A 55889-nucleotide genomic window follows, 5' to 3' on the forward strand; every position below is an offset into this window, starting at 1 on the left:
ACCGATTATTCCGGCTATCCGGATTGCAGGGACGATACGCTTAAGGCGCTTCAGGTCACGCTCAATCTCGGCATGGAGATGCGCTCGGTGGTTCATACCCCGCTCATGTGGCTTGACAAGGCGCAGACATTCGCCATGGCGCAGGAATTGGGCGGGTCCGCCTTTCTCGATCTCGTGGTCGAGCACAGCCATAGTTGTTACCGGGGCGATCGCACCCATCGGCATGAATGGGGATATGGGTGCGGAACCTGCCCGGCATGCGAATTGCGGGCCAATGGCTGGCAAAAGTTCACGGCAGCAGAACGATGAGCTACGCGGTCAAGGAAATGTTCTACACCCTGCAGGGCGAAGGCGCACAGGCGGGCCGGGCCTCGCTCTTTTGCCGCTTTGCCGGCTGCAATCTGTGGACCGGGCGCGAGCAGGATCGCCATAAGGCGATCTGCCAGTTCTGCGATACCGATTTCATTGGCATGGACGGGCCGGGCGGTGGCCGCTGCGCCACGCCGAAGGACCTTGCCCAGCAGGCGCGTCGAATGTGGGACCAGACCGCGGCGTCACAAAGCGGCAAGCCCTATATCGTCTGCACCGGGGGCGAACCGCTGCTCCAGCTCGACGCCCCGCTGATTGCAGCGCTGCATGAAGCCGGTTTCGAAATCGCCGTCGAAACGAACGGCACGATTGCTGCGCCGGACGGAATTGATTGGATCTGCGTCAGCCCCAAGGCCGGCAGTGAACTGGTGCAGACACGTGGCAACGAATTGAAGCTCGTCTGGCCTCAACCGCCCTTTTCCCTGGAGCAGTTCGAACCACTCGCCTTCGATAAATTCTACCTGCAGCCGATGGACGGGCCTGATGTCATCGCAAATACGCAGCTTTGCGTGAAGACATCGATGGCGCGCCCACAATGGCGGCTTTCGCTGCAAACGCACAAGATGATCGGCATTGCCTGAGGAGAGCCTGTGACAAACGCCTATCGCATCACGCGCCGCATCGGAATCGACGCCGGTCACCGCATCCGCCTGCACGGCAGCAAATGCCGCAATCTGCATGGGCATCGCTACACGATCGAAGCCGTTTGCGAAGCGCACGAACTGGCGGGGAGCGGCGAGCAGGCGGGCATGGTGCTGGATTTCGGCTTTCTGAAGGACGAGATGATGGCCGAGATCGATAGCCCTTGCGATCATGGCTTCATCGCCGAGGCCGCCGACCAAGACCTCCTGACCATGTTTGCGCCGAAGAGCGAAGACGCAGGCGCATTCATCGATACGCTTCGCCAAGCCGTTGAGAAACAGGGCTTTGCCCAGACGGTGGAGACCGCCCTCGGCACGAAACTCTATGTGATCGGTCCGCCGCCCACGGCAGAGAATCTGGCGCGCCACTGGTTCGAGCGGCTTGCGTCACGCGTCGAAAAGCGAAGCGAAGGCCGTGCGCGGCTCGTCAAACTCGTCGTCTGGGAAACGCCGAACTGTTCCGCGGAGTGGCCGGCGAACTGAGATTAGCCGTCAGCGGAAAGTGATCGCCTCTCGCGCTTCCAGTTGATCGACCAGTTCCGACACGCTCTTTTCGATCGTCGCACGCGGCTCAGCCAATTCGTCTTCCACGGCGTCCAGGATCGGGCCCATCGCCGTTTTGCCGTCCACTTTCAGGAGAAAGGCTTCGGGGATACCACGCGCGTTGAACGCTTCTTCGCCATCAATGAGAACCAGCAGGCCTGTGTCGCCGACGACCCGGTACTGAAAGGCGTTCGTAAAGGCCGGGATAGCACTATGGTCGATCATTACGGCCTCCTGAATGTTCAAGCAGCGCCTTCACATAGGCCTCGCCCGATCCAAAGGAAGAGTCGGCAATGGCGGGAGGATTGTTGTTCGAAAGGCCCGATGACCGGGCGATATCCTCCAATGCCGTCGCAAGCTCCGGCCACTGCGAGACAGGATTGCCCGGCAGAAGAACAGCGACGCTTTGTCCTGCCTCGGTTCGCCCGGCGACGGCTCGCAGGATCGCCTGGAGAAGGTCGCCATCCAGACCGATGACACGCCGCTCCGCTTCTCTACGCCCCAGTTCGAGAATAGCGGAGGGCGTCTCTTCCACGTGCAGAATGCAATCGGCCGATTGCAACGCGCCGAGCGCGCCAAGCGTCAGCCCCGTGACTTCGCCACCGGAGGCCTGCCCCATCCCGACCAGAGAAATCGTCGCGCGCGGCCTTTCAGTCCGGATGGACTCGATCTCGGAAACCAGATCATCCTCCATCCGCTCTTCCGGGGCGGGACCAAAGACCCGCGCTGCGAAAGCCTGCCAGAAGGACCGTCGCTCGGGGCCGATAGCCAGCCGCTCATTGACGGTGGGGCGGATGCGCTCCGCCAGCTTGGCCCATGCTCCGAGCGCAGGGCCTAGAACCGCTTCCACGCGCTGGCGCACGGCCTGCCCGACAATCGGCGCCGCCCCATCGGTGGAGATGGCGATCACGACCGGGGATCGATTGACAATGGTCGAGAACTGAAACTGGCACCAGCTGGGCTTGTCGATGACATTGACCGGCACACCCGCAGCCTGCCCGGCGCACTTGAGCGCCCATGCTTCCCCGTCAGTCGCCGCATCTCCGATCAGGAGCGCGGCGTTGGCAAGATCGTCGAGTGCCCAGGCGCGGCGGACGATCTCAAGCGTTCCGAAGCCCGACTGCTCCGGCCGCTCCGCCAGCGCCTCCATCTCCTCGCCGACCTCTGCGGCATAGACGGTGACAGCAGCGCCTGCGGCGCGTACCAGTTCAGCCTTCCAGGCAGAAGGAGCATCCCCGCCGGTCACAATGACCCGCCGTCCGTGCAACTTCATGAAAATCGGCAGAACCGCCAGGGGTTCGATCCGCGGCGGCGCGGACGACCTGCCACGCCGCCTCGCCTGCCTGTCCTTATCCGAACGGTTTTGCGGATCGTTCATTGACTTTCCCGGATCGATTCAGTGCCCTTCTAAAGGGTCCCATGGCCGAGGGCCAACCCGGCAGAGCACGACTGCAATCGCAGAAGTCCGGCCAAACATAGGGCGACGAAACAAAATGACCGAAGCAAAACGTCTGGGCGTCGACGAAATCGACGCGCTTATCCCTTCCCTCTTCGCGCCCTGGATCGCCGATATGGGTCTTCATCCCGTCGCGATCCGCTCCGATGGCGCGGACTTTCGGCTGGCTGAAAATCCGCGGCTCGTTCACGGCGGCGGCATCATCTGCGGACAGGCCACCGCCGCGGCGGCAGACACCGCCTGCGTCCTGACGCTTGCATCCCATAATGGACGTTTCAGACCGGTGACCACCGTGTCACTCACCTGTCATTTCATCAGGCCTCTGCCGCCGGGCGCAGCCGACGTCTCGGTGACGATCGAATCCAACGGCAGGCGCATGGCTTATCTGCGCACCGAAATCCGCTCGGCGGGCAGCAGGAAGCCCGCCGTCAGCTTCGTCGGCAGCTTCATGTATCTCAGCGACTGACTGGCCCGTTCCCTCAGTCCTCCCGGGACGCATTCATCGTATGAAGCGTATAGCCGGCCACCTGATCGCCTTCGGAATCGGTGATGCCGACATGCCAGAGGACTTCGCCATACCCCTTTCCGGTCGGACGCTTTTCCTTGACCGTAAGGGACACGGAGATGGCCTCGCCAAAATAGACGGGTTTGGTGAAGCGCAGATCCGAAAGGCCGGTATTTGCGAGGGTCGGACCGGGATCGGGATGAACGAAAAGTCCGGCTGCGAAGGCAAGCAGGAGATAGCCATGCGCGACACGCCCATCGAAGAACGGGCTGGCCTTGGCCGCTTCCTCATTCATATGCGCGTAGAAGGTGTCGCCGGTGAATTCCGCGAAATGCTCGACATCCTCTTTCGTGATCGTGCGCGGCCCTGCCGTAATGCTCTCACCGATGCGAAGGTCCTCGAATTTCTTGGCGAAGGGATGAACATCCGCATCGGTCTTCGCAGCACCGGGCACATACTGGCCGGTGACAGCGGCGATCATGTCGGGGCTGCCCTGCACAGCGGTCCGCTGCATATAATGCTTGACGCCCCGCATGCCGCCAAGCTCCTCGCCACCGCCGGCCCGGCCCGGCCCCCCATGCACCAGAAGCGGCAAGGGCGAGCCATGACCCGTCGATGCCTTCATGGAATCGCGGTCATTCATGTAGAGCCGGCCATGCCATGCCCCGGCCCCGATAGCGACACGGCGCGCCACGGTCGGATCATGCGTAATCAGCGATGCAACCAGGCTGCCTTTCCCGCGATTCATCAGCGAAACCGCATGGTCGAGATCGCGATAGGGCATGATGGTGGAAACCGGACCGAAGGCTTCCGCCTCATGAACCTTATTGGCCGCGTCCGGACTGTCGCAGCGATACAGCATGGGTGAAACGAACGCACCGTTCTCGACGCCATCGCCATGAAGTTCAGGATCGTCCGTGCCGAAGACACGCTTGGCCTCGGAACCGATCATCGCCGCTTTTTCGAGCACATCCTTCTTCTGATCCGCCGAGGCGAGCGCACCCATGCGGACACCCTCAAGTGCCGGATCACCGATCGCGATTTTCGAAAGCTTTGCCGAGATTGCATCGACGAGTGGGTCGACCATCCCTGCGGGCGCGATGACGCGGCGGATGGCGGTGCATTTCTGACCGGCCTTGGCGGTCATTTCGCGAACGACCTCCTTCACGAAGAGATCGAATTCCAGCGCATCGGTGGTGACATCCGGCCCGAGAACCGATGCATTCAGACTATCTTGTTCAGCGATGAAGGGCACCGAACGCGCCATCAAATTCGAGTTCGAGCGCAGCATCAGAGCCGTTTCGGCCGAACCGGTAAAGGAGACGAGATCCGATGCGTCCAGCCGGTCCAGAAGATCGCCCGTTCCGCCGGTAATGAGCTGGAAAGAACCATCGGGAAAGGCACCGCATTCGATCATCATCTGGAAGCACGCTTCGGTGATGTATGCGGTAGCTGTCGCCGGCTTCACGATGGCGCTCATGCCGCCCAGCAGCGTCGGGGCCAGCTTTTCGAGCATACCCCAGACCGGAAAGTTGAAGGCGTTGATATGCACCGCAACGCCCTGTCGCGATGTATAGATGTGATGGCCGAGAAACGTACCGTCTCTGGACAGCATCTCCAGTTCGCCGTCCGGCAGGACCACATCGTCCGGCAAGGTTCGGCGGGCCTTGGACGAAAGAGCGAAAAGAGTGCCGATGCCGCCATCCACGTCGATCATCGCGTCGCCGCGCGTCGATCCAGCGAGAAGCGACAAGTCGTAGAGCCTGTCCTTTCTTTCGCTAAGATAGAGCGCCAGCGCCTTCAGTGCGGCTGCTCTCTCGTGAAAGGTCATTGCCCGCAAGGAGGGGCTGCCCCGCTCGCGGCCTTCATCGAGCATCGCCTGATAATCGAGCTTCGCTCCCGCTCGCGCTATGACCTCTCCCGTGACAGCGCTGCGAATATCGCGCGCGCTACCATCTGCACCGTGCCACTCACCGGCCACGAAGCTGCGCAATTCCATGATGCTCATCGTTTTCCCTCCCTAGCAGCCCAAGCCCGAAACAGGGTTCAGGCTACGAATATTTCATTATTACTATTGACCGCCCGGTCGGTTTATTCAAGTCTACTCTCGTGGAGGCATGGCACGGGAGGAATGGTGCCCTGCTTTCCTTGGGAACAGGGAGGAGGTTCCGAATGGCCGCTCAACAGTCTGTCCTGACATCTCTGGATGCAGGCCTGTTCACGATCACGTTGAACCGTCCGGACAAGCTGAACAGCTTCAACGATGCCCAGCATGTGGTCTTTCGTCAGGCCCTGACCGAAGCAGCGGAGAATGACGAGATCCGCGCCGTCCTGCTGACGGGAGCAGGCAGCGCCTTTTGCGCCGGTCAGGATCTGGGCGATCGCGATCCGCGAAAGATGGGCGGTCCGCCCGACCTCTCAGCCACTTTGCGGGACCTCTACAATCCGAGCCTCTCACTGATGCGCAGCATGCAGAAGCCAATCATCTGCGCTGTGAACGGCGTGGCGGCGGGAGCCGGCGCCAATATTGCGCTGGCCTGCGACATCGTGCTGGCCGCCAGAAGCGCGAAATTCATCCAGGCGTTTGCCAAGCTCGGCCTCGTCCCGGATGCGGGCGGCACCTGGTCGCTCGCCCACCTGATCGGGGAGGCCCGCGCGAAAGCCGTCGCCATGACGGCCATGCCGGTTTCCGCCGGACAGGCCGAAGAATGGGGGATGATCTGGAAAGCCGTGGATGACGATCGACTGATGTCCGAAGCCACCCGATTGGCGAACCAGCTTGCGGAGGGGCCGACCTACGGCCTCGGTCAGACCAAGCTGGCCATTCAGGCAGCGGCGACAAACAGCTTTACGGACCAACTGGCGCTCGAAGCAGACCTTCAGGGCGATTGCGGGCGCACGCCCGATTACGCCGAGGGCGTGACCGCCTTCATGGAAAAGAGGCCGGCCCGTTTCACGGGCAGGAAGAACTGAGATGACGCTCTCGCCGCAAGAACGGGCAGAACGCAGCGCCGAAGCGATGTGGGCGAACGATCACGCCAGCCAGCATTTCGGTTTTTCGCTTGAGGAAGTCGGGCCGGGACGGGCCACATTGGCATGGACGATCGAAAGCCACCACGCCAACGGCCACGGCATCTGCCATGGCGGCATGATCTTCGCCCTTGCCGACAGCGCCTTTGCCTTCGCCTGCAACAGCCACAATGCGGTGACTGTCGCCCAACACAACAGCATCACATTCGTTGCACCCGGCCGGGTGGGAGACCGGCTCAAAGCGTCAGCGCGTGAGATCAGCCGAACAGGCCGCTCAGGCATCACCGATGTGACGGTTGAGCGCGAAGACGGCACCATCATTGCGCATTTTCGAGGCCATTCGAGAACGATCGGCGGCACGCTCTTTTCCGAGGAGGAAGAGCGGACCATTGCCGATGGGAGGAGTGAAACATGAAAGATCTGACGCCAGAAAAATCGACGCTCGATCCGATCGAGACGGCTTCACGCGATGAGATTGCAGCCCTTCAGCTCAAGCGGCTGAAATGGTCCCTTGCCCACGCCTATGAGAATGTACCGCATTATCGGAAGGCGTTCGACGACGCCGGTGTTCACCCCGACGATTTGAAGGACCTCTCGGATCTGTCGAAGTTTCCCTTCACGGTGAAGGACGATCTGCGGAAGAACTATCCGTTCGGCATGTTTGCCGTGCCGCGCGATCAGGTCAATCGTATTCACGCATCGTCCGGCACCACCGGAAAGCCGACCGTGGTTGGCTACACTCGAAACGATCTGGATATGTGGGCCGATGTGGTGGCGCGTTCGCTACGCGCCTCGGGAACGCGTCCCGGTGACGTGGTCCATGTCGCCTACGGATACGGGCTCTTCACAGGCGGTCTCGGCGCCCATGCCGGGGCGGAAAGGCTGGGCTGCACCGTCGTTCCGGTCTCGGGTGGCATGACGCCCCGGCAGGTTGCGCTCATCGAGGATTTCCAGGCGACAACAATTCTGGTGACCCCGTCCTACATGCTCAACATTCTGGAAGAGTACAACAAATGCGGACTGGATCCGCGACAGTCGCCGCTTCAGGTCGGCGTTTTCGGCGCGGAGCCGTGGACCAATGCGATGCGCACGCAGATCGAGGACGCCTTCGATATGCACGCCGTCGATATTTACGGTCTGTCGGAGGTCATCGGCCCGGGCGTAGCGAATGAATGCGTCGAGACGAAAGACGGTCTTCACATCTGGGAAGACCATTTCTATCCAGAGATCGTCGATCCAGAGACAGGCGAGGTTCTGCCGGACGGTGAAAAGGGCGAACTGGTCTTCACCTCGCTGACCAAGGAAGCTCTGCCGATCATCCGCTATCGCACGCGCGACCTAACCCGACTGCTGCCGGGCACGGTCCGCTCCATGAGGCGCATGGAAAAAGTTACGGGCCGCTCCGACGACATGATCATACTGCGTGGCGTCAATGTCTTCCCGACCCAGATCGAGGAGCAGCTACTGGCCGTGGCCGGCCTCGCCCCTCACTTCCAGCTCGAACTCTCCAACGATGGTCGAATGGACGCGATGATGGTTCATGCCGAAACCATCGACGAGGGGACCAGCGCGGCGCACCGCGCGGCTCTGTCGGACATGCTTCGCTCACGCATCAAGGATGTGATTGGGATCAGCTGCACCGTCAGGGTCGACAGGGCGGGCAGCGTTGCCAGAAGCCAGGGGAAAGCTGCGCGGATCGTCGACAACCGGCAGAAGGGCTGACTATCATCCCCTCGTCAGAAGGAAGCAGGCAATGGCGCGAGCAAAAGCGGCCGATCATGAAGAAAAGCGGGCCGCGATCCTGCAGACGGCAGCATCGATTTTTGCGGAGAATGGCTACGACGCGGCCTCGATGCGTGATCTCGCCAGTGCGTGCGGCGTCAGCAAAGCGCTGATCTATCATTATTATCCGTCCAAGGAGATGCTGCTCTCCGACGTGATCGGGGCCCATCTGGAGGCGCTCCTCTCCGCCATCGAGACGGTCCCCGCCGACGGCGACCCGGAACGGCGCTTGCGAATGGCGACATCGGCCATCCTGGACAATTACGATGAAGCCGACGCGGAGCATAAACTCCAGCTCAACGCCTTGTCGCGCCTGCCGGAAGACGAACAGAAGCATCTTCGCCAGTTGCAGCGCCAGATCGTGACGCGCATGGAGCAGGTCGTTCACGCGCTGGCCCCGGCCCGCCTTGATGACGAGCCGGCCCTTTTGCGCCCGCTGACCATGAGCCTCTTCGGCATGCTGAACTGGTTCTATCTGTGGAAACGGGGCGGCGGCATTTCGAAAGAGGCTTATGCCGACATGGTGGCAGACCTCTTTATTGGCGGCATGGAGCGAGCCATCCGCGAGGAGAGCACGGCAGACACCAGCGATAAAGTTCGAAACGCATGATCGTGCGGTGGAACGCTAACCGTCATCGGTCCGCATATGCCTAAAATAAGTTCAGTGATTATTTTTTAGACAAGATGTCCGCTCTGCATGCAGCAGGGCACTTCGCGGTTCGGCCCGAGTGTCTTCGGCCTCGAACTTTTGAAGCCTTGTCCAAACACAATCTTTTCGCGTGCGCTCCTCCCTCGGGACAAGTTGGCACGAGTCCTGCAAAGCGGTTTTGGTGCAACCGCCCTCTGGAGGACATTCTGAATATGAACCGTTTCGCTCGCCAACTCGGCCTCATCGCGCTCGGAGCCACCCTGACCGCGACCACCGCAATGACCGGCGCGAAGGCGCAGGACGATACGATCAAGGTCGGTATTCTGCATTCGCTCTCCGGCACCATGGCCATTTCGGAAACGACCCTTAAAGACGCCATGCTCATGCTGATCGAAGAGCAGAACGAAAAGGGCGGCGTCCTCGGCAAGAAGCTGGAAGCCGTGGTCGTCGATCCGGCTTCCGATTGGCCGCTCTTCGCAGAAAAGGCGCGTCAGTTGATCGAGCAGGACAAGGTCGCCGCCGTCTTCGGTTGCTGGACCTCCGTTTCACGCAAATCCGTGCTTCCCGTCTTCGCCGAACTCGACAATATTCTCTTTTATCCGGTCCAGTATGAAGGCGAGGAAAGCGAGAAGAACGTCTTCTACACCGGGGCCGCACCGAACCAGCAGGCGATCCCCGCGGTCGACTATCTGATGGAAGAGGAAGGCGTGGAACGCTGGGTCCTTGAAGGCACGGATTACGTCTACCCACGCACGACCAACAAGATCCTTGAGCAATACCTCAAGGATCATGGCGTTGCGGCTGAAGACATCATCGTCAACTATACGCCCTTCGGCTTCTCCGACTGGCAGACCGAAGTCGCACGCATCAAGGATTTCGGCTCCGCCGGCAAGAAGACCGCCGTCGTTTCCACCATCAACGGCGACGCGAATGTTCCCTTCTACAAGGAACTGGCCAATCAGGGCATCGAGGCGCAGGATATTCCGGTCGTCGCCTTCTCGGTCGGCGAAGAGGAACTCGCCGGCATCGATACCGAGCCTCTGGTGGGGCACCTTGCGGCATGGAACTACTTCCAGAGTGTCGATACGCCGGAGAATGAGGCGTTCATCGAAAAATGGCATGAGTTCACCGGCAATGAAGACCGTGTGACGAACGACCCCATGGAAGCTCACTACATCGGCTTCAATATGTGGGTGAAAGCGGTCGAGAAGGCCGGCACCACCGATCCGGATGCCGTGATCGATGCACTGCCAGGCATTGAAGTGCCGAACCTGACCGGGGGCACCGCGACGATGCTGCCCAACCACCACATCACCAAGCCGGTGCTGATCGGTGAAATCCAGGATGACGGTCAGTTCGAAGTGGTTTCCGAGACCGATGAGCTTGTGCCCGGCGATGCCTGGTCCGACTTCCTGCCGGAAAGCAAGAAGCTTGAGGCCGACTGGGTCGATCTGAAATGCGGCAATTACGATACCGAGGCGGAGAACTGCCTTGGCGAAACCGCAATGGCAGACACCGAGGAAGAAACAGAAGCCAACTAGGACGGCCTCCGCGACCGCTTCGGGACCGCTCGCAGGACCCGAAGCCAACTTTTGGCCGGCAGGACAACGGCTTTCCTCCCATCCGGTCTTGCCGGCCCTTTTTCCAAATACACAGGCGGAGCATGACGCTCATTCGGACGATTTTCGCAGCCTTTTTTCTTTTTTTGGCGGCGCTGCCCCTTCAGATGGCAAGCGCTCAGGACGATGATACCGCCCTGCGTCAGGCGATCGCAGGGCTCGGCGCGGAAAAAGGTTATTCCAAGCTCCGCGAAGCAATCGCCGTTGTCGTCGAAACCGGCGATCCGCGCGGCGCAAGGGTGTTGAACGCATTGTCGGAAGGCGACGTCTACCGCCATCAGGATCAGGATGAAGTATTTATTGTTGCGGGACGCGGCAAGGAATTGACGCTGCTCGACCCGGTTACGGGCGAGAAGGTGGGAACGGCTGCCAAAGGCGCTTTGAAAAAGGTGCGGGTGAACAATTCCGTACGCCGGACCGTCGACGAGGCGGTCGGCGCGCTGACATTGGCCGCAAAAGACCCCCATGTTCGCATCTCCGCCGCCCGGACCCTGATCGAAAATCCCGATCCGGACAGCATCGAGATCATCGACGAGGCGCTGCAGGACGAAGACGACAGCGCAGTCATCGCAGTACTTGAACAGGCCCGTGCAGCCGCGATCCTCTTTTCTGACCAGCCGGATGAGGAGCGCATCGCCGCTCTCGACAAGGTCAGAGAAATCGGCGGCCAGGAGGCGCTCAGCCTGCTCGTGCGCGCCCGTTCCGCCACGCAGGGTGAATTGCGGGATGCAACAGACCGGGCGATCGCTTCGGTCCGGCGCAATCTGCAATATTGGAGCGTCGGCCAGAATGTCTGGTACGGGATTTCGCTCGGCTCCGTCCTGCTTCTTGCAGCAATCGGATTGGCGATCACCTTCGGCGTTATGGGTGTCATCAACATGGCCCATGGCGAGATGGTGATGCTCGGCGCCTACACCACGTTCATGGTGCAGGAGGTCATGCGGACAAGCTTTCCGGGCCTCCTGGACTGGTCGCTCCTCATCGCATTGCCCCTCGCCTTTCTGGTGGCAGGCGCGGTGGGGTTCGTCCTGGAACGAAGCGTGATCCGCTTTCTCTATGGCAGACCGCTGGAAACGCTTCTTGCGACCTGGGGCGTCAGCCTGATCCTGCAGCAGGCCGTCCGAACGATTTTCGGACCCACCAACCGCGAGGTGTCCAACCCGTCCTTCATGAGCGGCGCGTTTCGACTGGGCGAACTGTCGATCACCTGGAACAGGCTCTGGATCGTGGTGTTTGCACTGGTTGTCTTTGCCGTCCTTCTCTACGCGATCAACCGCACCTCGCTTGGTCTCAGAATGCGGGCCGTCACGCAAAACCGCCGCATGGCGGCTGCAATGGGCATTCGTACACCCTGGGTCGATGCGCTGACCTTCGCTCTCGGATCAGGCATTGCAGGCATTGCCGGAATGGCGCTTAGCCAGATCGACAATGTCTCTCCCAATCTCGGCCAAGGCTACATTATCGACAGCTTCATGGTCGTCGTCTTCGGCGGGGTCGGCAATCTCTGGGGGACCCTGATCGCGGCACTGAGCCTCGGCGTGGCCAACAAGTTCCTCGAGCCGTTTGCCGGCGCGGTGCTGGCCAAGATTTTCGTGCTCGTCTTCATTATCCTGTTCATCCAGAAGCGGCCCCGCGGCCTGTTCGCCCTCAAGGGCCGGGCGGTGGAAGCATGATCGTCGGCCATCTGCTTCGCGGCGGTCTGAACCGCTGGATCGTCCTGTCGCTGGCCGTCATCCTCGCGATCGGGATCGCCGTGCCGGCCGCCAATCTTTTCTTGCCCGCGGCGCATCCGCTCCACGTGCCGACCTATATCGTCGCCCTGTTCGGCAAATATCTCTGCTACGCGCTGCTGGCGCTCAGTCTCGATCTGGTCTGGGGCTATGTGGGCATCCTGTCTCTCGGCCATGGCGCGTTCTTCGCACTCGGCGGCTACGCGATGGGCATGTATCTGATGCGTCAGATCGGCGCGCGCGGCGTTTATGGCGATCCAGTCCTGCCGGACTTCATGGTGTTCCTCAACTGGAAGGAGCTGCCCTGGTTCTGGTACGGCTTCGACCAGTTCTGGTTTGCCGCCTTGATGGTGATGGTCGTGCCGGGCCTGCTGGCCTTCGTCTTCGGCTGGTTCGCTTTCCGCAGCCGCGTGACGGGCGTCTATCTCTCGATCATCACGCAGGCCATGACCTATGCGCTTATGCTCGCCTTCTTCCGCAACAATATGGGCTTTGGCGGCAATAACGGGTTGACCGACTTCAAGGATATTCTCGGCTTCTCTGTCCAGGCGGGCTCGACGCGCGGCGCTCTCTTTTTCGCTTCGGCGCTGGCGCTGGCGCTCGGCGTCCTGTTCGTCGCCGCGCTTGGCGCGAGCCGCTACGGCAAGCTGATGGTGGCCGTGCGTGACGCCGAGGCGCGGACACGCTTCATCGGTTACCGCCCCGAATATGTGAAGCTCTTCGCCTTCGTCGCGTCAGCCGTGATGGCGGGCATTGCGGGGGCGCTTTACGTTCCGCAGGTTGGTATCATCAACCCCGGCGAATTCGCGCCCGCAAACTCCATCGAGATCGTCGTATGGACGGCCGTGGGCGGTCGCGGGACCATCATTGGCCCGATCATCGGCGCCATTCTCGTCAATGCGGGGAAAAGCTGGCTGACCGGCTTCGCGCCGGAGTTCTGGCTGTTCGCGCTGGGTGGTCTTTTCGTCGCCGTGACGCTCTTTCTACCCAAAGGAATTGTCGGCACGGCCATGGACGGCTGGGGCGGCTTCAGAAGGCTGCGAGCCGCCAGGCATGAGGAAGCCGGTCAGAGCGATGCAGCCGCCGGCCCGCAACCGGAGGCAGCGCAATGAGCGATGCAGCGATCGTCGAAGAGCGGCCTCTAATGGAAAAGGCCCCGCAACATGCCGTCGGCAGCGAAGCCGAGACGAAGGAAAGCCTGCGCAAGGAAACCATACTCTATCTCGACGGCGTCTCGGTTTCCTTCGATGGCTTCAAGGCAATCAACAATCTCTCCTTTCTTCTGCAAAAGGGCGAGATGCGCGCCATCATCGGACCGAACGGCGCCGGCAAAACGACCATGATGGATATCATCACCGGCAAGACCCGCCCGGACGAAGGCGAGGTCTTTTTCGATGGCGATATCGACCTGACGAAGCACGACGAACCTGCCATCGCCACAATGGGAATCGGCCGGAAGTTCCAGAAACCCACCGTCTTCGAAGGGCACACCGTCGAGGATAATCTGGCGCTCGCGCTGTCCGGATCACGATCGATTTTCGCGTCCATCTTCCATCATCGCGACGAGGAAGAAGAGGCTCGGATCACCGGCATTCTTGAAACGATACGGCTTTACCCGCTCAGAGAAACCAGTGCCGCCAACCTCTCGCACGGCCAGAAACAGTGGCTGGAAATTGGCATGTTGCTGGCGCAGGACCCGAAGGTTCTGCTCGTCGATGAGCCGGTTGCCGGCATGACGGATGCCGAAACGGAGGAAACGGCCCGGCTATTGCGCGACATCGCCCGCGACCATTCGGTGGTCGTCGTCGAGCACGATATGGGCTTTGTCCGTGATCTCGGCGTCAAGGTGACCTGCCTGCATGAAGGCTCAGTGCTTTCAGAGGGATCGATCGACCACGTATCCAGCGACCCGAAGGTCGTTGAAGTCTATCTGGGGCGCTAGACATGCTGACAGTCGAAAACGCTCACCTCCATTATGGGGCGGCAGAGGCTTTGCGGGGCGTTTCTCTCGACGCGAGGCCGGGCGCGATCACCTGCGTTCTTGGCCGGAACGGCGTCGGCAAGACATCGCTCATGCGAGCCATCGTCGGCCATCACCCTCTGACGTCGGGCACCATCGCCCTGGACGGGCAAACCTTCGGCAGAAAGCCCGCCTATGACCGGGCACGCGCTGGCATCGGTTTCGTGCCGCAAGGCCGCGAAATCTTTCCGCTGCTGACCGTTCGGGAAAATCTGGAGACCGGCTATTCGGGTCTGGCGCGGTCGGACCGCTCCATTCCGGATTATGTCTTCGACCTGTTTCCGGTCCTGAAAGACATGATGAACCGTCGTGGCGGCGATCTTTCCGGCGGCCAGCAGCAGCAACTCGCCATCGGCCGGGCGCTTGTGACACGGCCCAAGCTGCTCGCGCTCGACGAGCCGACGGAAGGCATCCAGCCCTCCATCATCAAGGATATCGGCCGGGCGCTGACATTTCTCCGAGACGAATTCGGCATGGCTATCCTGCTGGTCGAGCAATATCTCGATTTCTGCCGCGAACTGGCCGACAGCATCACCATCCTCGACAGGGGGGAAGTCGTGCATCAGGGTGCTGCCGAAGATCTGGACCGTTCGGATGTCCGAGCGCACCTGACGGTCTGAACCATGAAAGTCTTTCGTCAGGAACCGTGTCCGCTTTGTCTTGACCCACAGCCGTCCGGATGCTGCCATACCGACCATCCGAACAACGGATCGTTTCGCTTATGACCGCCCTGCCCATAGTGCAGCAATTCGACACAACGCAGCCGGTGGCCTCGCCCAGGATGCAGCGCAGTCGCGGTTGCGGGTGTATTGCGGCGAAAAGGGCCGGTTCTGGCGAGACGCGACTCGACACGCTCTTTCAGGAAGGCTCGGCGCGCATTCGCCTGCCCAAAAGCCATTCCGAAGGTCGGCTCGAAGCGGTTTTGCTGAATACGTCCGGCGGCATGACCGGTGGAGACCGGCTCGATTGGCGCGCCGACGCCGCCGCGAAGACACATTTGACACTCGCGAGCCAGACCGCCGAACGCCTTTACCGTTCCCCCGACGGCGTGGCGACGGTCGACGTCCGCCTGTCGGCATCAGAAGGCGCAGTGCTACATTGGCTGCCGCAGGAAACGATCATGTTCGACGGCGGAGCGTTGCACCGAAAAATCACCGTCGATCTTGGAGCCGATGCCGAACTCCTGATTTGCGAACCGATCGTCTTTGGCCGGACAGCCATGGGCGAAACCGTACGGCACGGCACGTTGCGGGATGATTGGCGGATCCGCCGCGATGGGCATCTGGTCCACGCGGAAGCGTTTCTTATCCAAGGCGCCATCGACGCACGCCTCACCCGGAAAAGCATCGCCGGCGGTTTGCGGGCAGCGGCCACCGCCATCCTTTTCAGCCATTGCGCGGAAGCCTTCCTGGAACGGGCGCGCGCCATCATCGGCGAAGCGGGTGGCGCATCCTTTTTCGACGGCAAGCTCGTCTGTCGGTTGCTGGCCCCCGATGCGCTGGCTCTTCGCCAAAAACTCATTCCCCTTCTTACGACCTTGCGCGGCGGCCATGCCCTGCCGCGCTGCTGGTCCTGCTGACAAACGAGGCGTTCATGCTGCTCACTCCCCGCGAAAAGGACAAACTGCTGATTTCGATGGCCGCCGAGGTTGCACGCAAACGCCTCGAACGTGGTGTGAAGCTCAACCACCCGGAGGCAGTGGCTTTGATTACGGATTTCGTGGTCGAGGGCGCGCGCGACGGGCGTTCCGTCGCAGATCTGATGGAAGCCGGCGCGACCGTCATCACACGCGATCAAGTTATGGAAGGCATTGCCGAGATGATCCACGACATCCAGGTGGAGGCAACCTTTCCCGACGGCACGAAGTTGGTCACGGTGCACGAACCGATCCGTTAGGAGACATCATGACCAGCATCCCTTCCGACCCCGAAATGCCCGATCCAGGGCCGGGACATGATCCCGAAACACCGCCGGCGCCCGGCCCCGGCAAGGTGCCTGGCGATCTGCCCCCGGATACGCCAAGCCGGACGCCCGGCGAGCAACCGGGGCTGCCCGGTAACGATGATGATCTGCCGGAACTGCCGGAGCGTAATCCTTATCGCGAGCCGGAGCCACCGCGGCCGCCTATCGACGACCCCGGTCGTGTCGACAGTCCCGAAGTGCCCATCGAGACGCCGGACGACCATCCGAACACCTCGCCCGGCCAGACAAGCGAGGGCAGCGTATGAACGAAGAGCTGTCTAAACAGCCAGCGGCCACACCGGCCGCTGGCATTCCAGACCTCTTTTCACCGGAGCGTTCCGAGACACGTCTGGTTGCCGAGGCCGCGCTGTTCGCCGCGCAGGCGCATGGCTTCCAGACACGTGAAGATACCGGCGACAGCTATCTTGTGCATCTTGCCGAAGTGGCAGCCATGGTGGCGTCGATCGAGCCTTATGACGCGGTTCTCCACGCAGCCGCATGGCTGCACGATACGGTGGAGGAGACTGCCGTCACCGAAGAAATCATACGTGAACGTTTTGGCGACGAGGTGGCCAACCTTGTCGTAGACGTGACAGATCCCGAGGGGCTTAAGGGCAAGGAACGCCGCCAGCGACAGGTCGATCACACGGCGCAGTGCGGCGAGCGGGTGAAACAACTCAAGATCGCCGACAAGACCTCCAATACCGAGGAATACCTCAACCTTCCCGAGAAGCGCTTCGATACAAAGGACGCGGCCCGCTACCTGAAATGGGCAAAACGGGTGGTCGACGTATCACGCGGAACGGCTCCGCAACTGGAAGAACGCTTCGATCGGTCCGCCAAGCGCCTGCAGGCCATGATCGACGCTCATGACGATGATTGAATTCAAACCTATCGGATAATGGAAAGAAGAGGGTTTCACATGCGCCGTTTCGTTTTGGCCACCATTTTCGGCCTCGCATCCGCGCCGGCCTTCGCCCATGCGCCAACCGGCGCCGGGGCGACATTCGGTGCATCCTTCATGAGCGGTGCGTTGCACCCGCTGAACGGTCTCGACCATATACTGGCCATGGTCGCGGTCGGTATTTTTGCTGCGATGATCGGTGGCCGAGCCATTTTTGCCATACCAGCCTCGTTCATCGGAGCGATGGTCATCGGCTTTGTTCTCGCGACAGCGGGGCTCAGCCTGCCCATGGTTGAGCCCATGATCGTCGCCTCCGTAATCGTGTTCGGACTGCTGATCGCTGCAACAACCCCCTCATCTGCGATTGGCATGGGACTGGCCCTGCTCTTCGGCCTTTTCCATGGGCATGCGCACGGGGCGGAGCTTGCGGGCGCCACGGCAACGGCGTTCGGCGCCGGCTTTATGGTCGGCACGGCCCTGTTGCACGCCGCTGGAATCGCCTTGGCTGTGGGCCTCGAAAAGATGGCGTCCAACCGCGCCATCCTGCGCGTTGTCGGCGGCGCAACCGCGCTTGCGGGCGTCGCGATCGGTTTCGGCTTCTGAGAGGAAAACAGCATGATCCCCGGAGAAATCATCACCAAAGACGGCGACCTCACCCTCAACGAGGGCGCCGAGACACTGACACTCAAAGTAGCCAATACGGGGGACCGGCCAGTTCAGGTCGGCAGCCACTACCACTTCGCCGAAACCAACCCCGGCCTCTCCTTCGACCGGCAAAAAGCGAAAGGTATGCGGCTGGATATCGCCGCAGGCACCGCCATCCGCTTCGAGCCGGGACAGGAACGCGAAGTGACGCTCGTTCCTGTCCTCGGCAAACGCCGCATTATGGGCTTTCGCGGCGATACGATGGGAAAGGTCTGACAGCGTGTCAGTTCAGATCCCGCACATAGACCGTGACGTCATCCTCCTCCGAGACATCGGCGGCGACCACGGTCTGGGTGGTGATCTCCTCGCTGTCGAGCGCATAGGAAACGATGGCGTTCAAGTCGATCGCGCGGCGAAGCTCCTCGATATTGGCCGAGGTCTTCTCCGGCAGGTCTTTCACCATTTCACCGATGGAGGCCGGCACGCGGACGATTGTGATCGTATTGGCGTTCGTCATGATCTTGATCCGGCGCGCCACTTCTTCGGCACGGCCCGCCGCTTCGGAGACCTTGTCCTTGGCGTCCTGGCCGGAAGCCTCATGGGTTTCGATGGGGGCAGAGACGACCGCCTCGGTCAGGGCGGGCGTATCGGAAAGCTGCGCCAGAGCGCCCGGCGTGAAAAGCGTGGTGAAGGTTGCGGCGATTACAAATTTGCGGAGCAAGGTATGACCTCGAACGTCTGGAATGGATGCCATGAAGCTGTAGGGCAAAATGGCCGTTCGACCAGTTTGTTGCATCGCTTAAGCGTGTTTCTGCCTGTTCTTTGTTGGGCGGCCGTTCCCACTAGCGGCCACGCGCAGGAGGCGCCAGATTGCGACGAGCCCCTGACACAGATGGAAATGACCGCCTGTGCGAGCCTCGACTATGAAAGCGCCGATGCCGATCTCAACGAACTTTGGCCGCGGCTCGTGGAGGATGCCCGCTCCAAGGATGCGGCAATGAGCGACTTTCTCGCCGAGCGCGACATTCCGAGCACCGAAGAAACGCTTCGCCGAGCGCAACGCGCCTGGATCGACTATCGTGATGCCGAATGCGACTACCGCGCCTATGACGCGCTCGGGGGTTCGATGCAGCCGATGATCGGCAGTCAATGCCGGGCCGATCTCACCCGTGCCCGTATCCGGACGCTTCGTTCAGCGCTCGATCAGGCCGAAGGCGACGTCGGAAGCCGTGAATGATTTGCTCCCAAGCTGAATGCCGACCCTGAAAAAGCCCTTACGATCGCGCCGAACATCGAGGACCGAAAATGCCAGCCACCCTCTCCCGCGCCGCTTATGCCGACATGTACGGCCCGACAACCGGCGACCGCGTTCGCCTCGCCGATACCGAATTGTTCATCGAGGTTGAAAAAGACCTCACCACCTATGGCGAGGAGGTGAAATTCGGCGGCGGAAAGGTCATTCGTGACGGTATGGGCCAAAGTCAGGTGAGCCGGGCGGATGGCGCTGTCGACACGGTCATCACCAATGCGCTGATCGTCGACTGGACAGGCATCTACAAAGCCGATGTCGGTCTGAAGGACGGCCGCATTGTCGGCATCGGCAAGGCCGGAAATCCCGATACGCAGCCCAATGTCGATATCATCATCGGCCCCGGCACGGAGGCCATTGCGGCCGAAGGCCGCATTCTCACCGCTGGCGGCATCGACAGCCACATCCACTTCATCTGCCCTCAGCAGATCGAAGAAGCGCTGATGAGCGGCATCACCACCATGATCGGCGGCGGCACCGGCCCGGCGCACGGCACGCTTGCCACCACCTGCACGCCCGGCCCCTGGCACATTGCGAGGATGATCGAGGCGGCCGACGCCTTTCCGATGAACCTCGCATTTTCAGGTAAGGGCAACGCGTCAGACCCGCGCGCGCTGGAAGAAATGGTGCTCGGCGGCGCATCCGCATTGAAGCTGCATGAAGACTGGGGCACGACGCCGCAGGCGATCCGTACCTGCCTGTCGGTCTGCGACGACCACGACATTCAGGCGATGATCCACACTGACACGCTGAACGAGAGCGGCTTCGTGGAAAGCACGATCGAGGCGATCGACGGCCGGACGATCCACGCCTTCCATACGGAAGGTGCTGGCGGCGGCCACGCGCCGGACATCATCAAGGTCGCCAGCCTGCCGAACATCATACCAAGTTCGACCAATCCCACCCGGCCCTATACCGGCAATACCATCGCCGAACATCTAGACATGCTGATGGTCTGCCATCACCTCGACGGCAATATTCCGGAAGATGTGGCGTTTGCCGAAAGCCGGATCAGGAAAGAGACCATCGCGGCAGAGGACATTCTGCACGACCTCGGCGCCTTTTCGATCATCGCCTCGGACAGTCAGGCCATGGGCCGCGTCGGCGAGGTTATCATCCGCACGTTCCAGACCGCCGACAAGATGAAGCGCCAGCGCGGCCGCCTGGCAGACGAAACCGGCGAGAACGACAATCTGCGCGTCAAGCGCTATGTGTCCAAGTTCACCATCAACCCGGCCATCGCCCATGGCATGAGCGAGCATATCGGCTCCATCGAGGTCGGCAAGCGCGCGGACCTCACCCTCTGGCATCCTGCTTTCTTCGGCGTGAAGCCGGAAATGGTGCTGGTCGGCGGATCGATCGCCGCCGCGCCGATGGGTGATCCGAACGCTTCGATCCCGACCCCGCAGCCCGTCCATATGCGACCCATGTTCGCCGCGTTCGGCAAGGCGCGGACCAATTCATCGATCACCTTCGTCAGCCAGTCGGCGCTCGATAATGGCCTTTCCGGCCGTCTCGGCACGGCCAAGAAGATGCTGGCCGTAAAGAATACGCGCGGCGGAATCGGCAAATCCGCCATGAAGCTGAATGACGCGACGCCGCAGATTGAGGTCGATCCGGAGACATACGAAGTCCGCGCCGATGGCGAATTGCTGACCTGCGAGCCGGCAACGGTTCTGCCCATGGCACAGAGGTATTTTCTGTTTTGATGGTTCATATTCATGTCGCAAGGCTATACTTCTGAGGACGGGCCAACGAAAATCACACTCAAAACGCGCACGAATAAATCAGCACTGGGAACCAGTGTAAGAAAGAGACCGATCGCGCCAAACAGAATGCAGAAGCAAAGTGAAAATCTTCTTTTTCTTGATTCTCTAAAGTAGGTTTCAATTAAGATACCCTTGAGCAAAGACTCAAATTTACTTTTTGCTGAAGCCCAATGCGACTCGATCGGATCTCTCTGACGATTTCCCTCTACTCTTCTGCCAATCGCGGTATCTAGGAAACTGTCCCACTCGGCATCGTAGTACTTCCCATAACGGGTAAATGCGTCATAGCCGGTGTATCTGATTTGTTCATGTAGATGTACATAGGTATTAACCAGCGCGTTCCGAAACATCGTTTCCACATATTCGGGCCGGGAAGTACCGAACCGCATCACGAATGGGCGACGCAGACGATACAATAGGTTCGACAAACCCATAAAAATTAGGCCAAAATATAAGCTCCTCAAACGCCATTCATTTGATATCAAAAAATAGCGTGGATTTTGCCCAGATAACTCGCTGAAATTGATATGTTGGGCAACGGAGTCGTTGAACAGTATCAGATAGCCGACGACGGGCACCGCCAGTGAAAGGTTAGCCAATTTTGAACCGAACAACCAAACATAGTCGGGCCAAGCGAAATTGTAGGTGAGCGCCCAGAGCCTAGTTTGGAATTTTTGGATCAACCCTTGCCCCATCTATTGTCCCGAAGTTAAAAATGCCCGCAACAGCAATTGCATCTAAGTTCACTGATGCCGTGATCTCGGCAGTTTGCATAATACGAGCGGAACTCTCGTGCAGAATTTGAGAGAAAGTACCTGCCAACGGATCATACCGCATGGATCGGGTAGTAACCATCCCGCCGACACGATCACTTTGGACGAGACCGCGCGGCACCGGCGGCGGGCGAAGCTGACGTCCGATGGCGGGATCGAGTTTTTGCTCGACCTGCCAACGGCACGGCTATTGCGGCACGGCGAAGGGCTGTTGCTCGAGGATGGACGCGTGATCGAGGTCCGCGCGGAGCCGGAAGCCCTGCTGGAGGTTCGCGCCGATGACCCGCGCCATCTCCTCGCCCTTGCCTGGCAGATCGGCAACCGGCACCTCCCCGCGCAGATCGAATCCGACCGCATTCTCATCCGCCGCGATCATGTCATTGAGGAGATGCTAACCGGCCTCGGCGCGTCCGTCGCCCATGTCGAAGCGCCTTTCGATCCCGAAGGCGGCGCCTATGGCGATTCCCATTCCAACCATCATCACCACGACCATAATCATGGCGGTCACGGGCACAGCCACGAGCATGGCGATCACGATCACTCACATCACCACCATGCCCCTCACCACCATGATTGAGTGCGGCCGGTGACACGCTCACTCCTCACCTTGCTGTCGTGGCTTTCTCCGGTCTTTCCGACCGGCAGCTTCGCCTATTCGGCAGGGCTGGAAACAGCCACGCTCGAAGGACGGGTGACGACGGCAGAGACGCTGGAAGATCGGCTGATCACGCTTATTCGATTGGGCGCGCCTTGGAATGATGCTGTCCTGCTCGCCTCGGCCTACCGTGCCGCTGACGACGATGGAAAACGCAAGGAACTGATCGCCCTCGCCCGCGCACTTTGCGGCTCAGCCGAGAGATTGCGCGAAACGCTTGATCAGGGCCGCGCCTTTCATGCCGCAGCGACACCCTGGTTCGGGGGTGATCGCGATGCGCTGCTGGACGGCGCGCCCCTTCCCGTCATGATCGGATACGCGGCAGCGCGCTATGGCCTGTCACTCGAGGAGACGATCTCCGCCTTTCTCCACGCCTTTGTCTCGGCGCAATTGCAAGCGGCCATCCGGCTGTCGATCATCGGCCAGTCGGGCGCAGCGAGCGCGCTCGCGCGACTGGAAAAAGAGGTCGATGCTGTGGCGCAGCGCGCCATCACGACCGACATCGAAGATCTCGGCACCTGCGCATTGGCAGCCGAAATTGATGCCCTACGTCACGAAACCCTTCCCGGACGGTTATTTTTGTCATGAACGAGCATGTGAACCCAGAAAAAACGGCACAGCGCGCGCCATCTCCAAATGGTCCGCTGAGGGTTGGCATTGGCGGACCGGTCGGCTCCGGCAAGACGACACTGACCGCACGGCTCTGCGAGGCGCTGCGTGATGAGATGAGCGTCGGGGTCGTCACCAACGACATCTATACGCGCGAGGACGCCGATGCGCTGGTTCGGATGCAGGCCCTTTCCTCCGACAGGATCGAAGGCGTAGAGACGGGCGGCTGCCCACACACCGCCATCCGCGAAGACGCCTCCATCAATCTGCGCGCCATCGAACGGCTGCGCGAGCGATGCCCCGATCTCGACGTGGTGCTGATCGAGAGCGGCGGCGACAATCTGGCCGCGACCTTTTCGCCGGATCTGGCCGATCTGACGATCTACGTCATCAGCGTGTGTCAGGGCGATGACATTCCACGCAAGGGTGGCCCGGCCATCACGCGCAGCGACCTCCTGATCGTCAACAAGGCCGATCTGGCGCCTCATGTCGGTGCCGATCTGGATCGCATGAAGGCGGATGCAAAGGCGTCTCGCGGCGAACGACCCAGCGTCTTCACCGATCTGCGCCATGGCGAAGGGACCGACGCGATCGTCGCCTGGCTGAAGGAGAATGGCGGGCTCTGACGACCGCCCACCTATGGCAGGCTGCTGGGACTATCCGGCGTTCCGCGCCCTGGGCGGCCGGCATAAAGACGGCGATAGCCTTCCATGAATCGCCTGTCGATCCGATCCTTCATGAACAACGGCAAGCGCCCGCGCCAATAGTAGCCGCCCCATTGGCCGAAACCGGTGCCGTCCCCGAGATTGAGCGCCGAGAACCACCTCTTTTGCGGCCTGTATGCCTTCATCGTATCGCCCGCGATCCGGGCCAGCAGATTGTGGGTCAGGATCGGTGCAGCTCGGACACCAAAGACCCCGACATTCGGACGGGGATCGTCTATGAAATGCGCACAATCGCCGATGGCAAACACCCGCTCATCCGATATGGATTGCAGTGTCGGCCTCACACAGATCCCGCCCGGCTCGTTAAAAGCCAGACCGTGCACCTTCGCCTCGGGGGGTGGCCTCAGTCCGGTCGCGAGCAGAACATGGTCGAATGGCAGCGCAGTCCCATCGGACAGAAGCACGGCTTCGTCATTGATGGCCTCGCAGGCTGAGTTCGTCCGGGTATCGACACCGAAGCCCCTCAGCAGGTGTTCGATGGCCGCGGAAGCACCTTCCGATGCCTTGGCCATAAGCCTGTTTTCTGGAGACACCAGCGTGATGTCGATTGCCGCGCCGTAGCGGCGACCCAGCGCAGCCGCATTGGCAGACAGTTCGCAACCGGAATGGCCACCGCCGATCACGACGAGCCGCACGGTCTGCCGGCGCTCGATCATCGAGCGGAGCGCATCGCGGAGCGCGATCAGCTGAGACAGAGGCTTGGCCGTAAAAACGGAGGCGGCGGCAGAGACCGGGAATGGAGCCGCGACGGTCGAGCCGAGATTGAGCGAGAGCAGTTCGTAATCGATGGGGCTGGCATCCCGAAGGCGAACGCGCCGTTCGGCCGGAACGATGTCTTGGACTTCACCGCGTACATGCCGCACACCGCAAGCTGCCGCAAGGGCTGCCGAACTCAACTGCCCCTCTTCCTCGGTATATTGCCCGCCGAGGATACCGGCCGCGAGCGAGGAATAGCGAAATATCCCATCATCGATGAGAACGACGTCCGCGCCGGCATCCGCCAGTTTCCGTGCGTTCGAAACGACATGAAGATGGCCGTGACCGAGACCCGCGAGGACAACGCGCATCAGGCTGCGGCACCACCCGGCTTGCAACGCTGGCACAGGCCGCGAACTTCTCCGAAGAGGCTGCTCGCGGAAAAGCCAATGGGTTTGGTAGCCTCCTGCACGGCGGCATCGAGATTGCCGACATTCAGCTCTTCCACCTCGCCGCATTCATCGCAGACCGCGAAGAGCACGCCATGCCCGCCGCAATGATTGTGATTGCAGCTGACGAAGGCGTTCAGCCGGTCGAGGCGATGCACCATGCCGGTATCCAGCAGCTTGTCGAGCGCGCGGTAGATCTGCGGCGGGGCGCGAAGCCCGTCCTCCCTCAGGCGGTCCAGGAGATTGTACGCGGTCAGCGGTGTGCCTTCTTCCCGCAGTGTCTCCAGAACAAGCCGCTGGTTGCGGGTCAGTTTCTCTTCGGATGGATGGTGGTGACAGTCGGTTGTCATGGATCCGTTCTCCGCTGCCGCTTCGGCAGGATACGTACAAGAAGAAAGAGCGCACAGGCTGCCACCACGATGGAGGGGCCAGCCGGCGTATCAAAGGCGAACGAGCCGTAAAGTCCAAGAAGAATCGCCGCGATACCCGCGGCTGCGGCAAGAGCCGCCATCACTTCCGGCCCGCGAGCCAGCCGCCGCGCCGTGATCGCCGGGATGATGAGCATGGCCGTGATGAGCAGCACGCCGACCACTTTGATGGCCACGGCGACCGTCACCGCGAGAAGCAGCAGAAAGATCATTTCCGCACGTTTTGGACGCGCACTCTCGGCGGCAGCGATTTCCGGCGAGACCGTTGCCGCAAGAAGGTCGTTCCAGATCATCGCAAGGGTCAGCAGGATGAGGATCGCCCCTCCGCCCATAACGAACAGATCGCCACGGCTGATCGCGAAGATGTCCCCGAAGAGTAGTCCGTTCAGATCGATCCGTTGCTCGGCAAGCGCGATAGCCACCAATCCCAGAGCCAGACTGCCATGCGCAAGAAGACCAAGGATCGCATCACCGGCGAGGTCGCCCTGCCGGCGCAGTGTGAAGAGCAGAAGGGCAACCGCGACGCAAACGGCCAGAATGGCGAGCGGCAGATAAATGGAAGCCAGCGTACCGAGTGCAATTCCGAGCAGCGCCGCATGAGAGAGCGTATCGCCGAAATAGGCGAGTTGCCGCCATACCACGACGCAGCCGAGCGGCGCGGTGAGCATCGCGACGATCAGGCCGCCAAGCAATGCACGGATCAGAAAATCATCGAGCATCAGACGAACTTACCTGATTTCGGAGCGTGTCGTGAGAATGGTGGTGATGGCTGCATTCATGCGGATCGCATGTATCGGTAATCGTCCCGTCCGAATGGAGCACGCGGCCATCGGCAAGATGCTGGTGATCGTGCTGGTGGCGGTAAACGGCCAGGCCTCGCGGAGCCTTGCCGCTGAAAAGAGCACGATATTCCGGCATCTCGCTGACAGCCTCCGGCGTGCCTTCGCAGCATATGTGTCCATTGAGACAAAGCACGCGATCGGTCTGCGCCATGACGAGATGCAGATCGTGGCTGACCAGCAAAACGCCGCAGCCGAGACGCCGCCGCGCCGCTGCAATCAGATCATAGATCGCGACGGCACCAGCCATGTCGACCCCCTGGGCGGGCTCATCCAGAACAAGCAGTTGCGGTTTCATGGAGAGCGCCCTGGCAATCAGAACACGCTGCATCTCGCCGCCCGAGAGGCCACGCATCTGTGCGTCGATCAAATGGGATACGCCGGTCTCTTCCAGCGCGGCGATCGCCTGTCGCCGCGACAGCGGCTTCGTCAGACGCATGAAACGCGACACAGGCAGCGGCAGATTGGGATCTATGGCCAGTTTTTGCGGAACATAGCCGATGCGCAGATCGGCGGCCCGGACCACCTTTCCCTCCGTAGGGCGGAGAAGGCCAAGAAGCAGTTTCGCTGTCGTCGATTTGCCCGACCCGTTCGGACCGACCAGCGTGACGATTTCGCCGGGAGAGATCGAAAGATCGAGCCCTTGCACCAGAAAGCGGTTCTCGACCGAATACCCGGCCCGCTCCATTTCGACCAAAGGCATGGTTTTCAAATGTTCCTTGGCCCGGCCAGAGACCTCTCGGGACATATCGAGCACTGCAAACTCCAATTTACGACTAGACAATATGTTACGTTATATCATAACAATTCGCAAGCTCACTCATATCGAGATGAGCTAAACAGATAACGGACCGATCATCCATGTCATTTCATCGCCTTTTTCAAACGGTCGCGCCAGCTGCGCTGATCTCCCTTTCCTTCATCCCGACAGGCTCGGCAAGAGCCGACGAAGCCCCCGAGGTCATTGCCTCCTTTACGCCGATCCATTCGCTGACGGCCTCTCTGATGGAAGGCGTGGGTGAACCGCAGCTTCTGGTGCCGCCCACAGGCTCACCGCATGAATTCGCGTTGCGGCCCAGCCAGGCCGGCGCGCTTCAGGACGCGGACCTCGTCATACGGATCGGGCCGGCCTTAGAGAGTTTTCTGGATAAGCCGCTCGCCTCGCTCGGCGCTAACGCGCACATCCTCGACCTGATGACGGTCGATGGAATCGACCTGCTCCCAACCCGCGAAGCCGGAATATTCGATGAAGGCACCGAGGATCACGACCACGATCATGAGGAAGCGGGCAGCGACAAACACGACCATGACGACGCCCACGCCGAGAGTGCCGATCACCATGAGCATGAGCATGATCGCGATGGAGAGTCTCATGAAGACCATCAACACGAGAACCATGCTCATGACGGACATGACCATGGTCCAGAGGATCCGCACATCTGGCTCGATCCCCACAATGCCGAGACGATGGTGAAAGCGATCGCCGACGAACTGAGAGAGATCGACCCGGCAAATGCGGACCGTTACGACGAGAATGAAAAGAAGACGCTCGCATCCATCGAGGCACTGAATGACGAGATCCGGGGGATCCTTGGTCCGGTCAAGGGAGGGTCGCTGATCGCGTTTCACGACGCGCTTCAATATTTCGAAAAGGCCTATGGGCTGAACGTCGCCGGCACATTGACCATCTCACCGGAAATCGCGCCCGGCGCCAAGCGCCTCTCGGCACTCCATGCGAAGATGGAGGAAGAGAATGTCCGCTGCATTCTCGTCGAGCCACAATTCTCTCCGCGCCTTGCGCAGACCGTCTCCGAAGGCACCGAAACGAAGATCGCTACATTCGATCCGGCGGGTAGTACGGTCGAGCCGGGGCCACAGGCCTATAGCGAGACCATGCTCGCCAATGCCAGAGCGCTGGCGGAGTGCCTTAGCGACAACTGAGGAGCCTGCCGGCCTGGCGGCGACGTATCCCTCTGCCGCCCGGTCCAACCGCTCACTCGCCAAAGGCGATCAACGCTGCTGAGGTTCGCCCGCTTCGGCCTTGCGGGCCGGTTGTGCAGCGTACCAGGCTGCCAGCGCATCGATCTGGCCGTCCGTGAGATCATGGGCGGCCTTTTTCATCAGCGTGACGCGATCCGTGCCGCCTCTCTCGCGTTCGCGAAAGGCGTGGAGCTGTTCGACCAGATAAGCCTCATATTGACCTGACAAAGCAGGAAAGAGAGCGCCTTTCGGCCCTTCGCCATGCCCATGGCAGGCGACGCAGGCCGGCACGTTCTTCTTTGGATCGCGACCATAGGCCAGCTCTTCGCCTCGCTCCATCAGTGCCGCATCGGATTTGGCCTCTCCTTTTGGATCAGCCACCGGCATCGCCCCGTACCATGCCGCAAGTTCGGCCAGTTCATCGGCCTCCGGCACACTGGCCGCGTGAGCCATGAAACCGCTCTGTCGTGAGCCCGACCGATAGGCCTCCAGAGCCGCGGTCAGATAGGTGGTGTTCTGAATATCGAGGCGCGGAATATAGGATCCGCCACGACCAAGTCCGTCCTCGCCGTGGCAGGTCACACAGGGTGCCGCCGCAGCGGGACGCTCCGTTCGCGCCATAGCGCGAGCTGGGCCATCCCGGCCAAGCAGGGCCTCATATTGCTGGTGGTTCATGCCTTCCTTGACGGCCATCAGAAACGCCACGACGCTCCAGACCCCGTCATCGCGGCTGGCGGTCGGCCATTGCGGCATACCGCTCATTTTCACGCCCTCATGAACGATCCAGAAAAAGTGACGCGGCTGCCAATGATCTGCCGCCTCTTCGATATGCGGCGGGCGCGGGTTCATGGCTTGCGCCGTTTGCGACTGCTGCTCGCCCGGGCTGGCATGACAAAACCGGCAAGCCTGGTCGAAATGGCCTGCCCCAAGCGCGATCCGTCCCGCATCGTCCAGATCCGGCGGCACTTCACTTTCCGGCGGAGCATAAAGGTCGACCGAATTGTGATAGGTCGTGTGCAGCACCCATGAGACGCCCGGCAAGTGCCCGAGACGGGCCGATACATTGTAAAGACCGCCGAACACCACCGTGCCCGCGATCACGAGGCCGAGAATAGCGAGGATCGCGAGATGCGCGGCGATGATCCTTGGCGAAAAGATACCTCTCACGATATGTCCCCCGTCATCGGCACAGCATCCTCCGACCCACCGAGAGAGCGCCGCACGAGCGCGACCCCACCAACCAGGTAGGCGACGCCCCCGACGGCAAGCATCAGCATGCCCCCCAATTGCTGATCGGCGAGCGGCTCCGTGCCATAGCAGATCGCCGCGTAGAGCGGCCTGGGCGCCAATGTCAGGAGAGCGCCAAGCAAGGTCATATGCATGGACGTCAGCAAGAGGCCGCCGGCCCCTGCCAGCCCGGAAGCTGCGTTGAGCGACGAGGCCCAGACACCATAACCCACGACCAGAAAGCTGGCCTGTTCAAGGACGAACCATGGCCATGAGGTCTGCGCCAGTTGGTGGGGCGTGCCGAAATGCCAGCCCCATACGACGAAAAACTCCAGCACGGCCGCGATGAGCGGAGAGAGGATCAATCCTCCGGAAAGACGCGGAAGGGCGAGAACCAGAAGCGGTGCCGCGACAGCGACAAGCACCATGTGGCGGACCATGTGCAAGGTGAAGGGCCACCGGCCGGCCGACGGCATCAGAAGTGGCGCGGCCCAGACAAGGCAGAGAAGCAGCAAAGCAATCGTAAGGCAGGTCACTCTTCCCCTGCGCCCGCTCATCGGCACGTCTCCATGAAGATCGCCGGCATCGCAACATAGATGACCGCGATGGCGCTCATGATGGAAAGCAGAAAGGCCGCGTGCCCCAGAAATTCATGGCGGTCTTCGCCGACAGCCTTGGCATGGTCGTAATCGTAATCGTCGAGATAGTCCCACTGCCGCCAGGACACCCATGCGACGTAGCCGATCACGGCCAACGCAAGCACGGTGATCCCGGCAATGGAAAGACGCATGAAGGGCACCGGATCGAACTCGGCTGGCGCAAATCTGGCGCAGTATAGGGCCGCGCCGCCATAGCTGAGGATGAAATGGATGGCCCATGCGAGCGGTGACAGCGTGATCAGCCAGAGGCTGGATGCCTCCTCTGCGAACCTGCGGCGCTCTTCCTTGTTTTCGGGTGTTTCCTCCTGCTGCTGGCGGGCTTCCAGAACGGCCTTCCGGGACGCTTCGGCATGGGTGATGCGGCTCATCTCAGACCTCCCCTGCCAGGATCGGAAAGACCCCGATCATGAACGCGGCGGCTGCCATCGTCACCAGCATGAAATGCCAGAACAGGGTGATATTCCAGAGATCGGCGTCATATCGCGTGGTCAACTTGCCGAAGATCATGCCGGCCAGACCATAGCCCTGCATGGTAAGCCCAAGGCCGAGATGAGCGAGTGTCCAGATGGTGATCGCGCCGCAGATCGCCGGGAAACTATGGGTGGTCGGCTCCAGATCGCTTGCCCAGAAGCTGATCGCAAGGGCGCCGGCGCCAACGATGGTCAGGACGAACGCGCCGGTAAGACAGAACTTTGCGATTCCGCCCCTGCCGCGCCGGTTGGTCTCGCGCGCAGCCACCGTCAGCGCCCATGAGCAGCCGACGGCAAGGGTCGCCAGTGACAGCCAAGGCAGCAGGACCGTCCGCGTATCGTCGGTGATAAAAGTTTCCGAAGCGGTCCAGAAGAAGACCATGCCAAAAACGAGCGAGGCGAAGGCCGTCATATCTCCCAGCATCGTGATCCAGACACCCCACCAGCCTGCCGAAGCAGGCCCCGAGGCGTAGACCGGCAATTTCAGTCCGAGCCCGACATCCTTCATGTCCTTCTCGGGGACGGGCGTCGTCGATGTCCATAGCCACCAGATGACGGCCGCACCGGCACACAACAGGAAGAATGCCGCAGGCCAATAGATGTGGAAAGTCGGCAAGATGAAACCGAGCCCGGTGAAGGCGGCGGTCAGATGGGTCTTCCAGGTCGGCCCGGTGACCCGCATGACCTGTATCGGGCGTGCATCGAGAATGCTCGTCACAAGTGTCTCGCGCTTCGCCTCTTCGGCATCCGGCAGATAGAAACGTCCTGCATCCATGCGTTCGACGATCTTCGGCTGCTGCCAGATCGGATAACGCGTCACGACGTGAGGGATGGAGCGGACACCCCAGGCCTGGTCCGGTACATCATGGCTCCACTCCAGCGTGCCGGCATCCCATGGATTGCGCTCGGTGAAAGGCGCATTGCCCTTCGGCCGCAGGACATCCCAGACAAAAGTGAGGATGCCGGCCGCCATCACGAAAGCGCCGACCGTGGAGATGAGATTGAGCCCGTCCCATCCAAGGCCCGGAAGATAGGTGAAGACGCGCCGCGGCATTCCCATAAGCCCGGTCAGGTGCATCGGCAGGAAGGTAACGTTGAAGCCGACGAAGGTGAGCCAGAATGCGATACGGCCGAGGGTGTTGCTCATCTTCTTCTTGGTGAAGAAGGGGTAGAAGTAGGAAACGCCGGCCATGACCGGGAAGACCATTCCCCCGAATAGCGTGTAGTGAAGATGCGCCACCACGAAGTAGGAATCGTGCGCCTGCCAATCGAACGGCGCCAGCGCCACCATCACGCCGGTCAAACCGCCAGCCGTAAAGATTGCGAGCGAACCGGCAATGTAAAGCATCGGCACGCTCATCCGTACACGCCCGACGAGCAACGTGGCCACGAAGGCGAAAAGCTGGATGCCGGTCGGGATCACGACAGCCTCGGATGCGGCCGAGAAGAAACCAAGCGAGATATTTGGAAGGCCCGTGGTGAACATGTGGTGCACCCACAGGCCGAACGAGATGAACCCGGTGCCGACGGCCGACAGGACAATCCAGCTATAGCCGACGATGGGCTGGCGCGCCGCAGTCGGAACGACCATAGCCGCGATTGCAATGGAAGGCAGGAAGACGATGTAGACCTCCGGATGGCCGAAGATCCAGAACAGGTGCTGCCATAGCATCGGGTCGCCACCCCGGTCGGGATCGAAAAACGGCCAGCCGAGCGCCCTTTCGAGCTCGAACAGCAAGTCACCGGCAATCAGAGGTGGAAATGCGAAGAGGATCATCGCGCCAACCACCAGAACATACCATGCATAGAGCGGCATGATATTGACCCGCATGCCCGGCGGCCGGCATTTCAGCACACCGACGATCAGCTCGACGGCAGCGGCGATGGATGCGACCTCGATGAAGGAAAGTCCGAGCAGCCAGACGTCGGCGCCGATTCCCCCGAACTTGGTCGAATAGGGTGGATACATGAACCAGCCGCCATCCGGCCCGATACCGAAGAGCGGTGAGGAGATGACGAACAGCCCGCCAATGGCGAAACACCAGAAGCCATAAGCGGAAAGCCGAGGGAACGGCATATCCCGCGCGCCGAGAAAGGCTGGAAGCAGCAGGATTGCGATTGCCTCGAACATCGGCACGGCGAACAGGAACATCATCGCCGAGCCATGCATCGTATAGAGCTGGTTATACGTGTCGGCGGACACGATATCGGCGCCTGGCACGGCAAGCTGCACGCGCATGATCAGCGCCATGGCGCCAGCGCAGAGCATGAAGAAAAGGCAGGCCAGCGAATACCAGATACCGACCTCGGAATTGTTGACGGCTTTCCAGTACCGCCAGCCCGGGAGTCCCTTCCAGATCGCGCGGAGCCGATCGGCGGATGCGTCCGACCATTCGGGATCGACCGGCTCGGAGAGCATCTCCTCCGTCGGCGGATAGGTCCCGGCCGGAGCGACGGCGGGGTCGTCGGCGAAGCTGGTCAGCTTTCCCTCTTTTCGAGTTTTGTCGGCATTCCTACCGGAATCGGAAACTTCGCTCATCACTGCAGCCCTTCCAGATAGTGAGCGATCGCACCAAGCTCGTCCGCTGAGAGGTAAGCGTAGGAGGGCATGTCGACATCGGGTTTCAGCGCAGCGGCATGGCGCGTCCATTCCGCAAACGATTGAGGGGCGTTGGGCAGGATGCCTGCGGCGAGGCTTTCCCGCGAGCCCACATGAGTGAGATCCGGCCCCACCTGACCGGCGGCTTCCGTTCCGCGAACGGCGTGGCATGCGCCACATCCATTGCTCATGAACAGGTCACGGCCGCGCTCAGCCTTCTCGCCTTTCGGCTGGGCGGCATCTCTCTCCTGCTCTTCGAGCCATGCGGAGAACGCGTCCTCCTCCATCACGACGGCTTGGAAGGCCATCAAGGCGTGACTTTCGCCGCAGAATTCGGCGCATTGTCCGCGATAAGTGCCGGTCTTCGTCGGCTCGAGCCGCAGAGAAGTCTCGCGCCCGGGAAACATGTCCATCTTGCCGGCGAGAGCCGGAATCCAGAAGGAATGGATGACCTTGTCGGCATCGAGACGGATATCGCTCCGCCGGCCGACCGGTAGCCGTATCTCGTTGGCGGAATAGATGGGAGCCTCGGCGCCTTCCGGCCAATATTCGACACGCCACCAGAAACGTTCGCCGGTCACCTTCAGCACAAGTCCGTCGCCCGGCGCACGCTGGTCCGGCATGATTGAAAGGCCATAGCCAAGGATTGCGGCGAGGCCGATGACTGGAAATACGATGCCGCCCCCGATGATGATCCTTTCGGCCAGTTTCGGAGAATGAGCCCGCCCGGTGATCCGGGTAATCACGAAGAACAGGCCGTTCATCAGGAGCCACAGAACCACGGCAATGGCGAGCAGAAACCAGAACAGCGAAACAAGCTGTTCGGCATCGATCCCTGCCGGCGAAAGGACCGATTGCGGTCCTTCGAACGAGCAGGCCGAAACGGGAAGCGCGACAAGGGGCGCGAGGGTCTTGGGCCGAAACCGCATGATCAACCGCACGGCCGCTGGCAGAAGGTGCAGCGACACGCACCGGGCTTGCCAAGCCGCCCTGAAGACATTCTCGTCTGGCCTTTGCCTTGCGCCGATAGTGTCATTGTTCCCCTCGAAATCCGAAGCCTCGACGTTAAGCGACTTCGGTTCTCACCGGCAACTAATGCCTGGGTGGTGGCCGTCCAGCTTTGAGTCACACGGAATATCACATTCATGCCTCCGCGCCGGAATTTGGCCGCGATCGCCGCCTACGGGCGAATCGTATAGGGGCGAAGAGATTCGACTATGCCCGCGATGGGCACGGACCAAGTGAGGGAAAATGAAGAAAGTCATTATTGCGTCGACACTGGGCGCATTTGTTCTGGCGGGCTGCACCACTGATCCGTTCACGGGCCAACAGCGCATTTCCAATACGGCAGGCGGCGCCGGCATCGGTGCGGCCGGTGGCGCGCTCATCGGAGCCATCGCCTCGGCCGGCGATTCCGGCAGCGACCGGCGACGGGCCATTCTGCTCGGCGCAGGCCTCGGCACCCTGGCCGGTGGCGGCGTCGGTCTCTACATGGACCGTCAGGAAGAAAAGCTGCGCGCTCAGCTTCGCGGCACCGGCGTATCCGTTACCCGAAATGGTGACGAGATCATACTGAACATGCCGTCCAACATCACCTTCGCAGTCGATCAGTCCGACATCCAGCCGAGCTTCTACTCTACGCTCAACTCGGTCGCACTCGTGCTGAAGGAGTTCGATAAGACCCTGGTCGATGTCTATGGGCATACCGATTCGACCGGTAGCGACTCCTACAATCTCGATCTGTCGGACCGCCGCGCCGACTCTGTCACGCGCTACCTGACCGCTCAGGGTACCGACCCCCGCCGTTTCTACTCCGTGGGCTTCGGCGAATCCCGCCCGATCGCCAGCAACGAGACCGAGGCGGGGCGGGCTCAGAACCGCCGCGTCGAGATCAAGCTCGTTCCCTTGCGCCAGCGCTGATCACTCTGGCAAAGGCATCAAAAAAAAGGGCCGGTGGAAACACCGGCCCTTCTTCGTTTCGTTCTTCCTCGTCTAATAACATCGACTTTTGGCAGCGCGGAAATTCGGGGGTCGCTTGCCTCAAGCCGACGGCTGGCTTACTCAAACGCCCTCTCGACACGATGGATGAAGCATGACTGACACAGTGACGATCCGGCGACCCGACGACTGGCATCTCCATCTGCGTGATGGAGAAATGCTGGAGGGCGTGACGCCGGCAAGCGCCCGCCATTTCGGCCGGGCCATCATCATGCCCAATCTTGTGCCGCCCGTGGTGACAAAAGCCGATGCGGCAGCGTACCGAGCGCGGATCGTATCAGCCCTGCCGGAAGGCTCATCCTTCCAGCCGCTGATGACGCTTTATCTGACGGAAGAGACCGATCCCGAGGATGTTGCGGCCGCCTTCGAGGAAAAGGTGGCGCTCGCCGTCAAACTCTATCCGGCTGGCGCGACAACCAATTCGCAATCCGGGGTCCGTGACATCGACAAGGTGATGAACGTCCTGGAACGCATGGCCGAAATCGGCATGACGTTTTGTGTGCATGGCGAAGTGACCGATCCGGAAGTCGACATTTTCGACCGCGAAGCGGTCTTCATTGAACGCGTCCTCGAGCCATTGCGCGAGCGTCTGCCGCAACTGCGTGTGACGATGGAGCACATCACCACCCAGAACGGCGTCGATTATGTCACGGGCGCGGACGGCAATATCGCCGCATCGATCACCACCCATCATCTGATGATCAACCGCAATGCCATTCTCGCCGGCGGCATTCGACCGCATTATTATTGCCTGCCCGTCGCTAAGCGGGAACGGCATCGACTGGCGCTCCGACAGGCGGCGACGAGTGGCGATCCACGCTTCTTTCTGGGCACAGACAGTGCGCCGCACCCTACCGATGCAAAGGAAACCGCCTGCGGCTGCGCCGGCATTTTCACCGCACCCAACACGATGAGCTGTCTTGCCCATGTGTTCGAGGAGGAAGGTGCACTCGGGCAGCTTGAAGGTTTTACCTCACGCCACGGCGCTGAATGGTATGGCCTTCCAGTCAGCGAGGAGACGATCACGCTGGCGAAGCAAACCGAACCGGTGGCCTATCCGGCGACGGTCGAGACCGGAGCAGGCCCCGTCACGGTCTTCGATCCGATGGTCCCGCTCTATTGGGCGGCCAGCGCGTAGGCGGACTGCCAGCGCGCCAGCGCTAGTAGTCTTTCTCGTAAAAGACACCAACGCTACTCTCCGTGCCAACCGCACCGCGGACGGTCACGTCCTCTGTCACGTCAAGATTGATCGTAACCTTGCTTTCCTCGCCGGCCTCGACGCCGACATAGACGTTTTCGGAGACATAGCGACCGGCACGGGCGGCAACGTTCCCCTCATTGTCGGTCACGATATCGAGATTATCGAGGCCCGTCGCCTCCCTTACGCCAGACATGACCGAGGGGCCGTTGCCCGCAAGCTCTGCTGCAGCCGCGGCGAGCTGAGCGAGCTGCAGTGGCGAAAGCTGCCCGATACCGCGGCCAAAGATGAGGAGCGCGAGCGCTTCGTCTTCCGGCAACTGCGTATCCGACGAGAACGATATATCCAAGCTGTCGACCGTGCCCTGGACGTTGATGTAGATCGTGGTCCCCTCCGCCTGGCTGGAAGCGACAAAGTTCAGATAGGGGTTCATGTCTCCGACAAAGGTGATCGTTCCGCTCTGGAACGTGATCCGCTTGCCGAGAATTGCGAGACGGCCGCGGATCAGTTCGAACCCGCCGACGGGCTGAATATTGCGCGTATTGCCAGTCAGCCGAAGTTGCCCGCCAAGTTCGGCGTCGAGACCGCGCCCGCGAACGAAGATCTGGTTCGGCGCGCTGAGCGTGATATCGAGACGCGGCACCGACGGCCTTGAGGCCGGCGTCGGTATCCGGCCACCGCTTCCGGGGAAAGCGCGCGCCAGCGTCGCCCGCACATCGCTGGGCGCATTGATGTGATTCACGGCCTGAATGTCGACCGAAGAGCCAAAGCTGTCCGGCACGGTGATTTCGGCGCGAGCCACATCGATATTGCCGGCGATCAGCGGATCAGCGGTCAGCGATCCCGTGATACGGATCGTACCGTTGACCGTGGCGGCAATGAATTCACCGTCGGAATAACGGGCCTGATTCAGGGTGATGGTGATATTGGCGGGGAATCCGTTCGTCAGGCCGACCGAACCCGACGCTCCGAGGGAACCACCCCCTGAGAGATTGGCGCTGGCGCTCTGAATGACCACCTGCTGGCGGTTGGCCGTTGCGGAAATATCGATGTTTGTGAGACGCGTATTCGTCTGCGGATCAAAGAGGCTGGCGCCGCTCGTATTGACGGAGACGGCGATATTCGGGTTTGCGAGCGCACCGGTCGCCTGCCCGGATATCTGCACTGTCCCGCCAATCGACGTGCCACGCGAATCCAGAAAGCGGTCGGCGATCGCAAGGGGCGCAGCTCCGTCGAAGGAGACATTCAATCCACTGCCCCACAGCGGGATGGTGCCGGAGGCATTGAGCGCCAGCCCTTGTCCGCCCGCAACATTCAAGCGGCCAAGCTGTACGGCCTGATTGGCGAAGCGGCCCTGTGCGTCTACCGCTAGCGGACCAACGCCTTGCAGGGCGCTCGCGTTGAGATTGGGGACGGCCAACTGAAAATCGGCATTGGGCGAGGAAAGAGAACCGGTGACACGCGCTGAGCCGGTCAACGTACCGGAGAGCCCGAGATCCGGCCGCACGGAGTTCGCGAGCGAAAGCGGCACGGCAGCGACATCGATATTGACGGCCATATTGCCATTGCCGCCAACCGGCACGGTGCCGTTCGCCGCGAGACGTACACCCTGATTATTGGTCGCGGTAGCATCAAGCCGAAGCGTTTGGCCGTTCGTCTGGCCGCTCGCGCGAAGCGAAAGCGGAGCAACACCGTTCTGTCGCAACTGCGCGACCGTCAGTCCGTCGCCTCGCAGGTCGAAATCGACATTCGGACTGGAAAGAGTCCCCGTCACCCGGCCATTGCCGGAAATGGTCCCATCGGCCCCCAGATCCGGCCGGACCGTGTTCGCAAGTTCCAGTGGCACGGCATCGAGATCGACCTGAAGGTCGAGGCTGCCTTCGGAGCCCAGCGGCACACGGCCGTTGACGACAGCATTGACGCCCTGGCTGTTCGAAAGCGACGCGTTGACGTCGAGCGTCCGGCCATCGGTCTGACCACGCGCGTCGACGACAAGCGGCCGGATACCGGCATCGCTCAACTGCGCGACCGTCAAACCTTCGCCGTTCACGTCGAAAGCGACGCTCGGCGCATTGCGCGGCCCTGTGATCTCGGCCGTGCCGGAAATCGTTCCGGCTGCTTCGAGGTCGGGGACGATGGCATTGGCAATATCGAGCGATACCGTATCCGCGACGATCGACAGGTTGATCTGCTGGGCAACTTCGCCCTGCAACTGCAACGATCCTTCGCCAATCGTCAGAACCGTCGGGTCCAGTGCGACATTCTGGCCGCGCACGCGGATTTCCGTTGGGCTGTCGAGCCTCGCTTCCCGGCCGGCCTGCCGCACGGATAGTTCGCGCAGGGCCAGATCGAAGGCTGGATTGATATCCGCATCGGCCACACGGGTGAGCGTTCCCTCGGCAGCAAGATCGGTTCCCTGTTCAAGGCGTCCGCTCAGCGCGAAATCGGTCGCGTTCTCTTGCTGATCTGCGGTCAGATCGAGCGTTGTGAAGGTGACGCCGCCCGCGCTGATAGTCCGGCCGTTGACCGAGCCATTGGCCTGGGGCACGCCAAAGAGATCGGTCGCGGTGACGTCGAGTTGCGCCTGACCGATGCGCGCCGTTTCCGCATAGCGAAAACCGGAAACCGTGCCATCGACTGCGGCATCCTGACGGCCGTCCAGATTGGAAAAGGAGACGTCCGCGTCGATCGCACCAGCCAAATCCTGCAGGGCCAAGGCACCGACCAGTTCAAGATTGGGAGCATCGACCGAAAGATTGCCGGCGAGAAGGCCTTTCGCATCGCGCTCGAAGTCGCCCTGAATGCGATTGCCTCCGATCGCAAGGTCGAGATCGGAAAGCCGCACCGCTCCTTCACCCGTCGCCAGATCGGATTGAATCGCCAGCCTTTCGCCTGAGAAAAATCCTTCACCGGTAACGTTACCGGAGAAGAGCCGGTCGCCGAGCGTACCCACCAGATCGATGGAAAGGTCGGTGAGGCTTCGCCCCTGAAGCCGCCCTTGCGGCAGGGAAAGGTTCGAGACCACCGAAATGGAATCGCCCTGCCCCACGAGAGACGCATCGAAAGCGACCGCACCGCTCACCTGTTCGGTCACCGAAGCCAGATCGGCCAACCGGCCCGTCAGCCGCATATCGGTTTTGTCACCGCCATAGGATCCATCGGCTGAAAAGTTGATCTGCGGGTTTTCCAGGCGGAAATTCTCCGCGGATATCCCCTGCTCGCCACGCGCAATTCCGCCGGAAAGCGTCGTCTGCCCGGCGAGGAGACGCGACAGGGTCGGATTCTCCAGCGTGACACTGGTGGCGGACCCGTCCACGGTCAGATCGAATGCGCCCGATGACAAGGTGACCGAGCCGTCCGCCTCAAGATTGACGGCGCCGGTCAGTTGCTGGCCGGCCAAGGTGGAGAAGGGTCGCAGACTGTCGGTGGAGACCGAGGACTGACCGCGATAGGTCGTACCATCGAGCTCTCCGCTGGTCGCGATGGTAATGGAGGGGCCGTCCAGGCTCAGCGTCTCGATCCGGATCGGTTGTCCGGCGTTGGTCACACCGGTCAACGTAAAGTCCAAGCGGTCTCCCAGCGCGTCAGCGACATCCGCCCGCTTCGCAGTGATCCCTTCGGCGACGCCATCGATATCGAAGGTCACCGTCCGCTGCTGCGGATCGTCCAGCGCAGTCATCTGTCCGCCCATATCGAAGCGAACGCTCTTGGCTGCGAAGCTGCCCGTGTTGAGGTTCTGAAGAAGGATGCGCCCGTCCCACGGACCGGATTGCTCCGTTCCGTATTGCAGGTCGATCGAGGCGCGCCGTATCGAGGTCTCCCCGCCGGGTACCGGGAGCAAGACCGGTTCCCCGTCGCCGCCATCGATCTGTCCATCGAGGACGAGCGTCCGCAGGAAGCCGCCTGACAGGATCTTTGCCCGACCCTCCAGCTGCAATGGTCCGGAAGTCAGCTTCAACTGGTCGACATCGGTGCCGCCCTCCTCCGGAATGCTGCCGCTGACGCGCAGCGTGCTCTGGCCGGAAAAGAAAGAACGAAACTGGACGGGCACGAGCCGACCCAGCGGGCCTTCGAAATTGGCGCGATAGGCAAGCCCCCTATCGGTCTCGTCCAGCTGGAAGGTTCCCGAAAGAACACGATCCTCATCGGCGTCCAGCGTCAGTTGAAGCGCCAAATCCGACAGCGGCCCCGACCCCTGCAGCGCCAGCGTGACCGGTGGCTTGCCCTCGATATTCAAGAGGTTTGCGACGACGCCGTTTTCCGGCTCGTCGAGCAGAAGGTCGAGGTCGACCTGACGGTTCTCGTTCGAGTAGCCCGCTTCAAGGGTGAGTTCGCCGCCTGGCCCGTCGAGACGCTGAATCTGGAGCGCGGTATCGAGCGTTCCATCTCTTAGCGAAAGATTGCCCTGCATCGAAAGGATCGAGGCGAGACCGAATACCGTCTCGTCAAATTCCGCACGCTCAACCGCCAACTCGCCGATTCGGATGGCGACCGGCAGATCGGGAAGCTGGAACGGTGTCGCTTCAGCCTCCATCGGCGTTTCGGCCGGCGCAGGCTTACGCGTCATGACGATGTTTTCCGCCGAGAGCGAATCGATCTCAAGCTGCGCTCTCAGAAGCGCGGAGCGGTTCCAGTCGATCGCCGCATTGGTGATCGTCAGCCAGACGCCTTCCTCGTCCGAAATTGTAATCTCGTCGATCGACGCCTCGCTGGACAATATGCCGTTGATGTTGCTGATCGAGATGCGTCGGTCGGGTGTGGAAAGCTTATCCTCGACATAGGTCAGGAACGCGCCCTTCTCTTCTTCCGGCGAAGCATCGGAGCTGCCGAAAATGCCGAAAAGCTGCGCATTGGCAGGCCAGGCGAGACCGGCCAGCAGCATCAGTGCCAAGGTGATTTTGCGGAAGATCGCACGCATCAGAAGGCCTGCCCTATGCCGGCATAGATTGCAAAATTCGGATCGCCGTCACGAGGATTGATCGGCACGGCGGCATCCAGGCGGATCGGGCCGATCGGCGTCCGGTAGCGAAGCCCGACGCCCGCTCCCATCTGATAATCCTGAAATTTCGGATACGGCTCTTCGGTGACGGAAGCGATATCGACAAAGCCGACCACACCGATTGCATCGGTCACACGCACCCGCGCCTCAGCCGAAGCTTCTGCGAGCGAGCGGCCGCCAATCGTTCCGGAGCCGGTTTCGACACCGATCGACTGGTAATCATAGCCGCGAACCGACCCGCCGCCACCTGCGAAGAAGAGCAGGTCCGGCGAGGTTTCCTCGATGGGCGGATCCAGGATCGTCCCCATCTTGACCCGGCCCGCCAGCACCAGCCGGTCATCGACGAGGCCGAAATAACTACGCGCATCCAGGAGCCCGCGCACGAACGTATTGCCGTAGAGGAACTCCTGATAAGGCGCGATCCGGGCGTCGACGTAAAAGCCCTCCGTGGCATCCGCGGGATCGTCGCGGTTATCGAACACGGCATTCAGGTAAGTGCCGATCGTCGCAAATTCGCGCTGACCGAAGACATCGTCCTCGGTCTGGGACAGCGAAGCGGTCAGTCCGAAGGCAATCTTCAGATCCTCCGTGACGATCTGGCTGATTCCCGCCGTCCCAGTCACATCGTTGATCGAATAACTGTCATTGACTTGGCGTTGCGCCTTCAGGCTCGCATTGAAGTCGGTATCGGGCGTCCAGATGCCCGGCTTGGTGAATTCCGCGCCGAGCAGGTAGTTGAAATCCTCGTAGTCCGTACCGTCGATACCCGAGACCGAAGCGTCGAGGCGCAAGCGCTCGGCGCGCCCCCAAAGGTTGCGATGAACCCAATAGGACGACGCGCCGAAGCCATCGGTGGTGGAGTAGGTCGCACCGAACCCGATACGGCGCTTCGGCTTTTCCTGGACGATTGCCGTAACCGGCAGATAACCGCCTGCGTCGATCGCCTCCCCTTCCCTGATGGAGTAGGCCTTGAAGACATCGAGGCGACCGAGGCGCTCCGTCGCGCGATCAATATCGTCCGGATCGAACTCCTGTCCGCGCGGCAGTCCCACCATGAAAGCGAGCCACTCCGGATCGATCGCTTCCGTTCCTTCAACCATCGTGTCGCCGTAGACGGCGAAGCGACCGGGATCGATATCGATGACCGCCTCGAACGTCTCCGTCGCATGGTCGGCAGTCAGGAGGCGATCGCCCACCTCGGCCTTGGCATAGCCCTGCTGGCGCCAAGCCTCGACGGCCAGTCCGCCGGCTTGCTTGATGACGCCAGCACGGGCGATTTCGCCTTCTGCAAAGCCCTCGTCCACTGGGTCTTCGACCTCGTCACGGCGGCTTTCGGCGGGCGGTGCCTGATCGACGATCTCGGCGCTCGAAAATGTAAAAGCCGGTCCGCTCTCAACATGCACGACAACCTGGGCCGGATCGCCGAGATCGACGTCCGGCGGCATGTCCGAGACCTCCCGGCCATCGATGGTGATACGGATCACGGGGCCATAATAGCCGCGATTGTAGAACGCACCGAGAATCGATTTGTAATCGCCGCGCGCCGTGACGATCAGCCCGGACGAGCCGTTCGCCGGCTCGTCCCGACCGCCCCAGAGGCTGCTGACATTCTTGGCCGTATCTTCCAGATCGGGATCGCCGGAATAATCGAACGTCACCTCGTAGGGCTGCGGCTCACCGATTATCTCGGGCTGCTCCTTCTCGAAAAAGGTCTTTCCGAAAAGCGTAAACGCATGCGCGGGTATGACGCTCTGAGTTGCCGCGATCATCGCGACGACAGCAAGCAATACGATTCGACTGTTACGCGTCATTCCCAAATTCCACCTCTTCGGTCCACCTCTGACCGAAGTCCCCCATCACAAACAGCAGCCTGTTTGCGGTTTATCTTAGACACGCAGAAGGCGCGCCCCACATTACAATCGCGCCGCGCCCCTTTTCATTGACCATGTGCGGCAGAGCTGCAACAGAAACAGGAATTGGTTGACGTTAACGTCAATCAAAGGCATGGCTAGAACCTGACCAATACCATGCCGAGAGGAGAGGATACCAACATGGCCATGGACGATATCGCCGAAAAAATCCGTCCGCAGGTGAAGGAGAGCGACTTCAGCGACTCCGTCAAGTTCGATTGCGGGGATGATGGCGTCATGGTGATCGACGGAAACGAGGTCACCACCGAAGACAAGCCGGCCGACTGCACGATCAGCCTGGACAAGAGCGACCTGGAGGAGATGATCGAGGGCGATCTCGATCCCACCCAGGCTTTCATGTCCGGCAAACTCAAGGTCGATGGCGATATGAGTGTCGCCATGAAGCTGCAGCAGCTTTTCTGATCGACTACGGCCCGAAAGCAGAATGGCCCGCGGCGGAACACATCCGTCGCGGGCCATTCTTTTGAACGCTCAAGCCAGACCCTCAGGCCGCGAGCGCCAAGGCGGCAGAGGCGCGGGAGATCTTCGCGCCAGTCGGCCGCAGAACACCGGCAGCGCCGTCCAGCGCCTCCGGTTTGAAGGTGAGAGCGAGGAAGCGCTCCCGGGCAAACGGCCCAGGCATCGACAGGGCGGCTGGCGCGAGCTCGAAACCGAAACGCTCGTAATAAGGCGCGTCGCCGACAAGCAGGATGGCCTGATGGCCGAGGCGCTCAGCCGCTTCGATCGCATGAAGCATCAAAGCCGAACCGATGCCGGTTCCCTTGGCCTCCGGCGCCACCGCCAGCGGACCAAGCAAAAGCGCCGGCCGACCGCCCGCATCCACATGCCACAGACGGACCGTGCCGATGAGGGCGCCGGAAAGCGAACGGGCAACGAAGGCAAGGCCTTCCGCGGGAAGCCGTCCGCGGCGGATGACTTCCGAGCTTTTGCGCTTCCGAAGGGGGCCCATTGCACGGTCAAGCAAGGCTTCGCGGGCGCGCACATCCCCCGACTGCTCATTTGCGATGGCATAGAGCATCGGCGCGCGATCATTGCCGCTACCAAGCGGGAGCGGAGCAACAGTGTTGGCGAGAGAAGCAATCGGTAGCATGGCGAAACCCCAAACAAAAGGGCGAGCGTCGGAAGCCCGCCGGCTCGCGATGGCGAAGCCGGCGGCGTTTCGAACTGACGGGCGTTAGACGTCCGTCAGATGACGTAGGATCGGAGCGGCTCGAAGCCGTTGAAGGCGACCGAAGCATAGGTCGTGGTGTAGGCGCCCGTACCTTCGATCAGAACCTCGTCCCCGATGGTGAGCGTGATCGGCAGCGGATAAGGCTTCTTCTCGTACATCACGTCGGCGCTGTCGCAGGTCGGACCCGCCAGCACGCAAGGCTCGGTCTCATCGCCGTCACGCGTGGTGGTGATCGGGTAGCGGATCGCCTCATCCATCGTTTCGGCCAGACCGCCGAACTTGCCGATATCGAGATAGACCCAGCGAACCTTGTCTTCGGCGCTCTTCTTCGAAATCAGGACGACTTCGCTCTTGATGACGCCTGCATTACCGACCATGCCGCGGCCCGGCTCGATGATGGTCTCCGGGATCTGGTTGCCGAAATGCTTGCGCAGCGCCGAGAAGATCGCCCGGCCATAGGCTTCAGCAGCCGGCACGTCCTTGAGATAACGGGTCGGAAATCCGCCGCCCATATTGACCATCTGCAGCGTCACACCCTTTTCGGCCATGGCGCGGAACACGGCATTGGCATCGGCCAGAGCCTTGTCCCATGCGTCGAGATCGGTCTGCTGGCTGCCGACATGGAACGACACACCATAGGCCTGCAAACCGTGGTTGACGGCATGCTCCAGAACATCGACGGCCATCACCGGCACGCAGCCGAATTTGCGCGACAGCGGCCATTCAGCACCTTCTCCGTCCGTCAGCACACGACAGAATATACGAGCGCCGGGCGCAGCACGGGAAATCTTGTCGACTTCCTCGTGGCAGTCGACAGCGAACAGGTCGATGCCGAGCGCGCGGGCACGGGCAATGTCGCGCTCTTTCTTGATGGTGTTGCCGTAGGAAATGCGGTCTGCGGTCGCACCGGCTTCAAGCGCCATTTCGATTTCAGCCACGGAGGCGCAATCGAAAGACGAGCCGAGCGAGGCGAGCAGGCGAAGGATTTCCGGCGCCGGGTTGGCCTTGACGGCATAGAAAATGCGGCTGTCCGGCAGCGCATGCTTGAAGGCGTTGAAATTGTCGCGAACCACCTCGGTGTCGACGACCAGGCAAGGTCCATCGGGACGTCGGGTGGCGAAGAAGTCTTGAATGCGCTGGGTTGTCATGGCTTTCCCCCGTGGCCGGCGGACCGGCTATCCGAACGTTGCGCGCCACTCGCCTACCCTTGGCGTTGATGACGCGGTGACAAAGTGCAGATCGACGCTGCCGAACCCAGCCGGTGGAGACCCTGAGTCAGACATTCGCCGCTCGGCGACGGTGAACATGATCCCAACGCGTCAGCGCGGAGACCGTTCGCTTTGTCTTGCCGTCAGTTTGGAGGAAGAACCCGCCGCACATCGAGCAACGCAGTAAAGTGCCTCTTAGAACCCCGGCTGTGGACGCCGGGAGAGATCGAAAAGGCCCGCTAGTGTCGTTGCTTCAAGACGTCCTCGCATCAAATCCGGTAGGCCGGAGATACGACTGGAGCGGTTAGTTCCAGGTACCTTACCGTCGCCCCCACCATACGGGGGCTCGGCGGACGCCCACAGGCACGTGCGACTTTGGGCAGAAGCGATATAGATATGAGCGAGGGCGGATGCAAGAGGCAAAAATCGTTGCGCTTGCATTTTCCGTTCCTTGCCCTCATGTGCTGCCGATACAGGCGGGAGAGATAGGCTCCATGGATACTCTGACGCGGATGCGCGCCTTTATTGATGTTGTTGATGCCGAAGGTTTCTCGGCAGCGGCGCGGCGGATTGGGCGGTCGAAGGCTTTACTCAGCAAATATGTCCGTGAACTCGAGGACGAGGTGGGCGCCCTCCTCCTCAACCGGACAACACGGCAGTTTTCGCTGACCGATGCGGGCCACGCCTATTACGGGCGTGCGGTCGAAATCATCAGTGACATCGATTCCCTGCGCGATTCGGTGCGCGATGCCTCCGGTGAAGTCGGCGGCAGGCTGCGGCTGACCGCACCGCGCTCCTATGCCGACGCCGTCATCGGCGATTCGCTGATCGCTTTTGCCAAGGCGTTCCCGGATGTGAAGCTGGACGTCCATCTGGAGGATCGCTTCGTCGATCTGGTCGAAGAAGGCTACGACATCGCCGTGCGGATCGCGCGCCTTCAGGACTCCTCCATGATCGCCCGAAAGCTCGGCGACTTCACCCTTGCCCTGTGCGCCTCACCGGAGGTGATCGAACGGTATGGCCGGCCGGAAAGGCCGGAGGACATGGCCGACAAGCCTTGCATCTGTGACACCAATGGCCGCTGGCGGACCAACTGGCCGTTCACGACGCCAAGCGGAGAGAGACTTTCCGTCAACGTATCCGGCCAGTTGGAAGTCAACAGCCCGGTCGTCGCGAGACGAGGCCTTCTGCAAAATCTCGGCTTCGCCATGCTTCCCAGATTCGCTGTCATGGATGATCTGGCTTCCGGGCGCCTCGTTTCGGTTCTGGACGACTATATGGTGCGCGACGGCGGTATCTACGCCGTCTATCCACACCGGCGCTATCTGCCGGCCCGCGTCCGTGCCTGCGTCGATTTTCTTGCCGACTGGCACAAGAAACACGCCTCGGTGGGCTGACACCGGCCACTTGCGGTCAAACTGACGCCATCATGCGCAGGCATGGCTTCCTCGTGGGCGAGAGGGCGAACCGAAGCATGTACAAGGCAGCAATACGCATTCTGACGTTCTCGGCCATGGCCGTCATGGCGCCGGCAGCCGCCTTGTCGCATCCCCATGTCTGGGCCGAGGCCCGCATGGAAGTGGTGATCGAGGGCGACACCGTCACGGCTCTTCGGCACGTCTGGCGCTTCGACGATATCTTCACGGCGACAGTCATCATGGAGTTCGATTCCAACGCCGACGACACGCTCGACGCCGCCGAATTGGAGGCCGTCGGCAAGGTCATCCGGGAATCGACCGCAGAGTTCGATTATTTCCAGTCCGTCACCGTCAACGGAAAAGCGGCGCCCATGATGCCGCCCCCTGTCATCGCGACCGACCTGCAGGATGGCCGGCTCCTGGTCTTTTTCGAGAGCCGGACCATGCCGCCCGTGCCACTTTCCGGCAAACTGGCCTTCGGCGTCTTCGACCCGACCTTTTATACCGCCATCGATTTTCAGAACGATAGCGACCTTGTCAGCGAAGGACTGCCCTCCCAATGCGAGCGCACGGTCATAAGGCCCGATCCCGACAAGCTGATCGAGGAAAATGCCGATCAGCTCGACCAGTATTTCTACGACACGACCGATACGATGAACCCGAGCGGCATCTTCGCCACGCGTCTTGAACTCAACTGCCAGAAAGCGGACGGATGAGAGTGCCGTATCGATACCGTAACGCTCTAAGCATTGCGCTGTTGGGCCTTGCCGCTGTCATGATCATCACCATGCCGGCTCTTGCGCAGTCGTCGCTCGGCATAGGCGCCGCCGAACCAGCGGCCAAACCCATCAGCAGCGGCCTCTTCGGCGAAGTCGGACGCTTTATCTTCGAGCAGCAGAAGCAGTTCTATACGCTGATGAAGGACGCGCTTCTGGCCATGAGGAGCAACCCCGCCGCGGGTTGGACCCTCATCGGGCTCTCCTTCCTCTATGGCATTCTTCACGCCGCCGGCCCCGGCCACGGCAAGGCTGTGATCTCCACCTATATGGTTGCCAACGAGATCGCGCTTCGCCGTGGTATCGTCCTGTCGCTCGTGTCGGCTCTTCTTCAGGGGCTCATGGCCGTGGCGATTATCAGCGCGGTCTTCCTGGTCCTCCGTGGCACGGCCATTTCGCAGACCGATACGGTCTTCACGCTGGAAATCCTCTCTTACGCATTTCTGACCGGATTCGGCCTGTGGTTACTGGCCAGAAAGCTCCTGCCTCTCCTCAAAAATACCTTCAGGCGCCGCCCGGCCGCAGCACCGATGGCCATCTCCGGCGGCGGTGTCGCCCTTGTCGCCACACATCATCATTTCGCGCCGCACGACGATCATGCCGACCATGTGCATGAACACGTCCACCATCACCATGGCGATGCCACGCACGCTCACCACCACGCGCCCGGCGAAGTCTGTTCCAGTTGCGGTCATGCTCACATGCCCGACCCGAGCCAAATCGCCGGCGAGCGTTTTCGGCCGACCGAGGCGCTTTCCGCCGTCATTGCAGTGGGGCTGCGGCCCTGCTCCGGCGCGCTGATCGTCCTGACCTTCGCCTTCCTGAATGGCATGGTGGTCGCAGGCATTGGATCGGTTTTCGCCATGGCGCTCGGAACGGCCATCACCGTCGCTGCTCTGGCGACCCTCGCGGTCACGGCGAAGAATGTCGCCATACGTTTTGCCGGCGGCACTGGCAGCGCGGTTGCTCGCCAGGTTCAGTTGGTGGTGGAGTTGCTCGGCGCGGGCCTGATTACCATTCTCGGCATCATGCTGCTGGCGGGAGCCATGGCCTCCGCCTGACGGAACGACCGGGCTTCTACCGCTCGCGATCGAGATGCTCTCTGCGCCGGTTCTGACGGCTCCTCAGCCAGAACAACGCGGGAAAGGTGAGCACGAAAATCGCCGCCACGATGACGCCAAGCCAAGGCGAAACCTCGGCCGCCTTCAAGACGAGGTCGGGGATGAATATCCAGCCCACCAGAAAGACAAGAGTGATAATAGCCGCCGCAATGGCCGTTCTCCGTGTCTCGGTTGTCATGGAAAGGCCTTTCGGTTCGGAGGCACAATCATTCGGCCTGTTGCTGCTCGGCAATCGCCATCACGAGTAGGCGATACAGGTACCGACGGGCGTGTCTTGTCACGGCGTTGATAGAAGATCGGCACGGATATCGGCAAGTCGTTTCCTCTGCTGCCCCTCGGCGTCGAAATTGGACGGCTCAAGCCAGATTTCAAAGGCGCGACGGATCACCGGCCATTCGGTATCGATCATGGCATACCATGCCGTATCGCGATTGCGGCCACGCGAGACCATATGTTGACGGAAAACACCCTCGAAGGTGAAGCCAAGGCGTTGCGCAGCGCGGTGGCTGGCTTCGTTGCGATTGTCGAGTTTCCATTCGAAACGCCGATAGCCGAGATCGTCGAAAACATGCCGCGCCATGAGGAAGTGAGCTTCAGTCACCTCCGGCGTGCCTTGCGCAGCCGGAGCGTGAGCGACCGCTCCCGTTTCGCAAACGCCGTTCTTTTCGTCGATACGCATATAGGAGGCCATGCCGATGGCCGAATGATCCGCCAGGCGTCGAAAAACCATGGTGTGCCAGTCTCCCTGCGCCGCTTCCAGCCAGCGCCGGAACTGAGCCTCGGAATTGAAATCCTTGTTCGGGAAATAACGGATCAGATCATTGAAACGCCTCTCACCGAAGGCGGACCAAAGCGCGGCAGCATCCTTGGCAGGCTGAAAACCCGTCAGTTCGACCAGCGAACCAGTGAGACGTTCGGGTGAAGGTCTCGGCCTCGGGATCCAATTGGAAAGGTCTGAGGGTGTGTTCACGGCAGCCTCCGTCGTTCATCGCTTCCCGTAGGATGAACGAGAGTCCACTCTCAACCAAAAACCTGTCTCGATGGCGAAAAGAGAGGGCGCTCGGGGAGGAAATCGAGCGCCCTTTAGAGAACCAGCCTTGGGAGGAGGATAATTGCTGGCTGACCCGATACTCGTCTAAACTGGTGAAGAAAGTGTTAACGGGCAAGTTGTGGCAATATGACGTCTTAAAAGGCGGGTCATATTATCAAGTAAACGATTATGATGACAGAGTTTTAGGCATCACAACCGGATGGTGACTTGGCTGTGCGCTGAATAAAATCCTTTACCAGCACCAGGGACGGAGCCCGCGAACGCAGCGGCCAGGAGAACGCTGCGATCGTATCCACATGACTGACACCTTCCAGCAATTCTTTATCGACGCGGTTGCCCGACTTTCGCAATGCTTCGGTCATCTGTCTGGTGTCCAAAGCATGGACCGTCTCATCGTCCAGCCCATGAATGAGCAGCGACGGCGGGTGTTTGCCGCCGGCAAAATCGATGACCTGGCTGCGCTCGCGCGTTTGCGGCGGAAAGACCGGCTTCCATTCTTCGGTGATATCGAAATTATAAGGGCCGGAGATGCCGATGAAGCCCGCTATGGCTTCGCATGGATCAATGCGGTAACGCGCCAGATAGCGGCGATCGAAGGTCATCAGCCCACCGATATGCGCCCCGGCGCTATGGCCCATGACAAAAGCGGGCAGGCCCCTGCCCTCTTCCTTTTCGATGACGGAAAACGCCAGCGCGGCATCGTCGACGAAGGTCGGAAAATTGACGTCCGGATGCAGCCGATAGTCCGGAATGGCAACCGTAAACCCTTCCTTGGCAAGTGACGCGCCAACGAACTCGTACATGCCCCGGCTTCCGCTCTTCCAGCTTCCTCCATAGTAGAAAACGACCAGTGCTTCCGGCGCCCGATCCTTTGGTCTGTAGATATCGTAGCGGTGCCTGTCGGCCTCACCATAGGCGATGCCGCGCTCGACAGAGAGGCCGCTATTGCTCGTCACCGCATTGAGGAGGCTTGCTCCGCTGCATCCGGAAAGGAACAGACCGCAGAACCAGGTGAACAGCACGGCAAGGCGCATGAAAACTCCGTGATGCGAGAGAGAATCTGATCGACCCGAGCCAGATCCTCCATTGAATGGTCAGAAACGATACGTCGCCACCTCGTCAAAAGTTGCGTGCGCCTCGTGTTTCCGATCAATCCTGCTGTCGGCGCTCGACCGAGACCGCCTTGATGAGCGCTCCGACCTGCTGGCCTTCGACGAGCGCCATCTCATCCACGCTTTTGCGGGTCAGCCGCGCGCGCAACGCCCCCCGCCCCACCGAGAGCAGCAACTCAACGTAAGGGCCGTCACGATCCGGGGCGATCCGCTTTATCCGCGCCGAGAGCCGATTGCGTATGGAGAGCCCTTCGGCGGTGATCGCATCACCCACCGCGAGGCTGACGTCACTGGCGAGAATCCGCAGACGCACGCTTTGCCCTTCGACAAAGCCGCCATGGGTGAGTTCGAGCGTCTCTCCACCAAGATCGACCCTCGTGATCTGGTATTGCCGATCGATACCGACGACCTTGCCTTCAAGCAAGGCGCCCGCTTCGCTGCGACCAAGCGCCACATCCGTTTCGAAACGCGGAAAAACGTCGATTGCTGGGCCGGCCGCAACGGTCTGCCCGGCGTCCATCACGACGAGCGTTTCCGCCAGCCGGGCCACTTCGCTCACATTATGACTGACGAGAACGATCGGGATCCGGCTCTCGTCGCGTATCGCCTCGATCATCGGGATGAGTTCGGCGCGTCGCGCCGGGTCGAGCGACGCAAGAGGTTCGTCCATCAGAAGAAGCGAAGGGCCCGAGAGAAGCGCCCGCCCAATGGCCACGCGTTGCCGCTCTCCACCGGAAAGGGTGCGCGGCTTGCGGCCCAGAAGGTGCGCAATTCCTAAAAAATCGGCCATTCTGGATAGAGAGGTAGCGTCCGGCCCGCGCCCTCCATGTCGTCCATAGGCGAGGTTGGACGACACACTGAGATGCGGGAGAAGCCGCCCCTCCTGGAAGACGAAGCCGACGCGCCGCTGTTCCGCCGGCACATCGATGCCGGTTTCACTATCCAGCAACACCCGATCATCAAGCCTGATCGAACCGAGGGCATTCGGCACCAGTCCGGCGATCGCTCGCAAAATCGTTGTCTTGCCCGCCCCGGAAGGGCCAAACAGAGCAGTGATTCCCAGCCCACTTTCAAAGCGACACTCGGCCTGAAACGACCCCTGCCGTAAACGAACATCGACGCTGAGATTGCCGCTCATGTCCCGGCTACCCCGGCGCCCAGCCGTTTCTGCACCAGTTCGGAAACGATAACCGCCCCGAGTGCCAGCGCGACGGAGAACCCGATCAGTCGCAGTGCCGCGGCATCTCCGCTCGGGCTCTGCAGCAGCGAATAAATGGCCAGCGAAAGCGTTTGCGTTTCCCCAGGCACATTCGATACGAACGTGATCGTCGCGCCAAACTCGCCCAAGGCCTTGGCGAAGCCGAGAATGCCTCCCGCGATGAGACCGGGCAAACTGAGCGGCAGCGTGATGGTGAGAAAGCGCCGGAAGCGCCCCACACCCAATGTGCGGGCCATCTCGGAAAGGGATGGATCGACCGCCTCGAGCGATAGACGGATCGGCCTGACAAGGAGAGGAAAGGCCATCACGCCGGCGGCGAGTGCGGCGCCGGTCCATCGGAAGGCGAAGACGAACCCCAACCAATCGCGAAGCGGCCCACCCACCGGCCCCTGTGTCCCGAACAGAATAAGCAAGCCATAGCCTGTCACGACCGGCGGAACCACGAGCGGAAGCATGATGAGCGACTGGGCCACCGATTTGCCGGGAAACTCCTTGCGCGCGAAGAGCCAGGCGACTGCGAATGCGAGAGGCAAGGCAATAACGATGGCGACACCTGCCACACGAAGCGAAAGCAGAACGATGCGGATCTCAGTTTCGCTCATCCACCCACGTCACCATCGCCCACGGTGCGGAATCCCGCATCCTTCAAAGCGCCCTGCCCGTCCGGCGACTGAAGAAATCTCAGAAACGCTTCGGCACCCGCGGGGTTCTGCGCGCCGGCCGTCACGGCGGCAGGATAGCGTATCGGATCGTGGCTCGAATCCGGAAATTCATAGAGGATCGCGAGTTCGGGCGCAGCAAGACGATCGGATGCGTAGACAATGGCGCGCGCCACTTCGCCTCGCCTGACAAGCTCGAGCGCGATCCGGACATTCTCGCCGAGAACGGCGCGACTCTCGACGGTTTGCCAAAGCCCTGCGCTTTGGAGCGCCTCCTTGGCATAGATCCCTGCGGGCACATGGCTCGGATCGCCAATAGCAACCCGCTCCTCCTTCAGAGCGGCTTCGGCACTCTTGGCCGTTGCGGCGCCCTCCGGACCCACAATGACGAGAACATTGCGCGCAATATCGCCTCGGCTGTCCGGCTGAATAGCATTCTGACGGGCCAGCCAATCCATCCAGTCCGTGTTGGCGGAAATGAAAAGATCGGCAGGTGCGCCCTGCGCGATCTGCTTGGCGAGCGTGGAGGAGGATGCGAATGAAAAACGCGGCGCCTCGTGTCCTTCTGACGCGTAGCGCTCTGCCACGTCATTCAGCGCATCTGTCATCGACGCCGCAGCAAAGACCAGCGGACCGGCAACGGCGTCATCACCCCGGCTCGCCGGCGTGAGAAGCAACGCGAGGCCGACCGACAGAAGGCCAGCAAAAAACGACCGGCGTGTATAATGAAGGTTCATCATCCGATCAGGCTATCCCACGACGCCGCTTGTGTCATTGGAGACAGCGCAGCAGGCGCTGTCGTTCACCCCACCGCATTGCGAACGAGCGTGAACTGCGACCCCGTATCGTTTCGGCAGTTGAGCGTTTCGCGACCGGAGAAGGTGCATGTTGCCTGAGACTGCCGCTGCTGACGCACCGAATAGAAATCGAGCGCTACGCGGTCGCCGGTTTCCGAATAGGTTCCCTCGGTCACCGTTTCACCTGTCGCGCGAAGTGTTGTGGTGAAGCGCCCTCCGGGAGTGAAGTTCGACATGGCCACCCCGTCGGTCGCCATCCACTGACCGCTCACCCGGGACGGAGGCGGTGTATTGGCGGCCTGCTGGGTGGAGCGCGGCCCTGTGGTACAGCCGGCTGCCGCGATGCCAGCGACGAGCAGCATGGCAAGTGCGCGGTTGTTCATGATCGTTTCTCCCGTAGGCATGGAACGGTCGGACACCCGACCGGAATGAGGGCCACTCTTGCGCGACCTGTTGGTGCAGGCAACGAAATAGATTGCCGGTAGCGGTCAAATACGGACAATCTGGTTAAAACGCCACCAGAACATTGCGGAATTGCCACGGATCGCTCTCATCGATGGCTTCGATGAAATATTTGTTGCGGTCCTTGAGCGGCGTCCAGTCAGTGTAATGGCCCTCCACGGGACCGAGATAGGGCTTCTGGATCTCCAGGCAGCGCTTGTAGTCCATCTCGTCCGCCTCGACGATGCCCGCCTCGGGATTTTCCAGCGCCCAGACCATTCCCGCAAGAACGGCCGAAGTCACCTGAAGGCCCGTCGCGTTCTGATAGGGCGCGATATCCCTCGTCTCTTCGATGGAAAGGCGCGATCCGTACCAATAGGCGTTCTTCTCATGGCCATAGAGAAGAACGCCGAGTTCATCGACGCCATCGACGATCTCGTCTTCGTCGAGAACATGATATTCCGGCTGCATCTCTCCACCATTGCCGAACATCTCGTGCAAAGACAGCACCGCGTCGTCTGCGGGGTGATAGGCGTAATGGACGGTCGGCCGGTAGTCCGGCTTCAATCCTTCGCCGACCGTGAAGAAATCCGAGATCGAAACGCTTTCATTATGCGTGACGAGGAAACCGTATTGCGCCCCCGGTGTCGGGCACCACGTGCGTACGCGGGTATTGGCGCCTGGCTGTTCGAGGTAGATCGCAGACAGACAACCCGACCCTTCGGCCTGTGTCTTGGCGTTTTCCGGCATCCACTTCTCATGCGTGCCCCAGCCCAGTTCCGCAGGCTGGAATCCCTCGGCGACGAAACCCTCGACGCTCCATGTGTTCCAGAACTCGCCCATTGGCTTCGGGCTCTTGGTGCGCTGCGTATCGCGCTCGGCAATGTGAACGCCCTTGACGCCGGCATCGCGCATCAGCTTCGCCCAGCCTTCGCGATCATCCGTTGCCGGTTCCTTGAACTCCATGCCGATATCGTTCGCGACATCGACGAGGGCCTGCTTCACGAACCACGAGACCATGCCGGGATTGGCTCCGCAGCAGGAAACGGCGGTCGTGCCCCCTGGATTGGCGCGCTTCTCGGAGCGCACGGTTTCGCGCAGCGCGTAATTGGTGCGCGCGGCATTGCCGAGGCTGTCGTCGAAATAATAGCCGAGCCAGGGCTCTACCACCGTATCGATGTAGAGCACGCCCAGTTCACGGCACAGTCTCATCAGATCGAGTGAGGAGGTGTCGACGGAAAGATTGACGCAGAAGCCCTGCCCTTCGCCCGCGGTCAGAAGCGGCGTCAGCAGGTCCCGGTAGTTCTCCTTGGTAACGGCCTCCTCGATCAGCGGAATGCCACGATCTTCCAGCAATTTCTTGTCGCCCTCCACCGCCTTAGGGTCGATGACTGTGAACCGGCTCTTGTCGTAATCGAAATGCCGCTCGATCAAAGGCAGGGCTCCCCGTCCGATGGAGCCGAAACCGATCATCACGATCGGTCCTGTGATCTTGGCATGCACGGGCCAGTTCTGTTCGGCCATGGGCTTGATCTCCTGATTATCATTTTCGTCAGCGGGCGGGTCCCCGCGCACCTAGCACAATCTGAGCCGGTTCAAGAACGGGACGCCGTAAAACTGTGTCCTATCTCATGGCGGAACAACCCGACAGGACATGATTATGAGCGATACATACACCCCACCGAAAGTCTGGACCTGGGATAGCGAGAGCGGCGGCCGCTTCGCCAAGATCAACCGGCCGGTCGCCG

58 protein-coding genes (2 of these 58 only partly in view) are annotated in these 55889 nt (G+C 61.1%); 32 read left to right on the plus strand and 26 right to left on the minus strand.

Annotation, left to right across the window (positions count from 1 at the left end; all coding sequences use genetic code 11):
• The 3 genes in view from queC to D8780_RS09450 are tightly spaced (at most 9 nt apart) and all read left to right on the plus strand, a layout consistent with a single transcriptional unit that may run on beyond the window.
• A protein-coding gene (gene queC / locus D8780_RS09440; protein WP_121645361.1) for a 7-cyano-7-deazaguanine synthase QueC crosses the window boundary here: on the plus strand, positions 1–309 show its 3' portion. The gene continues 399 nt to the left of window position 1, outside the view; only the last 309 of its 708 coding nucleotides appear in the window; its start codon lies beyond the left edge, outside the window; the stop codon is at positions 307–309.
• Positions 306–950 (plus strand): 7-carboxy-7-deazaguanine synthase, encoded by a 645-nt coding sequence (gene queE / locus D8780_RS09445; RefSeq protein ID WP_121645362.1) that lies wholly within the window; start codon positions 306–308, stop codon positions 948–950. Before queC ends, queE begins: the two co-directional genes overlap by 4 nt.
• A 9-nt stretch (positions 951–959) precedes the next feature.
• A complete protein-coding gene (locus tag D8780_RS09450) occupies positions 960–1493 on the plus strand; it encodes a 6-pyruvoyl trahydropterin synthase family protein (RefSeq protein WP_121645363.1) in 534 nt (177 codons plus the stop codon).
• Between the two features lie 9 nt (positions 1494–1502).
• Here the strand turns inward: D8780_RS09450 and D8780_RS09455 are convergent, their stop codons facing one another.
• Positions 1503–1778 (minus strand): hypothetical protein, encoded by a 276-nt coding sequence (locus tag D8780_RS09455; RefSeq protein WP_121645364.1) that lies wholly within the window; start codon positions 1776–1778, stop codon positions 1503–1505.
• Positions 1765–2931 carry a siroheme synthase gene (locus D8780_RS09460; RefSeq protein WP_121645365.1) on the minus strand — a complete coding sequence of 389 codons (1167 nt, stop codon included), beginning with the start codon at positions 2929–2931 and terminating at the stop codon, positions 1765–1767. Before D8780_RS09460 ends, D8780_RS09455 begins: the two co-directional genes overlap by 14 nt.
• 115 nt (positions 2932–3046) lie before the next feature.
• Between D8780_RS09460 and D8780_RS09465 the strand changes: the two genes are divergently transcribed.
• A complete protein-coding gene (locus tag D8780_RS09465) occupies positions 3047–3475 on the plus strand; it encodes a PaaI family thioesterase (RefSeq protein WP_121645366.1) in 429 nt (142 codons plus the stop codon).
• Between the two features lie 13 nt (positions 3476–3488).
• Here the strand turns inward: D8780_RS09465 and paaZ are convergent, their stop codons facing one another.
• On the minus strand, positions 3489–5522 hold the full coding sequence (gene paaZ, locus D8780_RS09470) for a phenylacetic acid degradation bifunctional protein PaaZ (RefSeq protein WP_121645367.1): 2034 nt from the start codon (positions 5520–5522) through the stop codon (positions 3489–3491).
• A gap of 164 nt (positions 5523–5686) precedes the next feature.
• Between paaZ and paaG the strand changes: the two genes are divergently transcribed.
• The 15 genes from paaG to D8780_RS09545 all read left to right on the plus strand — a co-directional run bounded on the left by paaG (position 5687) and on the right by D8780_RS09545 (position 18131).
• Positions 5687–6487 carry a 2-(1,2-epoxy-1,2-dihydrophenyl)acetyl-CoA isomerase PaaG gene (paaG, locus tag D8780_RS09475; RefSeq protein WP_121645368.1) on the plus strand — a complete coding sequence of 267 codons (801 nt, stop codon included), beginning with the start codon at positions 5687–5689 and terminating at the stop codon, positions 6485–6487.
• Between the two features lies 1 nt (position 6488).
• Entirely contained in the window at positions 6489–6959 is a 471-nt protein-coding gene (gene paaI, locus D8780_RS09480; RefSeq protein ID WP_121645369.1) for a hydroxyphenylacetyl-CoA thioesterase PaaI, read from the plus strand.
• The gene (gene paaK / locus D8780_RS09485) at positions 6956–8266 is read left to right on the plus strand and encodes a phenylacetate--CoA ligase PaaK (RefSeq protein WP_121645370.1); all 1311 of its coding nucleotides are present in this window, start codon (positions 6956–6958) and stop codon (positions 8264–8266) included. Before paaI ends, paaK begins: the two co-directional genes overlap by 4 nt.
• Before the next feature lie 31 nt (positions 8267–8297).
• Positions 8298–8936 (plus strand): TetR/AcrR family transcriptional regulator, encoded by a 639-nt coding sequence (locus D8780_RS09490; protein WP_121645371.1) that lies wholly within the window; start codon positions 8298–8300, stop codon positions 8934–8936.
• Between the two features lie 251 nt (positions 8937–9187).
• The gene (urtA, locus tag D8780_RS09495) at positions 9188–10516 is read left to right on the plus strand and encodes an urea ABC transporter substrate-binding protein (protein ID WP_121645372.1); all 1329 of its coding nucleotides are present in this window, start codon (positions 9188–9190) and stop codon (positions 10514–10516) included.
• Between the two features lie 122 nt (positions 10517–10638).
• A complete protein-coding gene (urtB, locus tag D8780_RS09500; protein ID WP_121645373.1) occupies positions 10639–12267 on the plus strand; it encodes an urea ABC transporter permease subunit UrtB in 1629 nt (542 codons plus the stop codon).
• A complete protein-coding gene (gene urtC, locus D8780_RS09505; protein ID WP_121645374.1) occupies positions 12264–13436 on the plus strand; it encodes an urea ABC transporter permease subunit UrtC in 1173 nt (390 codons plus the stop codon). The genes urtB and urtC overlap by 4 nt, the downstream gene beginning before the upstream one ends.
• Positions 13437–13468: 32 nt before the next feature.
• On the plus strand, positions 13469–14266 hold the full coding sequence (gene urtD, locus D8780_RS09510) for an urea ABC transporter ATP-binding protein UrtD (protein ID WP_121646493.1): 798 nt from the start codon (positions 13469–13471) through the stop codon (positions 14264–14266).
• A 2-nt stretch (positions 14267–14268) separates the two neighbouring features.
• Positions 14269–14964, plus strand: a complete 696-nt coding sequence (gene urtE, locus D8780_RS09515; protein WP_121645375.1) for an urea ABC transporter ATP-binding subunit UrtE — start codon at positions 14269–14271, stop codon at positions 14962–14964.
• Between the two features lie 101 nt (positions 14965–15065).
• Entirely contained in the window at positions 15066–15923 is an 858-nt protein-coding gene (locus D8780_RS09520; RefSeq protein ID WP_158598477.1) for an urease accessory protein UreD, read from the plus strand.
• A gap of 14 nt (positions 15924–15937) precedes the next feature.
• Entirely contained in the window at positions 15938–16240 is a 303-nt protein-coding gene (locus tag D8780_RS09525) for an urease subunit gamma (protein WP_121645377.1), read from the plus strand.
• Between the two features lie 8 nt (positions 16241–16248).
• Positions 16249–16572 (plus strand): hypothetical protein, encoded by a 324-nt coding sequence (locus tag D8780_RS09530; protein WP_121645378.1) that lies wholly within the window; start codon positions 16249–16251, stop codon positions 16570–16572.
• On the plus strand, positions 16569–17189 hold the full coding sequence (locus D8780_RS09535) for an HD domain-containing protein (RefSeq protein WP_121645379.1): 621 nt from the start codon (positions 16569–16571) through the stop codon (positions 17187–17189). Before D8780_RS09530 ends, D8780_RS09535 begins: the two co-directional genes overlap by 4 nt.
• Before the next feature lie 39 nt (positions 17190–17228).
• Positions 17229–17813, plus strand: coding sequence for a HupE/UreJ family protein (locus D8780_RS09540; RefSeq protein WP_121645380.1), 585 nt, complete (start codon positions 17229–17231; stop codon positions 17811–17813).
• Positions 17814–17825: 12 nt separating this feature from the next.
• Positions 17826–18131, plus strand: a complete 306-nt coding sequence (locus D8780_RS09545) for an urease subunit beta (protein ID WP_121645381.1) — start codon at positions 17826–17828, stop codon at positions 18129–18131.
• Between the two features lie 7 nt (positions 18132–18138).
• Here D8780_RS09545 and D8780_RS15755 read toward each other — a convergent pair whose 3' ends face one another.
• Positions 18139–18576, minus strand: a complete 438-nt coding sequence (locus D8780_RS15755) for a hypothetical protein (protein ID WP_158598478.1) — start codon at positions 18574–18576, stop codon at positions 18139–18141.
• A 177-nt stretch (positions 18577–18753) separates the two neighbouring features.
• On the opposite strand from D8780_RS15755, the gene D8780_RS15760 reads away from it, so the two are divergent.
• Positions 18754–19092: a lysozyme inhibitor LprI family protein gene (locus D8780_RS15760; RefSeq protein ID WP_158598479.1), complete on the plus strand. Its 339-nt coding sequence runs from the start codon at positions 18754–18756 to the stop codon at positions 19090–19092.
• 68 nt (positions 19093–19160) lie between these two features.
• Entirely contained in the window at positions 19161–20873 is a 1713-nt protein-coding gene (gene ureC, locus D8780_RS09560; RefSeq protein ID WP_121645384.1) for an urease subunit alpha, read from the plus strand.
• A 23-nt stretch (positions 20874–20896) separates the two neighbouring features.
• Here ureC and D8780_RS09565 read toward each other — a convergent pair whose 3' ends face one another.
• Positions 20897–21616, minus strand: coding sequence for a hypothetical protein (locus D8780_RS09565; RefSeq protein WP_147440306.1), 720 nt, complete (start codon positions 21614–21616; stop codon positions 20897–20899).
• Between the two features lie 109 nt (positions 21617–21725).
• On the opposite strand from D8780_RS09565, the gene D8780_RS09570 reads away from it, so the two are divergent.
• From D8780_RS09570 to ureG, 3 genes are read left to right on the plus strand one after another with little or no spacing between them, the layout of a single operon-like run.
• Positions 21726–22283, plus strand: coding sequence for an urease accessory protein UreE (locus D8780_RS09570; RefSeq protein WP_245412318.1), 558 nt, complete (start codon positions 21726–21728; stop codon positions 22281–22283).
• Positions 22284–22292: 9 nt separating this feature from the next.
• Positions 22293–22949, plus strand: coding sequence for an urease accessory protein UreF (locus D8780_RS09575; protein ID WP_158598480.1), 657 nt, complete (start codon positions 22293–22295; stop codon positions 22947–22949).
• Positions 22946–23596, plus strand: coding sequence for an urease accessory protein UreG (ureG, locus tag D8780_RS09580; protein ID WP_121645387.1), 651 nt, complete (start codon positions 22946–22948; stop codon positions 23594–23596). Before D8780_RS09575 ends, ureG begins: the two co-directional genes overlap by 4 nt.
• Positions 23597–23607: 11 nt before the next feature.
• Here ureG and D8780_RS09585 read toward each other — a convergent pair whose 3' ends face one another.
• Genes D8780_RS09585 through znuC form a run of 4 tightly spaced genes read right to left on the minus strand, consistent with a single transcriptional unit; the run spans position 23608 to position 26855 of the window.
• The gene (locus D8780_RS09585; RefSeq protein WP_121645388.1) at positions 23608–24762 is read right to left on the minus strand and encodes an NAD(P)/FAD-dependent oxidoreductase; all 1155 of its coding nucleotides are present in this window, start codon (positions 24760–24762) and stop codon (positions 23608–23610) included.
• Complete coding sequence (locus D8780_RS09590) at positions 24762–25190, minus strand: Fur family transcriptional regulator (RefSeq protein WP_121645389.1); 429 nt, start codon at positions 25188–25190, stop codon at positions 24762–24764. Before D8780_RS09590 ends, D8780_RS09585 begins: the two co-directional genes overlap by 1 nt.
• The gene (locus D8780_RS09595) at positions 25187–25987 is read right to left on the minus strand and encodes a metal ABC transporter permease (RefSeq protein WP_121645390.1); all 801 of its coding nucleotides are present in this window, start codon (positions 25985–25987) and stop codon (positions 25187–25189) included. The genes D8780_RS09590 and D8780_RS09595 overlap by 4 nt, the downstream gene beginning before the upstream one ends.
• Positions 25977–26855: a zinc ABC transporter ATP-binding protein ZnuC gene (gene znuC, locus D8780_RS09600; RefSeq protein ID WP_425373649.1), complete on the minus strand. Its 879-nt coding sequence runs from the start codon at positions 26853–26855 to the stop codon at positions 25977–25979. The genes D8780_RS09595 and znuC overlap by 11 nt, the downstream gene beginning before the upstream one ends.
• Before the next feature lie 113 nt (positions 26856–26968).
• Here znuC and D8780_RS09605 point away from each other — a divergent pair, with 113 nt between their 5' ends.
• Complete coding sequence (locus tag D8780_RS09605) at positions 26969–28048, plus strand: zinc ABC transporter substrate-binding protein (RefSeq protein WP_121645392.1); 1080 nt, start codon at positions 26969–26971, stop codon at positions 28046–28048.
• 69 nt (positions 28049–28117) lie between these two features.
• On the opposite strand, the gene D8780_RS09610 is transcribed toward D8780_RS09605, so the two are convergent.
• From D8780_RS09610 to D8780_RS09630, 5 genes are all read right to left on the minus strand, one after another.
• Positions 28118–29254 (minus strand): c-type cytochrome, encoded by a 1137-nt coding sequence (locus D8780_RS09610; protein WP_199699584.1) that lies wholly within the window; start codon positions 29252–29254, stop codon positions 28118–28120.
• Positions 29251–29871, minus strand: coding sequence for a cytochrome c oxidase assembly protein (locus tag D8780_RS09615; RefSeq protein ID WP_121645393.1), 621 nt, complete (start codon positions 29869–29871; stop codon positions 29251–29253). The genes D8780_RS09610 and D8780_RS09615 overlap by 4 nt, the downstream gene beginning before the upstream one ends.
• Positions 29868–30341, minus strand: a complete 474-nt coding sequence (locus D8780_RS09620; protein WP_199699585.1) for a hypothetical protein — start codon at positions 30339–30341, stop codon at positions 29868–29870. The genes D8780_RS09615 and D8780_RS09620 overlap by 4 nt, the downstream gene beginning before the upstream one ends.
• A gap of 1 nt (position 30342) precedes the next feature.
• The gene (gene ctaD / locus D8780_RS09625; protein ID WP_199699641.1) at positions 30343–32862 is read right to left on the minus strand and encodes a cytochrome c oxidase subunit I; all 2520 of its coding nucleotides are present in this window, start codon (positions 32860–32862) and stop codon (positions 30343–30345) included.
• A 119-nt stretch (positions 32863–32981) separates the two neighbouring features.
• The gene (locus tag D8780_RS09630; protein ID WP_121646497.1) at positions 32982–33971 is read right to left on the minus strand and encodes a cytochrome c oxidase subunit II; all 990 of its coding nucleotides are present in this window, start codon (positions 33969–33971) and stop codon (positions 32982–32984) included.
• A gap of 322 nt (positions 33972–34293) precedes the next feature.
• Here D8780_RS09630 and D8780_RS09635 point away from each other — a divergent pair, with 322 nt between their 5' ends.
• Complete coding sequence (locus D8780_RS09635) at positions 34294–34962, plus strand: YiaD family glycine zipper/OmpA-like lipoprotein (RefSeq protein ID WP_121645395.1); 669 nt, start codon at positions 34294–34296, stop codon at positions 34960–34962.
• 172 nt (positions 34963–35134) lie between these two features.
• Positions 35135–36178, plus strand: coding sequence for a dihydroorotase (pyrC, locus tag D8780_RS09640; RefSeq protein ID WP_121645396.1), 1044 nt, complete (start codon positions 35135–35137; stop codon positions 36176–36178).
• A 22-nt stretch (positions 36179–36200) separates the two neighbouring features.
• Here pyrC and D8780_RS09645 read toward each other — a convergent pair whose 3' ends face one another.
• Together D8780_RS09645 and D8780_RS09650 are read right to left on the minus strand one after the other, a co-directional pair.
• Positions 36201–41156 carry a translocation/assembly module TamB domain-containing protein gene (locus D8780_RS09645; RefSeq protein ID WP_121645397.1) on the minus strand — a complete coding sequence of 1652 codons (4956 nt, stop codon included), beginning with the start codon at positions 41154–41156 and terminating at the stop codon, positions 36201–36203.
• A complete protein-coding gene (locus tag D8780_RS09650; RefSeq protein ID WP_121645398.1) occupies positions 41156–43048 on the minus strand; it encodes an autotransporter assembly complex protein TamA in 1893 nt (630 codons plus the stop codon). Before D8780_RS09650 ends, D8780_RS09645 begins: the two co-directional genes overlap by 1 nt.
• Before the next feature lie 240 nt (positions 43049–43288).
• Here D8780_RS09650 and D8780_RS09655 point away from each other — a divergent pair, with 240 nt between their 5' ends.
• Positions 43289–43570 (plus strand): SCP2 sterol-binding domain-containing protein, encoded by a 282-nt coding sequence (locus tag D8780_RS09655; RefSeq protein WP_121645399.1) that lies wholly within the window; start codon positions 43289–43291, stop codon positions 43568–43570.
• Positions 43571–43652: 82 nt separating this feature from the next.
• On the opposite strand, the gene D8780_RS09660 is transcribed toward D8780_RS09655, so the two are convergent.
• On the minus strand, positions 43653–44186 hold the full coding sequence (locus D8780_RS09660) for a GNAT family N-acetyltransferase (RefSeq protein WP_121645400.1): 534 nt from the start codon (positions 44184–44186) through the stop codon (positions 43653–43655).
• 167 nt (positions 44187–44353) lie between these two features.
• A complete protein-coding gene (gene odc2 / locus D8780_RS09665) occupies positions 44354–45487 on the minus strand; it encodes an ornithine/lysine decarboxylase (RefSeq protein ID WP_121645401.1) in 1134 nt (377 codons plus the stop codon).
• Between the two features lie 554 nt (positions 45488–46041).
• Between odc2 and D8780_RS09670 the strand changes: the two genes are divergently transcribed.
• The 3 genes from D8780_RS09670 (at position 46042) to D8780_RS09680 (ending at position 48802) form a co-directional block, all read left to right on the plus strand.
• Positions 46042–46944: a LysR family transcriptional regulator gene (locus D8780_RS09670; RefSeq protein WP_121645402.1), complete on the plus strand. Its 903-nt coding sequence runs from the start codon at positions 46042–46044 to the stop codon at positions 46942–46944.
• A gap of 77 nt (positions 46945–47021) precedes the next feature.
• Positions 47022–47681, plus strand: a complete 660-nt coding sequence (locus tag D8780_RS09675; RefSeq protein WP_121645403.1) for a DUF1007 family protein — start codon at positions 47022–47024, stop codon at positions 47679–47681.
• Positions 47678–48802: a nickel/cobalt transporter gene (locus tag D8780_RS09680; RefSeq protein ID WP_121645404.1), complete on the plus strand. Its 1125-nt coding sequence runs from the start codon at positions 47678–47680 to the stop codon at positions 48800–48802. The genes D8780_RS09675 and D8780_RS09680 overlap by 4 nt, the downstream gene beginning before the upstream one ends.
• Positions 48803–48818: 16 nt before the next feature.
• Here the strand turns inward: D8780_RS09680 and D8780_RS09685 are convergent, their stop codons facing one another.
• From D8780_RS09685 to D8780_RS09720, 8 genes are all read right to left on the minus strand, one after another.
• Positions 48819–49040 carry a hypothetical protein gene (locus tag D8780_RS09685; protein WP_121645405.1) on the minus strand — a complete coding sequence of 74 codons (222 nt, stop codon included), beginning with the start codon at positions 49038–49040 and terminating at the stop codon, positions 48819–48821.
• A 99-nt stretch (positions 49041–49139) separates the two neighbouring features.
• Positions 49140–49832, minus strand: a complete 693-nt coding sequence (locus D8780_RS09690) for a GNAT family N-acetyltransferase (RefSeq protein ID WP_245412319.1) — start codon at positions 49830–49832, stop codon at positions 49140–49142.
• 263 nt (positions 49833–50095) lie between these two features.
• A complete protein-coding gene (locus D8780_RS09695; protein ID WP_121645406.1) occupies positions 50096–50947 on the minus strand; it encodes an alpha/beta hydrolase in 852 nt (283 codons plus the stop codon).
• Between the two features lie 115 nt (positions 50948–51062).
• The gene (gene modC / locus D8780_RS09700; RefSeq protein ID WP_121645407.1) at positions 51063–52163 is read right to left on the minus strand and encodes a molybdenum ABC transporter ATP-binding protein; all 1101 of its coding nucleotides are present in this window, start codon (positions 52161–52163) and stop codon (positions 51063–51065) included.
• Positions 52160–52846 (minus strand): molybdate ABC transporter permease subunit, encoded by a 687-nt coding sequence (gene modB / locus D8780_RS09705; RefSeq protein WP_121645408.1) that lies wholly within the window; start codon positions 52844–52846, stop codon positions 52160–52162. Before modB ends, modC begins: the two co-directional genes overlap by 4 nt.
• On the minus strand, positions 52843–53643 hold the full coding sequence (gene modA / locus D8780_RS09710) for a molybdate ABC transporter substrate-binding protein (protein WP_121645409.1): 801 nt from the start codon (positions 53641–53643) through the stop codon (positions 52843–52845). The genes modB and modA overlap by 4 nt, the downstream gene beginning before the upstream one ends.
• Before the next feature lie 62 nt (positions 53644–53705).
• Positions 53706–54083, minus strand: coding sequence for an Omp10 family outer membrane lipoprotein (locus D8780_RS09715; RefSeq protein WP_121645410.1), 378 nt, complete (start codon positions 54081–54083; stop codon positions 53706–53708).
• Positions 54084–54207: 124 nt separating this feature from the next.
• Positions 54208–55665 carry a homospermidine synthase gene (locus D8780_RS09720; protein WP_121645411.1) on the minus strand — a complete coding sequence of 486 codons (1458 nt, stop codon included), beginning with the start codon at positions 55663–55665 and terminating at the stop codon, positions 54208–54210.
• A 136-nt stretch (positions 55666–55801) separates the two neighbouring features.
• On the opposite strand from D8780_RS09720, the gene yghU reads away from it, so the two are divergent.
• A protein-coding gene (gene yghU / locus D8780_RS09725; protein WP_121646499.1) for a glutathione-dependent disulfide-bond oxidoreductase crosses the window boundary here: on the plus strand, positions 55802–55889 show its 5' portion. 776 nt of this gene lie beyond the right edge of the window; the window shows 88 of its 864 coding nt (coding positions 1–88); the start codon lies at positions 55802–55804; the stop codon falls past the right edge of the window.

It is taken from the genome of Notoacmeibacter ruber (assembly GCF_003668555.1).
GTDB classification, from domain to species: domain Bacteria; phylum Pseudomonadota; class Alphaproteobacteria; order Rhizobiales; family Rhizobiaceae; genus Notoacmeibacter; species Notoacmeibacter ruber.

Excerpts from the sequence above, each read along its gene's own strand:
- D8780_RS09720 (WP_121645411.1), bottom strand. The coding sequence starts at position 55,665 with ATGGCCGAACAGAACTGGCCCGTGCATGCCAAGATCACAGGACCGATC.
- D8780_RS09545 (WP_121645381.1), top strand. The coding sequence starts at position 17,826 with ATGATCCCCGGAGAAATCATCACCAAAGACGGCGACCTCACCCTCAAC.
- paaG (WP_121645368.1), top strand. The coding sequence starts at position 5,687 with ATGGCCGCTCAACAGTCTGTCCTGACATCTCTGGATGCAGGCCTGTTC.
- D8780_RS09455 (WP_121645364.1), bottom strand. The coding sequence starts at position 1,778 with ATGATCGACCATAGTGCTATCCCGGCCTTTACGAACGCCTTTCAGTAC.
- D8780_RS09490 (WP_121645371.1), top strand. The coding sequence starts at position 8,298 with ATGGCGCGAGCAAAAGCGGCCGATCATGAAGAAAAGCGGGCCGCGATC.
- modC (WP_121645407.1), bottom strand. The coding sequence starts at position 52,163 with ATGAGCGGCAATCTCAGCGTCGATGTTCGTTTACGGCAGGGGTCGTTT.
- D8780_RS09660 (WP_121645400.1), bottom strand. The coding sequence starts at position 44,186 with ATGCTCTATGCCATCGCAAATGAGCAGTCGGGGGATGTGCGCGCCCGC.
- D8780_RS09460 (WP_121645365.1), bottom strand. The coding sequence starts at position 2,931 with ATGAACGATCCGCAAAACCGTTCGGATAAGGACAGGCAGGCGAGGCGG.
- D8780_RS09595 (WP_121645390.1), bottom strand. The coding sequence starts at position 25,987 with ATGCTCGATGATTTTCTGATCCGTGCATTGCTTGGCGGCCTGATCGTC.
- paaK (WP_121645370.1), top strand. The coding sequence starts at position 6,956 with ATGAAAGATCTGACGCCAGAAAAATCGACGCTCGATCCGATCGAGACG.
- D8780_RS09650 (WP_121645398.1), bottom strand. The coding sequence starts at position 43,048 with ATGACGCGTAACAGTCGAATCGTATTGCTTGCTGTCGTCGCGATGATC.
- D8780_RS09685 (WP_121645405.1), bottom strand. The coding sequence starts at position 49,040 with ATGACAACCGAGACACGGAGAACGGCCATTGCGGCGGCTATTATCACT.
- odc2 (WP_121645401.1), bottom strand. The coding sequence starts at position 45,487 with ATGACAACCCAGCGCATTCAAGACTTCTTCGCCACCCGACGTCCCGAT.
- D8780_RS09585 (WP_121645388.1), bottom strand. The coding sequence starts at position 24,762 with ATGCGCGTTGTCCTCGCGGGTCTCGGTCACGGCCATCTTCATGTCGTT.
- ureC (WP_121645384.1), top strand. The coding sequence starts at position 19,161 with ATGCCAGCCACCCTCTCCCGCGCCGCTTATGCCGACATGTACGGCCCG.
- urtD (WP_121646493.1), top strand. The coding sequence starts at position 13,469 with ATGGAAAAGGCCCCGCAACATGCCGTCGGCAGCGAAGCCGAGACGAAG.
- D8780_RS09620 (WP_199699585.1), bottom strand. The coding sequence starts at position 30,341 with ATGAGCCGCATCACCCATGCCGAAGCGTCCCGGAAGGCCGTTCTGGAA.
- paaI (WP_121645369.1), top strand. The coding sequence starts at position 6,489 with ATGACGCTCTCGCCGCAAGAACGGGCAGAACGCAGCGCCGAAGCGATG.
- D8780_RS09645 (WP_121645397.1), bottom strand. The coding sequence starts at position 41,156 with ATGCGTGCGATCTTCCGCAAAATCACCTTGGCACTGATGCTGCTGGCC.
- znuC (WP_425373649.1), bottom strand. The coding sequence starts at position 26,855 with ATGTCCCGAGAGGTCTCTGGCCGGGCCAAGGAACATTTGAAAACCATG.
- D8780_RS09635 (WP_121645395.1), top strand. The coding sequence starts at position 34,294 with ATGAAGAAAGTCATTATTGCGTCGACACTGGGCGCATTTGTTCTGGCG.
- D8780_RS09630 (WP_121646497.1), bottom strand. The coding sequence starts at position 33,971 with ATGCGGTTTCGGCCCAAGACCCTCGCGCCCCTTGTCGCGCTTCCCGTT.
- D8780_RS09520 (WP_158598477.1), top strand. The coding sequence starts at position 15,066 with ATGACCGCCCTGCCCATAGTGCAGCAATTCGACACAACGCAGCCGGTG.
- pyrC (WP_121645396.1), top strand. The coding sequence starts at position 35,135 with ATGACTGACACAGTGACGATCCGGCGACCCGACGACTGGCATCTCCAT.
- D8780_RS09465 (WP_121645366.1), top strand. The coding sequence starts at position 3,047 with ATGACCGAAGCAAAACGTCTGGGCGTCGACGAAATCGACGCGCTTATC.
- D8780_RS09680 (WP_121645404.1), top strand. The coding sequence starts at position 47,678 with ATGAGAGTGCCGTATCGATACCGTAACGCTCTAAGCATTGCGCTGTTG.
- D8780_RS09540 (WP_121645380.1), top strand. The coding sequence starts at position 17,229 with ATGCGCCGTTTCGTTTTGGCCACCATTTTCGGCCTCGCATCCGCGCCG.
- urtB (WP_121645373.1), top strand. The coding sequence starts at position 10,639 with ATGACGCTCATTCGGACGATTTTCGCAGCCTTTTTTCTTTTTTTGGCG.
- ureG (WP_121645387.1), top strand. The coding sequence starts at position 22,946 with ATGAACGAGCATGTGAACCCAGAAAAAACGGCACAGCGCGCGCCATCT.
- D8780_RS09655 (WP_121645399.1), top strand. The coding sequence starts at position 43,289 with ATGGCCATGGACGATATCGCCGAAAAAATCCGTCCGCAGGTGAAGGAG.
- D8780_RS09535 (WP_121645379.1), top strand. The coding sequence starts at position 16,569 with ATGAACGAAGAGCTGTCTAAACAGCCAGCGGCCACACCGGCCGCTGGC.
- D8780_RS09670 (WP_121645402.1), top strand. The coding sequence starts at position 46,042 with ATGGATACTCTGACGCGGATGCGCGCCTTTATTGATGTTGTTGATGCC.
- D8780_RS09715 (WP_121645410.1), bottom strand. The coding sequence starts at position 54,083 with ATGAACAACCGCGCACTTGCCATGCTGCTCGTCGCTGGCATCGCGGCA.
- D8780_RS09590 (WP_121645389.1), bottom strand. The coding sequence starts at position 25,190 with ATGACAACCGACTGTCACCACCATCCATCCGAAGAGAAACTGACCCGC.
- urtC (WP_121645374.1), top strand. The coding sequence starts at position 12,264 with ATGATCGTCGGCCATCTGCTTCGCGGCGGTCTGAACCGCTGGATCGTC.
- urtA (WP_121645372.1), top strand. The coding sequence starts at position 9,188 with ATGAACCGTTTCGCTCGCCAACTCGGCCTCATCGCGCTCGGAGCCACC.
- D8780_RS09675 (WP_121645403.1), top strand. The coding sequence starts at position 47,022 with ATGTACAAGGCAGCAATACGCATTCTGACGTTCTCGGCCATGGCCGTC.
- D8780_RS09530 (WP_121645378.1), top strand. The coding sequence starts at position 16,249 with ATGACCAGCATCCCTTCCGACCCCGAAATGCCCGATCCAGGGCCGGGA.
- urtE (WP_121645375.1), top strand. The coding sequence starts at position 14,269 with ATGCTGACAGTCGAAAACGCTCACCTCCATTATGGGGCGGCAGAGGCT.
- modB (WP_121645408.1), bottom strand. The coding sequence starts at position 52,846 with ATGAGCGAAACTGAGATCCGCATCGTTCTGCTTTCGCTTCGTGTGGCA.
- D8780_RS09605 (WP_121645392.1), top strand. The coding sequence starts at position 26,969 with ATGTCATTTCATCGCCTTTTTCAAACGGTCGCGCCAGCTGCGCTGATC.
- modA (WP_121645409.1), bottom strand. The coding sequence starts at position 53,643 with ATGATGAACCTTCATTATACACGCCGGTCGTTTTTTGCTGGCCTTCTG.
- D8780_RS15760 (WP_158598479.1), top strand. The coding sequence starts at position 18,754 with ATGACCGCCTGTGCGAGCCTCGACTATGAAAGCGCCGATGCCGATCTC.
- ctaD (WP_199699641.1), bottom strand. The coding sequence starts at position 32,862 with ATGCTCTCCGAGCCGGTCGATCCCGAATGGTCGGACGCATCCGCCGAT.
- D8780_RS09615 (WP_121645393.1), bottom strand. The coding sequence starts at position 29,871 with ATGAGCGGGCGCAGGGGAAGAGTGACCTGCCTTACGATTGCTTTGCTG.
- D8780_RS09695 (WP_121645406.1), bottom strand. The coding sequence starts at position 50,947 with ATGCGCCTTGCCGTGCTGTTCACCTGGTTCTGCGGTCTGTTCCTTTCC.
- D8780_RS09525 (WP_121645377.1), top strand. The coding sequence starts at position 15,938 with ATGCTGCTCACTCCCCGCGAAAAGGACAAACTGCTGATTTCGATGGCC.
- paaZ (WP_121645367.1), bottom strand. The coding sequence starts at position 5,522 with ATGAGCATCATGGAATTGCGCAGCTTCGTGGCCGGTGAGTGGCACGGT.
- queE (WP_121645362.1), top strand. The coding sequence starts at position 306 with ATGAGCTACGCGGTCAAGGAAATGTTCTACACCCTGCAGGGCGAAGGC.